This is a genomic window from Xylophilus sp. Leaf220 (genome assembly GCF_001421705.1).
GTDB lineage: Bacteria > Pseudomonadota > Gammaproteobacteria > Burkholderiales > Burkholderiaceae_C > Xylophilus.
This window is the reverse complement of sequence record NZ_LMKO01000007.1, coordinates 1-57,671: the sequence shown is the minus strand read 5'-3', so window position 1 is coordinate 57,671 and position 57,671 is coordinate 1. Positions and strand designations below refer to the sequence as shown.

Genomic DNA, 57,671 nt, shown 5'->3' with positions numbered 1-57,671 from the left:
GCTGCAGGAGGCCCGTGGCGCGGTGCGCGTCTGGGCCGACGTGGACCACGCCCGCATCACCGGCGGCATGGTGGACGTGGCGCTGCCCACGCTGGGCCTGCAGGCCGCCGCCCCCCTGCAGCCGCTGGCCCTGACCCGGGTGCAGGGCCGCTTCACCGGCCACCGCCGGCTAGCCGGCACGCAGGGCTTCGACCTCGCGGTGCAGGGTCTGCAGTTCGATGCGGGCGATGCGCTGCACTGGAAGGGCGGCAGCGCCGACCTGCGCTACACCGCCGCAAGCGATACCCAACTCGCCCGCGGCGAACTGCGGGCCGACGGCATCGACCTGGGCGCGCTCGCCACCCTGGCCGCCCGGCTGCCGGTGGGTGACGGCGCGCACCGCCTGCTGGCCGACCATGCACCCACCGGCCTGCTCGAGAAGCTGCAGGCGCGCTGGGAAGGCGACGGCACCGCGCTGCGCAGCTACCAGGCCACCGGCCGCGCCAGCCGCCTGGGTGTCGAGGCGCTGCCCGCGCCCGCGTCGGCCCAGGCGGCCGCGGTGGCCGAGGCGGTGGCCGTCGCGGCGCGCGCCGATGCGGTGCGGCCTGCCGGCACGCCGCCCACCCATGTCCACGTGCATCCACCGGCCGGCACGCCGGGCGTGCGCAATGCGGCGGTGGATTTCGACCTGAGCCACGCCGGTGGCAAGGCGCAGGTCGCGATCGACGACGGCGCACTCGAATTCCCCGGCGTCTTCGAGGAGCCCCGCGTGCCGATCGCGATGCTGCGTGCCGAGGCCCGCTGGAAGATCGACGGCCGCGCCATCGCGGTCGAGGTGCCCCAGCTGCGCTTCTCCAACGCCGATGCGGCCGGCGAGGCCCAGGCCCGCTGGCACACCGCCGACGCGACACCGCCATCCGCCGGCACCACCGGCACCCCGGGCCTGCCGCACGATCCGCGCTTCCCCGGCGTGCTCGACCTGACCGGCAGCCTGCAGCGCGCCGACGGTACCCGGGTCCACCGCTACCTGCCGCAGGTGATCCCGCAGGAGGTGCGCCACTATGTGCGCGACGCGGTGCAGGCCGGCTCCGCCAGCGGCGTGCAGTTCAAGGTGCGGGGCGACCTGCACCACATGCCTTTCACCGACCCGAAGCAGGGCGATTTCCGGATCGCGGCCAGGATCCGCGATGCGCACTTCGCCTATGTGCCCACCTCGATCCAGCCGGCGGGCGAGGCCCCGTGGCAGGTGCTATCGCCGCTGTCGGCCGAGCTGGTCTTCGAGCGCAACGGCATGGAGATCCGCAACGGCACCGGCCGCATCGGCCTGCCGGGCCGCACCTCCGAGCTGCGGGTGACGCGGGCCGATGCGCGCATTCCCGACCTGTCGCATGCGGTGGTCGAGGTGAAGGCCGAGGCGCAGGGCCCGCTGGCCGAGATGCTGGAGGCGGTCAACGGCTCGCCGGTCGCCACGCTCACCTCCGGCGCGCTGCAGGAGGCGACCGCCACCGGCCCGGCCGAACTCGCCCTGGGCCTTCAACTGCCGCTGGCCGACATGCGGCATGCCCGCATCCAGGGCCGGGTGGTGCTGGGCGGCAACGACCTGCGGCTGGCCGCGGCGGCCCCGCCGATGACCCGTGCCAGAGGCACCGTGGCCTTCACCGAGACAGGCTTCACCATCAGCAACGCCCAGGCGCGGATGCTGGGCGGCGAGAGCCGCATCGAAGGCAGCATGCGCACCGCCGGTGCCGCCGCGCCCCATGCGGTGCTGCCGGCCATCGGCCCCGCCGCCCGGCCGGCGGCACGCCCCGCCACCCCTGCGCTGCCGGCCGATGCGGTCCTGGCAGTGCGCGCGCAGGGCACGGTGAGCGCCGAGGGCCTGCGCGCCGCGCCGGAGCTGGGCCTGGTCGCGCGCCTAGCCGAGCATGCCCAGGGCAGTACCGACTACAGCGCCAGCATCGGCCTGCGCCAGGGCCGCCCCGAGGTGACGCTGGCCAGCAGCCTGCAGGGCCTGGCGTTGGACCTGCCGGCGCCGGTGGGCAAGGCCGCATCGGCCAGCCTGCCGCTGCGCTTCGAGAACACGGTGCTGGCCGCCGGTGCGGGCACCGCGCCCGGCGGGTCCGCGACCCGCGACCGGGTGCTGCTGGAACTGGGCCGTGTCGCGGCGGTGGAATACGAGCGCGACATCTCCGGCGCCACGCCGGTGGTGCTGCGCGGCGGCATCGGCATCGGCCTGGACGAGGGCGACCACGCCCCGGTGGCCGACCAGGGCGTGGCCGCCAGTGTGCGGCTGGGCGCGCTCGACATCGACGCCTGGGACCGGGTCGTGTCCGGCGCCACCGGCTCCAGTCGCCACGACCGGATGGCCGCGCCCCACCGAGCCGGCGACACGCCGCAGGCCGGCGCGGAAGGCTACCTGCCCGACACGCTGGCGGTGCGCGCCGAATCGATCACCTTCCAGGGCCGCACCCTGCACAACGTGGTGGCCGGCGGATCGCGCAGCGGCCCGGTCTGGCGGGCCAATGTGGAGACCGACGAGTTGAACGGCTATGTCGAATACCGGCAGGCGGCCGACGCGGTGCCCTCGCGCGTCTTCGCGCGGCTGGCGCGGCTGCGGGTGCCGGAGAGCTCGGCCAGCGAGGTCGAGTCGCTGCTCGACGACGGCACGCCCGGCGCCGACCCGGCCTCGCTGCCGGCGCTCGACATCGTGGTGGACGATTTCGAGCTGAAGGGCCGCGCGCTGGGCCGGCTGGAGGTCGATGCGCTGCACCGCGCCGCGGCTGACGACGGCGCCCACGAATGGCACCTCAACAAGCTCAACCTGAGCCTGCCCGAGGCCAGCTTCGCCGCCACCGGCAACTGGCGGCGCACCGGGGAGGGCGCGGCCCGTGCGCGGCGCACCGCGATGCAGTTCCGGCTCGACATCCGCGACGCGGGCCAGCTGCTCGGCCGCTTCGGCATGCCCGGCGTGGTGCGGCGCGGCGCGGGCCGGCTGCAGGGCTCGGTCGGCTGGGACGGCTCGCCCTTCGGGCCCGACTATCCCTCGATGGCGGGTCAGCTCAACCTGGCGGTGGAATCGGGCCAGTTCCTGAAGGCCGATCCGGGGCTGGCCAAGCTGCTGGGCGTGCTGTCGCTGCAATCGCTGCCGCGCCGGCTGGCGCTCGATTTCCGCGACGTTTTCAGCGAGGGCTTCGCCTTCGACTTCGTGCGCGGCGACGTGAAGATCGACAGCGGCATCGCCCGCACCAACAACCTGCAGATGAAGGGCGTCAACGCCGCGGTGCTGATGGACGGGCAGGCCGACCTGGCGCACGAGACGCAGAACCTGCGGGTGGTGGTGGTGCCCGAGATCAACGCCGGTACCGCCTCGCTCGTGGCGGCGGTGATCAACCCGGCGGTGGGCCTGGGCACCTTCCTGGCGCAGGTCTTCCTGCGCGGCCCGCTGATCGAGGCGGCCACGCAGGAGTTCCACATCACCGGCGGCTGGGCCGACCCGAAGATCGCGAAGCTGAGCGGCCGCGAACGCCTGGGCCGCAGCACGCCGCCGGCCGAGCCGCAGATGCCCTGAGAGGCATTCACAGCTTCCGAGCCGTCCGCTGTACCGAAGGAGAAGTCCATGCATGTCGCCGCCCTCCAGATGGTGTCGGGCACCGAGCCCGCCGCCAACCTGCGCTCCGCGCGCACCCTGCTCGAAGAGGCCGCCGCCCGCGGTGCCGAGCTTGCGGTGCTGCCCGAGTATTTCTGCGTGCTGGGCCAGCGCGACACCGACAAGCTGGCGCTGCAGGAGCCGTTCGGCCGCGGCCCGATCCAGGATTTCCTGGCGACCGCGGCGCGCGAGCTGGGCCTGTGGATCGCCGGCGGCACCCTGCCGATCGCCACCGACGATCCGGCCCACGCCCACAACACGCTGCTGGTGTTCGGCCCCGACGGCCACTGCGCCGCCCGCTACGACAAGATGCACCTCTTCTGCTTCGACGACGGCCAGACCGCCTTCGACGAGGCGCGCACCCTGGTGCCCGGCGGTGCGCCGGTCGTGTTCGAGCTGCCGTCGCGCGACGGGCACCGCTGGCGCATCGGCCTGTCGGTATGCTACGACCTGCGCTTTCCCGAGCTGTACCGCCACTATGCGGCCCAGGGCTGCGACCTGCTGCTGGTGCCCAGCGCCTTCACCCACGTGACCGGCGAGGCGCACTGGGAACTCCTGCTGCGCGCCCGCGCGGTCGAGAACCTGGCCTACGTCTGCGCCGCGGCCCAGGGCGGCCTGCATGCCAACGGCCGCCGCACCTGGGGCCAGAGCATGGTGGTCGATGCCTGGGGCGGCGTGCTCGCGCAGCAGGCCAGCGGCGCCGGCGTGGTGCCGGCCCAGCTCGATGCCGCGCGCCTGCGGCAACTGCGCACCCGGCTGCCGGCCCTGGGCCACCGCCGGCTGTGAGCGACATGGCGCAGCCCGCCGCCGGCACCGGACCCGACACGGTGCGCGTGGCGCCGCCGCCGGCTCCGGCGGAGGCCGGTGCGCCGGCGCTGCCCGCCGCGGCGCGGTGGCTGCTGCGGCTGCCCGGCTCCTGGCGGCGCTGGTCGCTGTGGCTGCTGCTGGCGGTGCTGGTCGTGGCGATGCTGGGCACCCTGGTCTGGCTCGCCGGCCGCTACGAGGCGAGCCAGGTGCAGAGCCGGGTGGAGCGCGACGTGAGCGACGCGGTGGCCGACGTGCGCACCGCGCTGGCCCGCAACCTGCAGAGCCTGCAGGCCCTGCAATCGGCCAACCCGACGCACGACGCCTGGATCGCCGCGGCCGGCGAGCTGATGCTGCGCCAGCGCGAGTTCATGCGGATCGAGTGGCGCAGCGCCGCCATGCGGCTGCGGGTGCATTCCGACACGCCCTACCGCGGCCTGGCGCTGGACACGCCCGCCACCGAGATGCCGGCGGACATGCAGCTGACCTGCGCCTCGGCACGGCGGCTGGGCGGCCCGGCCTACTCGCCGAGCTACTTCGTGCCGCATGTCGACGGCCTGGGCCTGGAGGTGGTGCACCTGTGCCTGCCGCTCAACGAAGGCATGCAGCCCGCCGGCTACCTGGTCGTGACCTACGGCCTGCCGGAGATCCTGTCGGACCTGATCGGCACCCAGATCAGCCGCCACCAGGACATCTCGTTCACCGAGCCCGACGGCACCCGCCTGGCCTCCCTGCACGGCGCGCTGCGGCGCGGCACGCGGGTCTTCAGCGGCCAGCAGCTGCTGGACCTGCCGGGTAGTGCGCTGGTGCTGCGCATCGACAACTGGCCCGGCGCGCCCAGCGTGTTCCCCAACGTGCTCACCGCGCTGGTCACCTTCATGTCGATCGCGCTGGTCACGGTGCTGGTCATGCTGGCCAAGGACAACCGCCTGCGGCTGCGCGCCGAGCACGACCTGGCCGATGCGCTGGCCTTCCGAAAGGCGATGGAGGACTCGCTGGTCACCGGCCTGCGCGCCCGCGACCTGGAGGGGCGGCTCACCTATGTCAACCCGGCCTTCTGCAAGATGGTCGGCTTCGCGCCCGAGGCGTTGCTGGGCCGCTCCGGCGCGCTGCCCTACTGGCCGCCCGAGCATGCCGACCACTACCTGCGCCGCCAGGCGACCCGCTTCGCCGGGGAGCTGCCGCCGCGCCACGGCTTCGAATCGGTCTTCATGCGGCAGGACGGCACCCGGTTCCCGGTGCTAATCATCGAGGCGCCGCTGATCAACGCGCAGGGCCTGCACACCGGCTGGATGGGTGCGTTCCTGGACCTGAGCGAGCAGCGCCGGATCGAGGAGCTCTCACGCGCCAGCCACGAGCGGCTGCAGGCGACGGCGCGGCTCGCCACCGTCGGCGAGATGGCCTCGCTGCTGAGCCACGAGCTGAACCAGCCGCTGGCCGCCATCGCCAGCTACGCCACCGGCTCGCTCAACCTGCTGCAGCAGGACCCGGGCGGCGCCGGCGCCACCGGCCTGCACGACGCCGACATCGCGGTGGCGATGCGGCGCATCTCCGAGCAGGCCGACCGCGCCGGCCGGGTGATCCGCAGCGTGCACGACTTCGTGCGCCGCCGCGACCAGGCCAAGGAGGCGACCGACCCGCGCGACCTGCTCGAATCAATCATGCCGCTGGCGAGCCTGCAGGCGCGCAAGCTCGACGTGGAGATGCACACCGTGCTGGAGCCGCGGCTGCCCCGGGTGCTGTGCGACCGCACGATGGTCGAGCAGGTGCTGCTCAACCTGGCCCGCAACGCGATGCAGTCGATGGACGGAACCGCGGGCGGGACCGGCGTGCGGCGGGTCGATTTCGGAATCCGGCGGGTCGCGGGCGGCGCCGGCGCCGGGCTGCGCGGCGGCTGGGTGATGTTCACCGTGGCCGACCGTGGCCCCGGCATCGCGCCCGAGGTGGCGGCGCAGCTCTTCACCCCCTTCTTCACCACCAAGCGCGAAGGCATGGGCCTGGGCCTGAGCCTGTGCCGCACGGTGGTGGAGCAGCACGGCGGCGTGCTCGACTACGCGCCGAACCCCGCGGGCGGTACGATCTTTTCTTTCACCTTGCCGGCCGTCGGGCCGGAATGACAGGCACGCACTGCGATGGAACCCGGAATGGATGCTCTCGTCTTCGTCGTGGACGACGATGCCGGCGTGCGCGACGGCCTGGCCTGGCTGCTGCGCTCGCGCCGGCTGCTCAGCGAGACCTACGACGGCGCGCTGGCATTCGACCAGATGCTGCGCGGCGGCGGCGAGACGGCCGGCCGCATGTTCGACCAGCCCTGCTGCCTGCTGCTCGACGTGCGCATGCCCGGCATGAGCGGCCTGGCGCTGTTCGACAGCCTGGTCGAGCGCGGCCTGCACCTGGCGATGCCGGTGCTGTTCCTCACCGGCCACGGCGACGTGCCTACCGCGGTCGATGCGGTCAAGCGCGGCGCCTTCGACTTCTGCGAAAAGCCGTTTTCCGACAACGCCCTGGTCGACCGGGTGGAGCAGGCCCTGCGCCGCTCGGCCGAGGTGCTGGCCCAGCGCCGGTCGGCCCGCGGCGTCCAGGCCCGCATGACCGACCTGACCGACCGCGAGCGCGACGTGATGCGCCTGGTGGTCGAGGGCCTGCCCAACAAGCTGATCGCCGACCAGCTCGACATCAGCGTCCGGACGGTGGAGGTGCACCGGGCGCGGGTGTTCGACAAGATGGACGTGAAGTCGGCGGTGGAACTGGCGAACCTGCTGCGCAACACGGCCTGAACGGATCTCGCCGCCCATGAAGAAAGCCACCCGCGGGTGGCTTTCTTCATGTACGCCGGGCGATCGCGCCCGGTGCTGCAGGGGTCCGGATCAGCCGCGCGGTGCCTCGCCCACGTAGATCTCGACGCGGCGGTTGCGGGCGCGGCCGTCGCCGCTGTCGTTGGAGGCGATCGGCTGGCGCGAGCCGTGGCCTTCGATGGTGAAGCGGCGGGTGTCGACGCCGCGCATCACCAGGTAGTCGCGGGTGCTGGCGGCACGGTCGACCGAGAGCGGGTTGTTGATCGCGTCGCTGCCGGTGCTGTCGGTGTGGCCGACGATGCGCACCGTGGCGCCCGGGTTGTTCTGCAGGCCGGAGGCGAACTGGTCGAGGATCGGCGCGAAGTTGGACTTCACGTTGGCGCGGCCGGTGTCGAAGGAGATGTCGCTCGGGATGTCGAGCTTCAACTGGTTGTCGGCCGTCTGCGTCACGCCGATGCCGGTGCCGCGGGTGGCGGCTTCCATCTCCTGCTTCTGGCGCTCCATGCGCTGCGACCAGATGTAGGTGCCGAGGGCGCCCACGCCCGCGCCGATCACCGCTCCGGTGCCGGCACGGCCGCCGGCGACCGCACCGATGGCGGCACCGCCGAGCGCGCCCGCACCGGCGCCCATGGCGGTACGGCGCTGCGTGTCGCTCATGTTCATGTCGGCACAGCCGGCGACCAGCATGACGGCGGCGGTGGCGCCGAGGATGATTTTTTTCATGGAGTACTCCTGGGGATGGACGGAACGGGGCGGGGCGGCCGCGCCGGAGCGCGTGCCATTCTTGTGATGGCCCATTGTTCGATCGCGGTCGGTGGAGCGGGTATCCCCATGTAATCGGGTCCGCGGCCGGTTCAGGCGGGCGGATCCTGCGGGTCGCGCGGTTCCTGCGGTGCGGGCGGCTCGCCGCCCTTGCGGCCCGAGAACATCGTCCACCAGACGATCGCCACCAGCACCACCAGCGCGAGCAAGGCTTCGAGCAAAATCAAGCCCATGATCAAAAGACTCCTGCGGGTTGCGACGACGCTGGCGATTGTAGGAATGCTCGCCGCGTGCGCCACCCGCCCGCCGCCGGAGCCTTCCGCCCCCACGCCGCCGCCGGCGGCCATGCCCTCGACGCCCGCGCGCCCGCCGGCCGCCACCGCGCCGCCCGTTCCCTGGCCTTCGGGCACCTTGCCCGCCCAGCGCAGCCGCTGGGTGCCCGCGCCGTGGGACGAGCTGCCGGGTTTCCAGCAGGACAACCTGTTCGAGGCCTGGAACGCCTGGATCAAGAGCTGCGAGCGGCCGGGCCCGGCCTTCGCATCGCTCTGCGGCGACATCCGCCGGCTGTCGATCGCGTCGCCCGAGGAGCAGCGCGCCTGGATGGTGCAGAACCTGCAGCCCTACCGGGTGGAGGCCGCCGACGGCAACGCCGAGGGCCTGCTCACCTCCTACTACGAGCCGGTGATCCCGGCCAGCCGGCTGCCCACCGCGCAGCACACGGTGCCGCTCTACAAGATGCCGTCGCCGATGCGCAAGCCCTGGTACACCCGCCAGCAGATCGACACCCTGCCCGAGGCCCGCGCGGCCCTGGCCGGCCGCGAGATCGCCTGGATGGCCGACCCGGTCGAGGCGATGGTGCTGCACATCCAGGGATCGGGCCGGCTGCGGGTGTCGGAGCCCGACGGCAGCGTGCGCACCGTGCGCCTGGCCTACGCCGGTACCAACGACCAGCCCTACCGCAGCATCGGCAGCTGGCTGCTGCAGCAGGGCCAGACGCGCGATGCCACCTGGCCCGGCATCCGCGCCTGGATCGCCCAGAACCCGCAGCGCACCGGCGAGCTGATGTGGACCAACCCGCGTTACGTGTTCTTCCGCGAGGAGCCGCTCGAAGGGCTCGATGCCGGCTTCGGCCCGCGCGGCGCGCAGGGCGTGGAGCTGACGCCCGGCCGCTCGATCGCGGTGGACCGCACCAGCATCCCGTACGGCACGCCGGTCTGGCTGGCGTCGTACGGCCCGTCGGCCGCGCTGCAGAAGCTGGTGATGGCGCAGGACACCGGCAGCGCGATCATCGGCGCGGTGCGGGCCGACTATTTCGCGGGCTGGGGCGCCGATGCCGGCGAGGTGGCCGGCCGGCTCAAGCAGGGCCTGCGGCTCTGGGTGCTCTGGCCCCGCTGAGCGGCGCAGGACGAACCGACACGACGACGACACGGAGATGAACATGCTTGCACGACCGATGATCCTGTGGCCCACGCTGGGCATGGCCGCACTGCTGGCGGGCTGCACCACCGGCCCCCTGGCGCGGGACATGCGCTACCGCTGCGACAACGGCATGCGCCTGAGCGTGCACGCCTACGAAAGCGCCACCCTGCAGGGCTACCGCGGCGCCGAACTGCTGCTGCGCGACGCGGGGGGCATCGGCCCCGAGCAGGCGGTGTTCAGCAACCCGCAGGTGCGGGTGCAGACCGGCTTCGGCGCCGATGGGCGCGAGGCGCAGATCGATGGCCAGATCCCCGGCGGCCGGGCCCGCTGCGTGCGCGAAGGCGGCTTCTTCTAGCCGTCCGCCACAGGCGGCCGGGCCAGGGGCGCATCCCCGGGCTGGTCAGCTTGTGTCATGGCTTTGTCATCGCAGTGCCATGAAGATTTCATCCGGGTTACCTATGGTCACAGGGTTTGCGCAGCGGCATGGCCGCTGCTTCCCACGACCCCACGAAAAGGTTCCTGCGCATGAACGCGAAGCACATTTCCGCGCCCGTCATCGACCCGGATGACATCGGCTACAACAACACGACCAACCCAGCGCTGGACAGCATGATCCCGGCGCGCCTCTCGCGCCGCGGCATGCTGCGCATGGGCGTGGGCACCGCGGGCTCGGCCCTGCTCGGCAGCGTCGCATTGGCCGGCTGCGGTGGTGGCGGCGACGGCGGTGGCGGCAGTGTCTCCACCCCCGGCGGCACCGACACGATCAACTCGCCGCTGCCCACGCTGGGCTTCAACGCCGTCGCCAAGAGCCTGGCCGACGTGGTGGTGGTGCCCGCCGGCTACACCGCCAGCGTGCTGTACCGCCTGGGCGATCCGCTGGCGGCCGACGTGCCCGCCTTCCGCAACGACGGTACCGATGCCGCCAACACCTACGACCGCCGCGCCGGCGACCACCACGACGGCATGACCTTCTTCGGCATGAACGCCGCCGGCACCCGCGACGACAAGGGCGCCAACCGCGGCCTGCTGGTGATGAACCACGAGGCGATCACGCCGACCTACCTGCACCCGCGCGGCCAGACCATCGTCGGCACCGGCAACGCGCAGACCCGCACCGTGGCCGAGGAAGTGCTGCGCGAGTTCTACCTGCACGGCGTGAGCGTCGTCGAGGTGGCGCAGGGCGCCACCGGTGCCTGGGCCTACGACCGCAGCTCGCGCTTCAACCGCCGGGTCCACACCCTCACGCCGATGATCCTGTCGGGCCCGGCCGCCGGCAACGCCGCGCTGGTCACCCAGTACTCGACCGACGGCCGCCGCACCCGCGGCACGGTCAACAACTGCGCCAACGGCACCACGCCGTGGGGCACCTACCTGACCTGCGAAGAGAACTGGGCCGGCTACTTCCGCCGCATCGCCGCCACCGACGATCCGAAGCGCACCGCCAAGGAGCGCACCGCCTTCGCCCGCTACGGCGTCGCCGGCACCGGCCGCGAACTGTGGGCCACGGTCACGCCCGACACTGCCGACCGCATCTACGGCCGCTGGGTCGCCGAGGTTTCCGGCGCCAGCGCCGCGGCCGACTTCCGCAACGCCGCCAACACCTACGGCTGGGTGGTCGAAATCGACCCGTTCACCCCCGATTCCATCCCGCGCAAGCGCACCGCCCTCGGCCGCCTGGGCCACGAAGGCGCCTGCCTGGGCCCGGTCGTCGCCGGCCAGCCGCTGGTCTGGTACATGGGCGACGACTCGCGCAACGAGTACCTCTACAAATTCGTCTCGACCCGCAACTGGGACGCGGCCGACACCAACGGCGGCCTGGCCGCCGGCGACAAGTACATGGACGACGGCCGCCTCTACGTGGCGCGCTTCAACGCCGACGGCAGCGGCACCTGGCTGGAGCTGAAGCTGGGCGTGAACGGCATCACCGGCACGAACGCCACCTACGCCTTCGCCGACGCCGCCGACGTACTGATCAACGCGCGCTTGGCCGCCGACGTGGCCGGCGCGACGAAGATGGACCGCCCCGAGTGGACGGCCGTCAACCCGCGCAACGGCGACATGTACCTGACGTTGACCAACACCAACGCCGCATCCCGCCCGATCACCGCCACCGACGCCGCCAACCCGCGCTTCTACAACGACCCGAAGGGCACCGCCGCCACCGCGCAGACCGGCAACCCCAACGGCCACGTGATCCGCCTGGCCGACACCGGCCGCAACCCTGCGGCCACCAGCTTCCGCTGGGACGTGTACCTCTTCGGCGCCCGCTCCACCGCCAGCAGCAACGTCAACCTGTCGAACCTCACCGCCGACAACGACTTCTCCAGCCCCGACGGCATGTGGTTCAGCCAGGCGGTCCCCGGCCTGCTGTGGCTCGAGACCGACGACGGTGCCTACACCGACGTCACCAACTGCATGTTGCTGGCGGCGGTGCCCGGCCAGGTGGGCGACGGCGGTGCGCGCACCGTCGTCAACACCAGCGGCACCACGACGCGCGAGCAGCAGACGCTGGTCGGCGCCGCCCCCGGCACCACGCTGCGCCGCTTCCTGGTCGGACCGAAGGAGTGCGAGATCACCGGCATCGCCGAATCGGGCGACGGCCGCGCGATCTTCATCAACGTGCAGCACCCGGGCGAAGACACCCGGCCGGACTATGCCAACCCGGCCTCGTTCGGCAGCCACTGGCCGGACGGCGGCGCCAGCCGCCCGCGCTCTGCCACGGTGGTGATCACCAAGAACGACGGCGGCCGCATCGGCGTCTGACGTTCCCGCAGCGGCCCCGCTCGCGGGCCGCCGACCATCTGCAAAAGGGACCTTCGTGGTCCCTTTTGCTATTGATACGATAGCAGGAGGCCGGCGCCGGACGCCGACTACAGGCACGAATCTTTCGAATTCGGCGTGCGCATGTCCATCTCCGCGCCGGACGAATTCCGCCCACGAAAAAGCGGGCCACCGTCGCCGATGGCCCGCCGTTCGCCCCCGCTGCGGCCGCCCGCGGGCAGCGGCGACGCGACTAGTCCAGATAGTCCGAGTAGTCCTTCTTCTGGTAGGCCGCCGTCGCGTCCCACGGTGCCGGCCGGATGGGCTGCACCTGCACCACCGTCTTGCGGCTCGACGGGCCCTGCGACGACTCCACCGAGACGGGCAGCTGCAGCTTGCGGTTCCACACCACCGTCAGCGCGCGGCCCGGTTCGCGCGACACGTAGGTCGTCAGGTCGCCGCGGGTGCCGCTCTCCTGCAGGCCCTTGAGCGAGGCGGGGTCGATCAGGTGGTAGGCGGCCATCCACGAACCGTCGAAGCCGACGTTGCCGTAATCGGTGGGTGCCACGTCGACCAGCACCTTGTCCTCGGCCGAGGCGAGCCGCAGCGCGGGCTTGCCGGTGGCCGCGTCGCGGCGGATCCAGCGGGCCGCGGCGGCCACGTCCAGGTGCCGGTGGCCGTGGTCGCCGGCGGCGTGCTCCGCGGCCGAATGCCAGCCGGCGGGCACGATGCGCTCGACCCAGACCTGGTCCTGCCGGCGCACCACCCGCTCGGAGAACTCGGTGGTGCGCTTCACCCCGTCGGCACCGGCCGAGACTATCGTGTGGCGCACCAGCAGGTCGGCGTCCTGCGCCAGGGCGGGCAGGGCCGCTGCCACGGCGCAGGCGGCCAGCACCGTGCGGGCGCCGCGTCGGAAGATCGATGTGCTGCCCATCGTCAGAACCCGAAAGCCTGCTTCAGCAGCGCGTTGACCCGGGTGTTCTCCATCGTGCCCTTGAAGACGTTGCTGCCGGCGCCGGTGGCGAACAGCATCACGTCGCCGCCGCCGTGGGTCTCGGCGCCGGGCGCGCCCAGGGAGACGCCCACTTCCTGCAGGTAGTTCTTGTCGCCCGAGGTGTCGACGTTGGTGATGTCGTCGCGGCTGGCCTTGCGCGGGCCGCCGCCGTTGCCGAAGACCAGGGTGGTGTAGGGCTTGCCGTCCGCGGCCTTGGCCAGGGCCTTGGTCTTGTAGTCGGTGGTCTTGCCCAGGATGTCGTTGCCCAGGTGCGAGTAGCCGTTGAAGGCCATCGTGTGGTCGTGGTCGGCGGTCACCACCACCAGCGTGTCGGCCAGGTTGACCTTGGCCAGCGCCGCCTTCACCGCGTCGTCGAAGGCGATGGTGTCGGCCAGCGCGCGCTTGGCGTTGGTGCCGTGCAGCGCATGGTCGATGCGGCCGCCCTCGACCATCAGGAAGTAGCCGGTGCCCTTGGCCGCCAGCGCGTCGATCGCCTTGGCGGTCATCTGCGCCAGGCTGGGTTCCTTGGCCGGGTCACGGTCGAGCTCGTACGACATGTGGCCTTCGCTCTGCGCCTGGTCGAAGAGGGCGATGATCCTGCCGTTGGGCGCGGCGTTGAGGCTGGCCAGGTCGCTGGCGTAGGCGTAGCCCTTGCCCTGCAGCTCGGCCACCAGGTCGCGGCCGTCGGGTCGGCCGCGCGGGCGGGTGGTGGCGTTGAACGGGCGCCAGTAGTAGCTGATGCCGCCCATCAGCACGTCGACGCCGTTGCCCAGCGCGGCGTTGTAGCCGGCGCCGCCGGGCACCGCCTGGCGCGCCAGCGCGTACTCGGCGTTGCGGTTGCAGTTGTGCGCATAGGTGGCGGCGGGCGTGGCGTGGGTCAGGCGGGCGGTGGTCACCACGCCGGTGACCTTGCCCTTGGCGATGGCCTGCTCCAGGATGGTGGGCACCGACGCGCCGTTGCCGGTGGCCGGGCAGTTGTTGACGGCGTTGGCGACCGCGGGCGTCACGCTGGTGTCGCTCGACGGCTCCCTGGAGAAGGTGTTGCCGTCCATCGCGATCACTTCGTTGCGCGACTTCACCCCGGTGGTGTAGGCGGCCATAGAAGGGGCGCTATCGGTGGTCTGCGCATCGAGCGAATAGGTCTTGACCCGGGCAGAGCGCGGCAGCGTTTCCATCGTCAGCGTGCCGGCCTCGCCGTACTTGTAGATGCGGCTGGCGGTGACCGTCACCGGGCCCATGCCGTCGCCCAGGAAGAAGATCACGTTCTTGGCTTCGCCGGCGGCGAGCGCCGGTGCGGGCAGCGTGGCGGCGAGGGCCAGGCACAGCGCGGCGGCGGCCTGCCCGGTGCGGGTGAGGGGGCGGTGGGTGTGCATGGATGCGGTGTTCTCGAAGGTGGTGCGGCCGCGGGGCGCGGCGGCGATGGCGGTGCCGGGCTGGGAGTGCGGTGCGTGCGTCACAGGCCCACCGCCTTGCGGATCAGGCCGAACACGGCCGTGTTGTCGATCGTGCCGCCGAAGCTGTCGGCGCCCTTGCCGATCGCGCCCAGGTACACGTTGCCGCCGCCGTGGGTCTCGCTGCCCGCGGCCACCGGGATCGTCGCCTCCTGGTGGTAGGTGGCGGAGAACACCTGCGCGTCGGTGAGCGCGGTGCGCACCGCCTGCCGGTTCTCGCCGTTGCCGAAGCCGATGATCGAGTACGGATTGCCGCCGGTGTCGGTGGAAAGCGCGCCGTTCACGTAGCTGCGCAGGAGGCCCAGCACGCCGGGGTTGGCCGCGGTGCTGGGGCCGGTGCGGGCCGAGTAGCCGTTGAGCACCAGCGTGTGGTCGTGGTCGGCGGTCACCACGATCAGCGTGTTCTTCAGGCCCGGGTCGATCGCCTGCATCTTGTCGATGCCGGTCTTGATGGCCGCGTCGAACGCCACCGTGTCGGCCAGCGCCTTGCGGGCGGTGGTCTCGTGCAGCGCATGGTCGATGCGGCCGCCCTCGACCATCAGGAACATGCCCTTGCCGTTGGCCTTCAGCTGGTCGATGCTGCGGGCGGTCATCTCGGCCAGGCTCGGTTCCTTGGAGGCGTCGCGGTCCAGGTCGTAGGCCATGTGGCTGGAGGTGAACAGCGCCAGCAGCTTGCCGGTGGGCGGCAGGCCGCCGAACTCGTTCTTGTTGCCGGCGAAGGCGTAGCCCCGGGCCTGCATCTCGGCGACCAGGTCGCGGGTGTCGGTGCGGGCGCTGCCGGCGGTGGTGCGCGGCTGGAAGTGGCGCAGCCCGCCGCCCATCACCACGTCGATGCCGTCGCCCAGCGCCCCGTTGTAGCCGGCGCCCTGCGGCACCATCTGCGCGGCGATGGTGTTCTCGCCGTCGCGGTGGCAGATATGGGCGTAGGTGGCGGCCGGCGTGGCGTGGGTGATGCGGGTGGTGCTGACCACGCCGGTGCCCATGCCGGCGGCCTTGGCCAGCTCCAGCAGGGTGGTGGCGGCGGCGCCGTTGCCGCTGGCGGGGCAGGTGGAATCGGCGCCGCTGATGTAGTCGGCCCCGGTGGCCGGGTTGAAGGCCGAGGTGGGCGTGGTCATCGAGATGACCTCGTTGTTCATCTTCACGCCGGTCATGTAGGCCGACATCGAGGGCGCGCTGTCGGTGACCTGGGCGTTGGCCGAATAGGTCTTCACGAAGGCCGATTCGGGCAGCGTGTCCATCGTCAGGTTGCCGTCCTCGCCCACGCTGTAGATGCGGGCCGCGGTCATGGTGGTGATGCCCATGCCGTCGCCCAGGAAGAACAGCACGTTCTTCTGGGCCAGGGGCGCCGCATCGCCCGCCCCGTCGGAGCCGCCGCAGGCGATGAGCGTGGCCGATGCCAGCGCCGACGCGATAAACCATTTCTTCATTGCAAGCCGCCTCTTCTGTTGTGTGTCTGGTGTTGGGAGCGCACGGCAGTCTTGGGCGGCCGCATGACGGCGGCGTGACATCGGCGACCGGCTGTCTGTTGAGCGGGCAGGCGCAATAAGCCCGGGCATATCGCCCAGGCTTATTGCTATGGTTTCGGTAGCTAGAAGCCGGCGTGGGGTGCCGGCCACAGGCCTGAAAGACCTATGAATGCCAGCGGGGCGCCACCGCCTGCGCCCCGCCGGGCCCCGTCACCGGTCGATGATCCGCCGGTGCACCACCGGCGGCCCGTCGCCCAGGTGGAAGGCGAGCTTGCGGTCGCGCAGGGCGACGTCCCAGGCGGTGACGCGGGTGAAGCGGCGCAGGTGCTCGGTCCAGGATTCGTCGGTGATCTGCTCGACGTAGCACGCCGGATCGTGCACGTCGTGCAGCAGGTGCCACTCCAGTGCGCCCTGGCGCAGCCGGCTGCGGCGGCTTTCCTGCATCAGCAGGCGGAAGTCCTCGGCGCGGGCCGGGTCGATCCGGAACTCGATGCTCACCTGCACCCGGCCGTGCTCGGGCGGGGTGGCGGCCACCGGCGCGGTGAAGGCCTGCGACGGGGTCAGGTCTTCCTCGCGGCTGCGGTCGGCCAGGAAGTACTGCACCGCTAGCATGACCACCACGCCCGAGATGCCGGCGGCCGTCAGGCCGGCGTGCAGGCCGACCAGGCTGGCCGTCTGGCCCCAGAAGGCGGCGCCCAGCGCCGTCGCGCCCATGATGGACATCTGGTACATCGACATGCCGCGTGCCCGCACCCAGTCGGGCAGCGCCAGCTGGGCCGAGGTGGCGAGCGAGTTGGCGGTGCAGAGCCAGGCCAGGCCCGCCAGCGCCATCGCCGGCGTGGCGATCCAGATGGTGGGCGCGAAGGCCACCGCGATGGTCGCCACCGAGGTGACGCAGGTGCCCAGCCGCACCAGCATGTCGCGCCGCAGCCTGTGCCGCAGCTGCGGCAGCAGCAGCGCGCCGACGATGGCGCCCGCGCCCATCGAGGCCAGCATGATGGTGAAGGTGCCGGCGTCGCCGCCGGGCAGCGCCCGGGCGATCAGCGGCAGCAGCGCCAGCAGCGCGGTCGAGTGCAGGAAGAACACCGCCACCCGCACCAGCACCGCCCGCATCCGGGGCGACTGCCGCACGAACTGCATGCCCACCCGCATCGCGCTGCCGAGCCGCTCGCGGCCCAGCGGGTTGGGTGCCACGGTGCGCTTCCAGCGGGTGATGACGATGGCCGACGCCACCGACAGGATCGCGTTCAGCACGAAGACCCAGTGGCTGCCGGCGCTGGCGATCACCGCGCCCGCCACCAGCGGGCCGATGATCCGCGAGGCGTTCATCGCGATGCCGTTGAGGCCCATCGCCGCCGGCAGCTGGCTGCGGGTGACCAGCTCGGGCACGATGGCCGAGAACACCGGCCAGCGCATCGCCAGGCCGATGCCGTTCAGGAAGGTGAGGGCCAGCAGCATCGGCGCGTTGATCCAGTCCGACAGGATAGCCACGCACAGCAGCAGCGCCACCACCGCCACCCAGAGCTGGGTGAAGATGAAATACCGCCGCCGGTCGAGGATGTCCGCCAGCGCGCCGCTCGGCAGGCCCAGCAGGAACACCGGCAGGGTCGAAGCCGACTGCACCAGCGCCACCATCACCGGCGAGGTGGTCAGCGAGGTCATCATCCACGCCGCCGCCACGTCGTTCATCCACATGCAGGTGTTGGCCGCCACCCAGGTGATCCACAGCAGGCGGAAGGTGGGCGCCGTCAGCGGCTCCAGCGCCGCCCAGGAGCGCGGCGGCGCGGCCCGGGCGGTGTCGGGATTGGCGGGGTCGTCGGTGAGGAGGTTGTTGTGGGGAGGCGGGGGAGGGGACGGCATCGCGGACATAGGCGGCCAATTTTGCGCCCTGGCCGCGGGCGGCTGGTTGCGAGGCGCATCCGCCGCGCCTGCACGAAACTTGGCAGGCACAGCGTCCGGCGTTGGAATTAACCGACACCACGACCCAAAAGCCGGTGATAGCGTCGATTTCCATGCACAGCACCACCCGCCGCCTCTGGGATATCTCCCCCCCGCTGGGCCCCGACAGCCCGGTGTTTCCGGGCGACACGCCCTATTCGCAGACCTGGTCGGCCACCTACGGACCGGGCTGCCCGGTCAACGTGGCGGCGCTCACCCTGTCGCCGCATGCCGGCGCCCATGCCGACGCGCCGCTGCACTACGACCCGCAGGGCGCCACCGTCGGCGCGCTCGACCTGGCGCCCTTTTTGGGTACCTGCCGCGTCGTCCACGCCATCGGCTGCGGTCCGCTGGTGCGGCCCGCGCACATCGCCCACGCCCTGCAGGACCTGCCGCCGCGGCTGCTGGTGCGCACCTACGCCCGCGCCCCCACCGGCTGGGACGACGCCCTGACCGGCTACGCCCCCGAGACGATCGAGCAGCTGGCCGACCGGGGCGTGCTGCTGGTCGGCATCGACACCGCCAGCATCGACCCGGCCACGAGCAAGACCCTCGACAGCCACCAGGCGATCCGCCGCCGCGGCCTGCGGGTGCTGGAGAACCTGGTGCTCGACGACGTGCCCGAGGGCGACTACGAGCTGATCGCGCTGCCCCTGCGGCTGGTGGCGGCCGACGCCTCGCCGGTGCGGGCGGTGCTGCGGTCGCTGGTGTGAGCTCCATGCCCCGCATCTAGAAGAAAAAGGCCTGTAGCCGGCGAACGGCGCCGGCCACCAGCTATCGAAAACATAGCAATCGAGCAAAAAAGCAAACAAGCAAGCAAGACATGACGACGACCACCACTGCCACCCCCACCACCCTGCAGGACTGCCGCGCCCTGGATGCGCAGGACCCGCTGCGCAGCCTGCGCGCCCACTTCACCCTGCCGGCCGATACCGTCTACCTCGACGGCAACTCGCTCGGCGTCCTGCCCACCGCGACTGCCGCCCGGGTGGCCGACGTGGTGGCGCGCGAATGGGGCCAGGACCTGATCCGCTCCTGGAACACCGCCAGCTGGTTCGATCTGCCGCAGCGCCTGGGCGACCAGCTGGCCCCGTGGATCGGTGCCGGGAAGGGCGAGGTGGTCTGCACCGACAGCACCTCGATCAACCTCTACAAGGTGCTGAGCGCGGCGCTCAACATCGCCCGCGAGGCGTCGCCCGCCCGGCGGCGCATCGTCAGCGAGCGCAGCAACTTCCCCACCGACCTCTACATCGCCGAAGGGCTGTGCAAGGAGCGCGGGCTGGAGCTGGTGCTGGTCGAGCCCGAGGACATCCCCTCCGCGCTGACCGCCGACGTGGCGGTGCTGATGCTCACCCACGTCAACTACCGCACCGGCGCGATGCACGACATGGCGGCCACCACCGCCGCGGCCCACGCCGCCGGCATCCTCACCGTCTGGGACCTGGCCCACAGCGCCGGCGCGGTGCCGGTCGACCTGCAGGGCGCGGGCGCCGATTTTTCGATCGGCTGCGGCTACAAGTACCTCAACGGCGGCCCCGGCGCGCCGGCCTTCGTCTGGGTCAACCCCCGCCATGCCGGCCGCTTCTGGCAGCCGCTCTCGGGCTGGTGGGGCCACGCCGCGCCGTTCCGCTTCACGCCCGACTACCAGCCTGCCGCCGGCATCGGCCGGTACCTCTGCGGCACCCAGCCGATTATCAGTTTGTCGGCCCTGCAGTGCGGCCTGGACGTGTTCGACGCCGCCGTGCCCCTGGGCGGCATGCCCGCCCTGCGCGCCAAGTCGCTGGCGCTGACCGACCTGTTCATCCGCATGGTGGAGGAGCGCTGCGCCGGGCACGGCCTGGGCCTGGCCACGCCGCGCGACCATGCCCGGCGCGGATCGCAGGTCTGCCTCACCAGAACAGAGGGCGCCTACGCCATCGTGCAGGCCCTGATCGCCCGCAAGGTGATCGGCGACTTCCGCCAGGGCGACGGCGGCACCGGGCCGCACCTGGACATCCTGCGCTTCGGCTTCACCCCGCTCTACATCGGCTTCGAGGACGTGTGGAACGCGGTCGAGCACCTGCGCCAGGTGCTGGAAACCGGCGAGTGGCGCCGACCCGAGTTCAACCAGACCAACGCGGTGACCTGACGACCATGTGCCCCCACCACGCCTCAACCCCGGCCGCGCCCGACGCGGTACCGACCCCTGTCGCCGCTGCCGCCGCCGTGGCCTCCGGCACCGACGGTCCCGGCGCCACCATCGTGCGGGAGGAGGGCGCCCAGCTCGACTTCAGCCGCGCGATGAGCTACGGCGACTACCTGCAGCTGGACGCGGTGCTGGGTGCGCAGAAGCCGCTCTCGCCCGCGCACGACGAGCTGCTCTTCATCGTCCAGCACCAGACCAGCGAGCTGTGGATGAAGCTGATGCTGCACGAGCTGCGCGCCGCCATCCGCTGCGTGGCAGAGGACGATCTGCAGCGCGCCTTCAAGATGCTGGCCCGCGTCAGCAAGATCATGGAACAGCTGGTCCACGCCTGGGACGTGCTGGCCACCATGACCCCGCCCGAGTACAGCGCCATGCGCCCCTACCTGGCCCAGTCCAGCGGCTTCCAGAGCTGGCAGTACCGCAGCATCGAGTTCGCCCTGGGCAACAAGAACGGCCTGATGTTGAAGCCCCACGAACACCGCCCCGACCTGCTCGCCGAAGTGCAGGCCGCCTACGCCATGCCCTCGCTCTACGACGAGGCCCTGCGCCTGCTGGCCCGCCGCGGGATCGAAGTGCCGGCCGAGGCGCTGGAGCGGGACTGGACCCAGCCCTACGCCCCCAGCGACGGCGTGGAGCAGGCCTGGCTGACCGTCTACCGCGACCCGAAGGCGTGGTGGGACCTGTACCAATTGGGCGAGGAACTGACCGACCTGGAAGACGCCTTCCGGCTCTGGCGCTTCCGGCACGTGACGACGGTGGAGCGGGTGATCGGCTTCAAGCGCGGTACAGGGGGGACGGGCGGCGTGTCGTATCTGCGCAAGATGCTGGACGTGGTGCTGTTTCCGGAGATCTGGCGGTTGCGGACGGAGTTGTGAAATGGCCGTGCCCTGCTCGAGAAACCAAGTGCAAAGCCGACTCTGAGGGCCAGCAGCCGGTGACCGGAACACACCGAACCGATGCCGTCAGCGGCTGAAAAAGACCGTCGATCCGAACATCGGATGTATCTTCAGCGCCCGGCATGTTCTAAAACACGACAGAGACAAAGCATGAAACTCACCACCCTCGCCCTGGCCGCCGCCCTCTCCCTGCCTTTCGCCGCCACCCCCGCCCTCGCCCAAACCAAGCCCAAGCACGACGAATTCTTCTGGCTCGGCGAGATCAACAAGGCCACGGCCGTCATCAACACCGACGAGGGCCTGCTCGACAAATCGGTCACGCCGCTGGCCTATGCGGGCATCACCAAGGTGCTGGCCGATGGCGACAAGCCGGGGGGCAAGCGGCCGACGCTGGTGATCACCTTCGAGCCGCTGCTGATCGAGGCGGCGGGGCCGCAGATCACGCTGCTGCATGCGGGGCGCTCCAGCCAGGACATGCTCTCCACCGTGCGCTCGGCCATGCTGCGCGACGAGATGCTGAACCTTGCCGACGCGCTCAACAAGGTCTCGGGCACGATGGTGCGGCTGGCCGACAAACACCGCGCCACCATCGTGCCCAACTACACCAACGGCGTGGCGGCGCAGCCCAACAGCTACGGCCACTACCTGCTGGGCCTGGCGGCGGGGCTGGACCGGGATGCGCAGCGCATCCGCGAGGCGTATGCCCGCCTCGACCGCTCGCCGATGGGCACCACGGTGCTCAACGGCACCAGCTGGCCGCTCAACCGCAAGCGCATGGCCGACTACCTGGGTTTCGCGGCCACGGTCGACAACGCCTACGACGCGGCCCAGGTGTCGGCGGTCGACCAGCCGGTGGAGGCGGGCGCCATCGTGATGGCGATCGCGCTGCACGCCGGCACCTTCATCGAGGACGTGATGACCCAGTACGCCCAGGCCCGGCCGTGGATCCTGCTGCAGGAGGGCGGCGGCAACACGTATGTCAGCAGCGCGATGCCGCAGAAGCGCAATCCGGGCCTGCTCAACAGCACCCGGCGCGACGCGTCGCAGGCCCTGACGCTCGGCATGGGCGCGGCGATCCAGGCGCACAACATCCCGCCGGGCATGCAGGACCCGAAGGAGGGCCGCAACAACGCCGCGATGCTGCAGAGCGCCGTCACGGTCCTGAACAACTGGGACCGCATCCTGAACAACCTGGTGATCGACCCCGAGCGCGCGCTGGAAGAACTCAACAGCGACTGGACGGCCTCGCAGGAGCTGGCCGACGTGCTGATGCGCAAGTACAGGCTGCCGTTCCGCGCCGGGCACCACTTCGCCTCCGAGGTGGTCGAGTACGCCAAGGCCAAGAACATCAAGCCGCTGGACTTCCCGTATGCCGAGGCGCAGCGCATCTACGCCGAGACGGCCCGGGGATCGGACTTCGCCCAGGTGCTGCCGATGCCCGAGGCCGAGTTCCGCGCCACCCTCGACCCGGTCGCGATCGTCAAGAACCGCCAGACCGCCGGCGGCCCGCAACCTGCCGAGATGGAGCGGATGGTGAAGGAGGCGCAGCAGCGCATCGCGCAGCAGGATGCGTGGATCCAGGGCAACCGGGCCCGGATCGCGTCGTCGCTGGCGCGGCTCGACGGCGATTTCCAGAAGCTGGGCGCCGCGGCGCGCTGAGGGCCTGCGCGCGCGCTGGCGGGGCAGGCCGGGCGCGCCCTCCGCGGGCAACGCCGGCCGGGCGGGCTATCGTTTTTCCAGATGCCCCAGCGGCAGCGCGCCGCCGGCCTTCACCTCGCCCAGCGAGAAGCTGGTGTGCAGGTCCTTCACATGCGGCAGGTTGGCCAGCCGCTGCAGGGCGAAGCGCGAGAAGCTGTCCAGGTCGGGCGCCACCACCTGCAGCTCGAAGGTGCCGGCGCCGCTGATGTAGTGGCAGCTGGTCACCTCGGGCAGCTGGCGCACCGCTTCTTCCAGCTGGCGCATCGCGTCGCCCGAATTGCGCTCGGCGTCGATCCGCACGAAGGCCAGCACGCCCAGGCCGATCTTCTGGCGGTTGACCGCGGCGTGGTAGCCCAGGATGAAGCCCGCCGCCTCCAGCGCCCGCACCCGGCGCCAGCACGGCGCGGCTGACAGGCCTACCCGCTGAGCCAGCTCGGCGTTGGTCAGCCGCGCATCGGCCTGCAGCTCGCGCAGGATCGCCAGGTCGAATTTGTCGAGTGTTTCCACTTTTGGGCCATTCCGGGAAAGATTCTTGCGCAGCATAGCCTTTGCAGGGCAACGAACGCAAACACTTATCCCGGGTGCAAACCTACACTGGTCCCAGAGGCGCACCCCCGACGCCCACGGAGACAAGAACGATGAACGCCCCACTCCCCGAGCACGTCCGCAAGGCCCTCGAGACGGTCACGCTCGACGACAAATACGCCCTCGACCACGGCCGCGCCTTCATGAGCGGGGTGCAGGCCCTGGTGAAGCTGCCGATGCTGCAGCGGCTGCGCGACCAGGCGGCCGGCAAGAACACGGCGGGCTTCGTCAGCGGCTACCGGGGCTCGCCGCTCGGCGGCTACGACCAGGCGCTGTGGAAGGCGTCCAAGTTCCTGAAGGCGCAGAACATCGTCTTCCAGCCGGGCGTCAACGAGGAGCTGGCCGCCACCGCGCTGTGGGGCACGCAGCAACTGGGCTTCTCGCCGCCGGGCACCAACAAGTTCGACGGCGTCTTCGGCATCTGGTACGGCAAGGGCCCGGGCGTCGACCGCTGCTCCGACGTGTTCAAGCACGCCAACATGGCCGGCACCACCGAGTTCGGCGGCGTGATCGCCATCGCGGGCGACGACCACATCAGCAAGAGCAGCACCGCCGCCCACCAAAGCGACCACATCTTCAAGGCCTGCGGCCTGCCGGTGTTCTTCCCGGCCAACGTGCAGGAGATCCTGGACCTGGGGCTGCACGCCTTCGCCATGAGCCGCTTCTCGGGCGTGTGGGCCGGCATGAAGACGATCCAGGAGATCGTCGAATCCAGCGCCACCGTCATGATCGATCCGCAGCGGGTCGACATCGTGATCCCCACCGATTTCGAGATGCCGCCCGGCGGCCTGCACATCCGCTGGCCCGATGCGCCGCTGGAGCAGGAGGCGCGCCTGATGCACTACAAGTGGTACGCCGCGCTGGCCTATATCCGCGCCAACCGGCTCAACTACAGCGCCATCGAGACGCCCCACGACCGCTTCGGCATCATGGCCAGCGGCAAGGCCTGGAACGACACCCGCCAGGCACTGCTCGACCTGGGGCTGGACGACGCATCGTGCCGCCGCATCGGCATCCGCCTGCACAAGGTGGGCGTGGTGTGGCCGCTGGAAGCGCAGCTGACCCGCGAGTTCGCGACCGGCCTGCAGGAAATCCTGGTGGTCGAGGAGAAGCGCCAGGTCATCGAATACCAGCTGAAGGAAGAGCTCTACAACTGGCGCCCCGACGTGCGGCCCAACGTGCTCGGCAAGTTCGGCGAGTCCGAAGGCGGCGGCGAATGGAGCATGCCCAACCCCACCGCCAACACCCTGCTGCGGGCCAACGCCGACCTGTCGCCCGCCATCATCGCGCGGGCCATCGCGCAGCGGCTCAAGAAGCTGGGCCTGCTGGATGCGGCCGGCGCCGACATGCGCGCCCGGGTCGATGCGCAGCTGGCGATCCTGGAGGCCAAGGAGCGCGCGATGCAAGTGCTGGACGCGACCGGCGTGCAGGGCGCAGACCGGGTGCCGTGGTTCTGCTCGGGCTGCCCGCACAACACCAGCACCGTGGTGCCCGAAGGCTCCCGCGCGGTGGGCGGCATCGGCTGCCACTACATGGCCACCTGGATGGACCGCAGCACCATCGGCTTCACCCAGATGGGCGGCGAGGGCGTGCCCTGGGTCGGCCAGCAGCCCTTCACCACCGACCAGCACATCTTCGCCAACCTGGGCGACGGCACCTACTTCCACAGCGGGCTGATGGCGATCCGGCAGGCGGTGGCCGCGGGCGTCAACATCACCTACAAGATCCTCTACAACGACGCGGTGGCGATGACCGGCGGCCAGCAGGTCGGCGAGCGGCCCGAGGGTCACAGCGTGCTGCAGATCGCGCAGAGCCTGCAGGCCGAGGGCCTGACCAAGGTGGTCATCGTCACCGACGAGCCCGAGAAGTACGACGGCGTGAAGATCGCCGGCGACCTGGAGGTGAAGCACCGCGACACGCTGGATGCGGTGCAGCGCGAGTTCCGCGAGATCCGGGGCACCACCGCCATCATCTACGACCAGACCTGCGCCACCGAGAAGCGCCGCCGCCGCAAGCGCGGCACCGCGGTCGACCCGGCCAAGCGGGTGGTGATCAACGAGCTGGTGTGCGAAGGCTGCGGCGACTGCAGCGTGCAGAGCAACTGCCTGTCGGTCGAGCCGCTGGAGACCGAATTCGGCCGCAAGCGCACCATCAACCAGAGCAGCTGCAACAAGGACATGAGCTGCCTGAAGGGCTTCTGCCCGAGCTTCGTCACGGTGGAGGGCGGCCAGCTCAAGAAGAAGGGCAAGGGCAAGTCGGCTTCGCCGCTGGACCTGGGCCCGCTGCCCGAGCCGGTGCTGCCGCGGCTCGACGGGGCCGACGACGTCTGGGGCATCGTGGTGGCCGGCGTGGGCGGCACCGGGGTGATCACCATCGGCCAGCTGCTGGGCATGGCGGCCCACCTGGAAGGCCGCGGCATCGTCACCCAGGACGCGGCCGGCCTGGCGCAGAAGGGCGGCGCCACCTGGAGCCATGTGCTGGTGGGCGCCACGCAGGACGCGATCCGCACCACCCGCGTCGGGATGGCCGCGGCCGACCTGGTCCTGGCCTGCGACCCGCTGGTGGCGGTCAACAAGGAGACGACGCTGCGGATGCGCGAGGGCCGCACCCACGTCGTGCTCAACGGCCACAGCACGCCAACGGCCGCCTTCGTGCGCAACGCCGAATGGCAGAACCCGGCGGACGCCTGCGGCACCGAGATCGCCCGCACCGTGGGCGAAGCCAACTTCGGCGCCTTCGACGCCGACGCCGCCGCCACCCAGCTGATGGGCGACAGCATCTACGTCAACCCGATGGTGCTGGGCTACGCCTGGCAGCGCGGCTGGGTTCCGCTGTCGCTGGCCTCGCTGCTGCGGGCGATCGAGCTGAACGGCGTGGCGATCGAGCAGAACAAGACCGCCTTCGCCTGGGGCCGCCGCGCGGCGCACGATCCGCAGTCGATGCACAAGCTGGCGGAGCCCGGCCAGGTCATCACCTTCAAGCCGCGCGAAACGCTCGACGGCCTGGTGGCGCGGCGTGCGCAGTTCCTGGCGGCCTACCAGAACCAGGCCTATGCCGATGTGTACCGCCAGTTCGTAGACCGGGTGAAGACAGCCGAGGCGCCGCTCGGCAAGACGGCGCTGTCGGAATCGGTCGCCCGCTACCTCTTCAAGCTGATGGCGTACAAGGACGAGTACGAGGTCGCCCGGCTGCACACCGACCGCGGCTTTTTGGAGCGGGTCAACGGTATGTTCGAAGGCGACTTCAAGCTGCACTACCACCTGGCCCCGCCCGGCATCGCCAAGACCAATGCGAAGGGCGAGTTGCAGAAGCAGCGCTTCGGCCCCTGGATGCTGATCGCGTTCAAGGTGCTCGCCAGGCTGAAGGGCCTGCGCGGCACCGCGTTCGATCCGTTCGGCCGCACCGAGGAACGCCGTACCGAGCGGGCGCTGGTGGGCGAATACCGCGCCAGCGTCGAGGCCCTGCTGCCGCGGCTCGACGAGACCAACCACGCGCTGGCCGTCGAGATCGCCCGGCTGCCCGAGCAGATCAAGGGCTACGGCCATGTGAAGCACCGCAACCTGGTGGCGGCCCGGCTGCGCGGCGCAGAGCTGCAGGCCCGCTGGAACGGCCCGGCCGAGGCGCGCGCCGCGGCTTGAGCTTCGAATCGGGCCCGGGCCGGCGTGCAGCGCCGGCCGGTTGCTATCGATTCGGTAGCGCCACGCGCTCGATAGTCCTCTGCCGCGCCGGGATACCCCGGGGCGTGTAGGAGGGGGCGCCGCATACAATCGCCGGTTGCCCGGGGTGGCGGCGCCAGCCGCGCCCGGCAGTTCCTCTCTTCCCAATTCGACGTGCGCGTCGTGGAGCCGCCCCTTGTTCATCTCTTCCGCATTCGCCCAGACCGCCCCTGCCGCAGCCGCCGGCGGTGGCGGCATCATGTCCTCGCTCACCGGCATGCTGCCGCTGGTGCTGATGTTCGTGGTGCTCTATTTCGTGATGATCCGCCCGCAGATGCGCAAGCAGAAGGAGCACCGCGCGATGCTCGACGCCATCGCCAAGGGCGACGAAGTGGCGACGGCCGGCGGCATCATCGGCCGCGTGACCCGCCTGGGCGAGGGAACCCTCGGCCTCGAGATCGCTCCCAACGTCGAAGTGCAGGTGCAGCGCACCGCCGTCGCGCAGGTCCTGCCCAAGGGCACCGTCAAGTAACCGGTCCCGCGCGGCACGCCTGCCGCGCCCGCAGGACCCGAGTCGAACCGAAGCGGCCCCGCGCCGGACAAAAAGCGCACAACACGCTCCAAGCTATGAATCGTTATCCGGTCTGGAAGTACGCGATCCTCGTCGTCGTGCTGCTGGTGGGGGCCCTCTACACCCTGCCCAATTTCTTCGGCGAGGCGCCGGCCGTGCAGGTCTCGGCGGGCAAGTCGAGCGTCAAGGTCGACGACGCCACCCGCACCCGCGTCGAGGAGGCCCTGAAGGCCGCCAACGTCGATGCCGGCGCGGTGACGCTCGACGGCACCTCGGTGCGCGCCCGCTTCGCCACGCCGGACGAGCAGCTGCGTGCCCGCGACGCCCTGCAGCGCGCCCTGGTGCCCGATGCCGCCGATCCGTCGTATATCGTCGCGCTGAACCTGATCTCGCGTTCGCCGGCCTGGCTGGCCAAGCTGGGCGCGGTGCCGATGTACCTGGGCCTCGATCTGCGCGGCGGCGTGCACTTCATGCTGCAGGTCGACATGCAGGCCGCCCTCGACAAGAAGGCCGAATCCTATGCCGGCGACCTGCGCACCACGCTGCGCGACAAGGGCATCCGCCACGGCGGCATCAACCGCGACGGCCAGGCGGTCGACATCCGGGTGCGCGACGCCCAGACCGCCACCGCGGTCAAGAACCTGATCTCCGACCAGTTCCCCGACCTGGTCGTGACCCAGACCGGCGACGGCGCCGACACCCGGCTGCTGGCCCGCATCAAGCCCGAGGCGGTGCGCAAGGTGCAGGACCAGGCGCTCAAGCAGAACATCACCACGCTGCACAACCGGATCAACGAACTCGGCGTGTCCGAGCCGGTGATCCAGCAGCAGGGCCTGGACCGCATCGTGGTGCAGCTGCCCGGCGTGCAGGACACCGCCAAGGCCAAGGACATCCTGGGCCGCACCGCCACGCTGGAAGTGCGCATGGTCGACGAGAGCTCCGAGGCCCGGGTGGCCGAGCGCAGCACCGCCGGCAACGTGCCCTTCGGCTCCGAGCGCTACCCCGAGCGCTCCGGCGCGCCGATCGTCGTCAAGAAGCAGGTCGTCCTGACCGGCGAGAACCTGACCGACGCCCAGCCCGGCTTCGATAGCCAGACGCAGGAGCCGACGGTCAACCTGACGCTCGACGCCAAGGGCGCCCGCATCTTCCGCGACATCACCCGCGAGAACGTGGGCAAGCGCATGGCCATCGTGCTCTTCGAGAAGGGCAAGGGCGAGGTGGTCACCGCGCCGGTGATCCGCTCGGAAATCTCCGGCGGCCGGGTGCAGATCTCGGGCCGCATGACCTCGGTCGAGGCGGCCGACACCTCGCTGCTGCTGCGCGCCGGCTCCCTGGCTGCGCCGATGGAGATCATCGAGGAACGCACCATCGGCCCGAGCCTGGGTGCCGAGAACATCTCGCGCGGCTTCCACAGCGTGGCCTGGGGCCTGGCGGCCATCGCGGTCTTCATGTGCGCCTACTACGCGCTCTTCGGCGTTTTCTCCAGCATCGCGCTGCTGGTCAACGTGGCGCTGCTGGTGGCCATCCTGTCGATGCTGCAGGCCACGCTGACGCTGCCCGGCATCGCCGCCATGGCGCTGGCGCTGGGCGTGGCGATCGACTCGAACGTGCTGATCAACGAGCGCATCCGCGAAGAGTTGCGCAACGGCGCCTCGGCGCAGGCCGCGATCCATGCGGGCTACGAGCGCGCCTGGGCGACCATCCTCGACTCGAACGTCACCACGCTGATCGCCGGCCTGGCGCTGCTCGCCTTCGGCTCCGGCCCGGTGCGCGGCTTCGCGGTGGTGCACTGCATCGGCATCCTGACCAGCATGTTCTCGGCCGTGTTCTTCTCGCGCGGCCTGGTCAACCTCTGGTACGGCCGCAAGAAAAAGCTCAAGAGCGTTGCCATCGGCACCGTCTGGCGCCCCGAGGCCGACGCCTCCGCTTCCACCGCCGTCTCGGCAAAGTAAGGAGACGACACCATGGAATTCTTCCGTATCCGCCGCGACATCCCGTTCATGCGGCATGCGCTGATCCTGAATTCGATCTCGATCATCACCTTCCTGGCGGCCGTGTTCTTCCTGTTCCACCGCGGACTGCACCTGTCGGTGGAGTTCACCGGCGGCACGGTGATGGAGGTGGCCTACTCGCAGCCGGCCGATCTGGAGAAGGTGCGCAGCACCGTCACCGGCCTGGGCTACCAGGATGTGCAGGTGCAGAACTTCGGCACCGCGCGCGACGTGATGATCCGGCTGCCCGCGCAGAAGGGCGTGTCCTCGGCCCAGCAGAGCGATCGCGTCCTGGGAGCGCTCAAGGCCGATCCGGCGACCGCCGATGCCACGCTGCGCCGGGTCGAGTTCGTCGGCCCGCAGGTGGGCGAGGAACTGGCGACCGACGGCCTGAAGGCGCTGGCGATGGTGGTCATCGGCATCATGGTCTACCTGGCCTTCCGTTTCGAGTGGAAGTTCGCCGTCTCCACCGTGCTGGCCAACCTGCACGACGTGGTGATCATCCTGGGCTTCTTCGCCTTCTTCCAGTGGGAGTTCTCGCTGGCGGTGCTGGCGGCGGTGCTCGCGGTGCTGGGCTATTCGGTCAACGAGTCGGTGGTGATCTTCGACCGGGTGCGCGAGACCTTCCGCCGCCAGCGCAAGATGGACACCGAGGCCGCGATCAACCACGCGATCACCTCCACCATCAGCCGGACCATCATCACCCACGGCTCGACCCAGCTGATGGTGCTGTCGATGTTCTTCTTCGGCGGCGCCACGCTGCACTACTTCGCCCTGGCGCTGACCATCGGCATCCTGTTCGGCATCTACTCGTCGTGCTTCGTGGCCGCGGCCATCGCGATGTGGCTGGGCGTGAAGCGCGAAGACCTGGTCAAGCCGGTCGCCAAGAAGGACGCGGCCACCGATCCGGCCGATCCGAACAGCGGCGCGCAGGTCTAGAAACAAGGCCCCCCGGCTTTGCACGCTGCTGCCGCAGCGTGTCATTCGCCACCCCCCGAGGGGGAGGCCCTGCCTGCCGCCGGGGGACCCGTCGGCGGCCGGTGGCTGTGAGATGGGTTGCCCTCGGGGAGGGCGCGCAGGGGCTCAGCCCTTTGCCACCCGCTGGAACAACCCGCCGGGGAGGCGGGCGACCCGGTCGTCGAGCTCCAGCTCCAGCAGCTGTACCTGCAGCGCCGCGGCGTCGGTGCCGGTGCGGGCCACCAGCGCGTCGAGGCCCACCGGGTTCCAGCCCATCGCACCGAGCAGACCGCCTGTGTCGTCCTCGCTGTCCCGCGCATCGGCCGTAGCGGCGGCAGCCGGGAACAGGGCCGGTTGCGGCGCCGGCGCGCGGCGGGCCGTCGCCGGTGCGGCAGGCCGGGCGCGGTCGGCGAACGGCGGCAGCTCCTCCAGCACGTCCTGCGCCGATTCGACCAGCTTGGCGCCCTCGCGGATCAGCGCATGGCAGCCGCGCGACTGCGGCGCGTGGATCGAGCCGGGGATCGCGAAGACCTCCTTGCCCTGCTCGACCGCCATCCGCGCGGTGATCAGGGAGCCCGAAGGCTGCGCCGCCTCCACCACCAGCGTGCCGAGCGACAGGCCCGCGATCAGCCGGTTGCGCCGGGGGAAGTTGGCGGCCAGTGGCGGCATGCCCAGCGCGTACTCGCTGACCAGCAGGCCCTCCTGCGCGATCCGGTGGGCCAGCGCCCGGTTCTGCCGCGGATAGACCCGGTCGAGCCCGGTGCCGACGATGGCGATCGTGGGGCAGAGGCCGGCCGTCGCGCCGTCGAGCGCGCCCTGGTGGGCGGCGGCGTCGATCCCCAGCGCCAGGCCCGAGACGACGGTCAGCCCCGCGCCGGCAAAATGCTGGGCGAAGGCCTGCGCGTCCCGCGCGCCCTGCGGCGTCGGGTTGCGGGTGCCGACGATCGCGATGCCGGGCGCCACTGCGGTTGCTACAGATTCGATAGCTGAGGGTCGGCGCGGGTCGCCGGCTGCAGGCACTTTCGGCTCGAAAACCGGCGATCCGAGCAGGTACAGCAGCAGCGGCGGGTCTTCCGTCGCCAGCAGCCCGGCCGGGTAGCCGGCATCGGCCAGGGTCAGGCAGCGCCGCTCGGCACCGGTCGCGTCACGTTCGTTCAGCCAGGCCCAGGTGGTGTCCAGCAGCGCGGCCAGGCCGGCGGGCTGGGCCTGCAGGGCGGCCGTCTGCGCGGGCGTCGCCACCTGCCGCAGCGCGGCGGCGGGCGCATCGAACACCGCCGTCGGCAGGCCGAACGCCGCCAGGAGCCGCCGGCCGGTGTCGGGCCCCACGCCGGGGGTCAGCGTCAGCCGCAGCCAGGCGGCGAGTTCGGCGTGTTCCATGGAGGAGAAAACGAGGAGTCTGTGGGGCGCGGGTCGCCCCGCTCAGGGGCACCGCGGATCCGGCTCCGCCGGTCCGCCGGTGCCGCCCCCTGCAAGGGGGGGCGGCGCAGACACGCAGTGCGGAGCCTGGGGGTGTACCTAGCCTCTAGGGCGCGATCAGCCGGTCGCCGGTCTTCACCGGCACGCGGATCTCCAGGATCAGCGCGTACGACACCCGCTCGAAGGTGCGGAACACCATCATCAGGCCGTTGCGCTCGTCGGGCAGCTTGATCTGGGTGGGCTTGTCGCCGGTGCGGTCGGTGATGCGCGGGCCCTCCGACAGGATCGCCAGCACGTGGCCGCTTTCCATGCCGTCGAGCGTGCCCTTGTTGATCGCGACGATCTGGTTCTGCGCGGCGTTGGCCACCGCGCTGCCGTAGATCGACACCACGCGGCCGTTCTCGATCGGGAACTGCGGCGCGCGCGGGTTGTAGCTGACCAGCTGGCGCGGCGGCTCGGGCAGCAGCCGGTCGCCGGCGCGCATTTCTTCCTTGGAGCCGACGATGTCGAACGAGGCCGGCACGATCTCCTGCAGATCCTTGCCGTCGCGCAGCGAGGTCTGGGTACTCTCGCTCTGCATCAGCCGGGCGCGGCCGACGTACTGGGCCTCGTAGCCCAGGATCTCGGCGGTGGCCGGGTCCTTGAGCGGCACCGCGTTGCGGAACACGCGGTAGTCGCGCGGCTGGCCCGGCTCGCGCATCAGCGGCGCGCCGGTGGGGCCCAGCGCGTAGGCGCGGTCGCCGCGGGCCAGCAGCACCCGCTCTTCCAGGGCGCCGACCAGGCGGGGCGCGTTCTTCAGGGTGAATTCGTCGACGATCAGCGGCTCGGCCAGGAAGGGCTCGATGAACTGCGGCTGCAGGGTGGGCAGCGCGCTGTCGGCCAGGCTCTCGTAGCGGGTGCGCGGCGAGATGCGGACCGTGTCGCCTTCGCCGCCGTAGCCGGAGCGCGAGGTGCGCAGCCGGGCCATGCCGTCGACCTTCTCCAGGTAGAGCGTCTGGCCGGGGTAGATCAGGTGCGGGTTGCGAATCTGCTCCAGGTTCATGCCCCAGAGCTCGGGCCAGCGCCAGGGCCGCTGCAGGTACATGCCGGAAATGGCCCAGAGGGTGTCGCCGCGCTTGACGACGTAGACGTCGGGCGCATTGGGCGACAGCTCCGCGACCGGGATGCCGGTCTGGGCCACCTGCTGCGCGGTGGCGCGCTGGGTCGGCGTGACGGGGTAGTTCTGTGCGAGCGCGGAGGTGGCGCAGCAGAGTGCGGCGGCAGCCAGCGCGACGGCGGCGCAGGGGGACTTCATTCGCATCAGGACAGGCTCCCTCGGGATGGCGCCGCGTCCCCGCGGGCGGGCGCTGCATCCAGCAAAATATCGTTACAAACAGCGGTGGATTCTCGCTTCATGTCCTTGAATGGGCAACGCTTATTGGCGCGGCGCGGCGGTGTCGGCCCCAAAGTGGCGGAAAATAGCGACAACTGCGTCCGCCCGCGACGCCTCCCCCCGCACGCCTTTCCGACCGCTTTCGCCCGACCGCCATGGCCCTGCTTCCCATCCTCGTCTATCCCGATCCCAAACTGCTGAAGGTGGCCCGCCCGGTCGAGGCGGTCGATGCCCGGATCAAGTCGCTCATCGCCGACATGACCGAGACCATGTACGACGCCAACGGCATCGGCCTGGCGGCCACGCAGGTCGACGTGCACGAGCGGCTGGTGGTGATCGACGTGTCGGAGGAGCGCGACAAGCCGCAGGTCTTCGTCAACCCGAAGATCGTCTGGCAGAGCGACGAGAAGGTCACCGGCGAGGAGGGCTGCCTCTCGATCCCCGGCATCTACGACTGCGTCGAGCGTGCCGCCGAGGTGAAGGTCGAGGCGCTCGACGGCGACGGCAAGCCGTTCACCGTGCAGGCCGACGGCCTGCTGGCCGTCTGCATCCAGCACGAGCTGGACCACCTGATGGGCAAGGTCTTCGTCGATTACCTTTCGCCACTCAAGCGCAACCGCATCAAGACCAAGATGGTGAAGCTGCAGCGCGACGCGCGGGACTGATCCCGCCGCCGCCGGCCTCGCAGGCCTTCACCCTCCGCAGGAGCCGCCCCATGCCCGATTTCCGTATCCCCTCGCACTGGGCCCGCCGGGCCCTCGCGGCCGGCGCCGCCGTGCTGCTGGCCGGTTGCGCCATTCCGTCCAAGGTGCCCGCCGGCGCGACGGTCGACGCGACCCAGGCCGAACTAGGCGCGCCCACCGGCCGCTACCCCTTGCCCGACGGCGGCCAGCGGCTGCAGTATTCGGAGCAGCCCGCGGGCTCTGCCGTCTGGAACCTCGACTTCGACGCCGCCGGCCGCCTGCAGCGCACCGACCAGGCGCTGCGCTATCCCAACTTCGACCAGATCGTGGTGAACCAGTGGACCGGCGACGACGTGCTGCGGATGATGGGCCGGCCGGCCCGCGTCGAACGGGTGGCGATGTTCGACGGCCCGGTCTGGACCTACCGTTTCAACGACTTGAACAACTACCGCTTCATCCACGTCCACCTGGACCCGGGCGGTGTGGTGCGGCGCATCCAGTACACCGACGAGAGTCTCTACCGCTTCCCGCAGGCGCGGTGAACCGGTGAAGGTCGTCTTCGCCGGCACGCCGGAATTCGCCCGCGTCGCGCTCGAGGCCCTGCACGCCGCCGGCGTCGAGATCCCGCTGGTGCTGAGCCAGCCCGACCGGCCCGCCGGCCGCGGCATGAAGCTGCAGGCCTCGCCGGTCAAGCAGTTCGCGGTGGCCCACGGCATGGCCGTCGCGCAGCCCCGCAGCCTGCGGCTCGACGGCAGGTACCCGGACGATGCCGCAGCCGCCCGCGAGGCGCTGCTGGCCGCCGGTGCCGACGCGATGGTCGTCGCCGCCTACGGGCTGATCCTGCCGCAGTGGGTGCTCGACCTGCCGCGCCTGGGCTGCTTCAACATCCACGCCAGCCTGCTGCCGCGCTGGCGCGGCGCCGCCCCGATCCACCGCGCGATCGAGGCGGGCGACGCCCGCACCGGCATCACCATCATGCAGATGGACGCGGGCCTGGACACCGGCGACATGCTGCTGACCGAAACGCTGCCGATCGACGCGGCCGACACCACCGCCACTCTGCACGACCGGCTGGCCCCGCTGGGCGGCCGGATGGCGGTGCAGGCGCTGCGCACCGCGGAGCAGGGCGGCCTGCAGCCGGTGCCGCAGCCGGCCGAGGGCATCACCTACGCCCACAAGATCGAGAAGGCCGAGGCGTTGATCGACTGGCGCCACGGCGCCGAGGCCATCGGCCGCCGGGTGCGGGCCTTCGATCCGTTCCCCGGCGCCGCCACCACCCTGGGCGGCGAGGCGATCAAGATCTGGTGCTGCGAAATCGATAGCGCGCAGTCGGCGCCCGGTGCCGGCTGCGGCACCGTTCTGTCTGCAGATGCGGCCGGCATCGCCGTCGCCTGCGGCCAGGGCGTGTTGCGGGCCACGGTGCTGCAGCGCGCCGGCGGCAAGCGGCTGCCGGCGGCGGACTTCTTGCGTGGCTTCGCGCTGCCGGCGGGTGCCGTGCTCGGCGCCCCACCGGCGGCATGAACGGCTCGGGCGTCTCCTATCCCGGCGAGGCCAGCGCCCGCGAGTTGCTGCGGCACCCCGAGTTCTGGCGCGGCATGCGCGAGATGTCGGGCATGAGCATCGGCATCGGCGCCTGGGGCCTGGTCACCGGGGTGGCGATGGTCAAGTCGGGCATGCCGCTGCTGCTGGCGGTCTTCATGTCGCTCACCGTGTACGCCGGCAGCGCGCAACTGGTGGTGGTGCCCCTCATCGCATCGGGCTCGCCGATGTGGGTGGTGTGGCTCACCGCGCTCTGCGTCAACCTGCGCTTCGTGATCTTCAGCACGATGTGGCGCGACTACTTCGGCCGCTTCCCGCGCGCGCGCCGCTGCCTGATGGGCTATGTGAGCGGCGACGTGACCTTCGTGCTGATGGCGCAGCGCTTTCCCGAGCAGGCGCCGGGGCCGGGGCAGGTGCCTTATTTCTGGGGCGCCTCCAGCCTCAACTGGACGACCTGGCAGCTCACCTCGATCGCCGGCATGCTCCTGGCCGAGACGATTCCGGTGCACTGGGGCCTGGGCTTCGCAGGCGTGCTGGCGCTGGTCGGCGTGCTGTGCTCGATGCTGGGCGACCGCATCACCTGGGTGTCGGCGGGCGTGGCGGCGGCCGCAGCGGTGGCGGCCTTCGCGCTGCCGCTCAAGCTCAACATCCTGGTCGGCATCGCCGCCGCGGTGACGGTCGGGCTGGTGCTGGAGGCTGCGCTGCCGCAGCGCAGCCGCATCGTCAGGCGCACACCGCCGATACCGCCGGCGGAGGACCGGCCATGAGCGCAGCGCCGAACCGCTTCAAGCAAGCTCGCACCGCAGTGCGCAGCACGAAGGTTTTGCAATGAGCGCAGCGCCGAACCGCTTCAAGCAAGCTCGCACCGCAGTGCGCGGCACGGAGCTTGCCCGATGACCGCCTGGGAGACCTGCATCGCCATCGTCGGCCTGGCCGCGATCACCGTGCTGACCCGCTGCTTCTTCCTGCTGCCCGACCGCGAGCTGCCGCTGCCCGACTGGCTGCGCCGCGGCCTGCGCTACGCGCCGCTGGCCGCGCTGGCGGCGGTGCTGGCGCCCGAGCTGGTGATGCGCGACGGCGCCTTCCTCACCACCCTGGCCGACGCGCGGCTGCCGGCCACGCTGGCCGCGGTGGCCTTCTATTTCTGGCGGCGCAGCATCCTCGGCACCATCGCGGTCGGCATGGCGGTGTACCTGCCGCTGCACGTCGGCCTGGGCTGGTAGGGCGGATACGGCCGCTGACGGGCGCGCCGCGGGGCCTCCCTACAATCGCCCGCACTTTTCGCGCCTTTCCTCCCTTCCTCCCTCCGCCCCTTCCTCCCTTTCTCTTCTTCCTCGAGTGCACCCATGAACGTCCTCCGCTTCTCCGATCTCGTCGCCCAGGGCAAGGCTTCCGGCCAACGCGTGTTCATCCGCGCCGACCTCAACGTGCCGCAGGACGACGACGGCCGCATCACCGAAGACACCCGCATCCGCGCCTCGGTGCCCTGCATCGAGATGGCGCTGAAGGCCGGCGCCGCGGTCATGGTCACCTCGCACCTGGGCCGCCCGACCGAAGGCGCCTTCCAGCCCGCCGACTCGCTGGCGCCGGTCGCCGCGCGCCTGTCGGAGCTGCTGGGCCGCGAGGTGCCGCTGGTGCAGGACTGGGTCGACGGCGTGCAGGTCGCGCCGGGCAGCGTGGTGCTGCTGGAGAACTGCCGCGTCAACAAGGGCGAGAAGAAGAACGACCCGGCACTCGCCAGGAAGATGGCCGCGCTCTGCGACATCTACGTCAACGACGCCTTCGGCACCGCCCACCGCGCCGAGGGCACCACCTACGGCATCGCCGAATACGCCGCCGTCGCCTGCGCCGGCCCGCTGCTGGCCGCCGAGATCGACGCGATCACCCAGGCTCTGGCAGCGCCGAAGCGGCCGCTGGTCGCGATCGTCGCCGGCTCCAAGGTCTCGACCAAGCTCACCATCCTGAAGGCGCTCTCGGCCAAGGTGGACCAGTTGATCGTCGGCGGCGGCATCGCCAACACCTTCATGCTGGCCGCCGGCCTGCCGATCGGCAAGTCGCTCGCCGAGCCCGACCTCGTCGACGAGGCCCGGGCGGTGATCGAGGCCATGCGCGCCCGCGGCGCCGCCGTGCCGATCCCCACCGACGTGGTCACCGCCAAGGCCTTCAAGGCCGACGCCGAAGCGTCCGTCAAGCAGGCCCAGGACGTGGCCGAGGACGACCTGATCCTCGACATCGGCCCCGACACCGCCGCCCAGCTGGCCGCGCAACTCAAGGCCGCCGGCACCATCGTCTGGAACGGCCCGGTCGGCGTGTTCGAGTTCCCCGCCTTCTCCCACGGCACCGAGACCATCGCCCGCGCCATCGCCGACAGCGAGGCCTTCAGCATCGCCGGCGGCGGCGACACCCTGGCCGCCATCGCGCAGTACGGCATCGAGAAGGACGTCGGCTACATCTCGACCGGCGGCGGCGCATTCCTGGAGATCCTGGAAGGCAAGACCCTGCCGGCGTTCGAGATCCTGCAGAAGCGGGCGGCGGGCTGATTGCTATCGAAATGGTAGCTGATGGTCGGCGGACCGCACCGGCTGCGGCTGCTTTTCGTGTGCAGTCTCGCCGATGGTGCGCCGGTTGGCCGGGCCGGCGCGCGCCACTCCTGAATCGATAGCAGGTGGCCGGCGCCGCAGGCCGGCCGGCAGGTGTTTTCCCTAGTGAATCGGGACCGGCCGCGGTGCCGACGGCCCCGGCAGAGCTTCTAGACTTCGGCGCAACGCAACACAACGCCGAGCCGGAGTCCTGCCATGTCCATTCCATTCCTGCACCGCCGCCGCCTCCTGGCCGCCACCATGCTCGCCATCGGCCTGGGCACCCTGCTGCCCGCCCACGCCGCCTGGCCCGAGAAGCCGATCACCATCGTCGTGCCCTACGCCGCCGGCGGTTTCGCCGACACCCGCATCCGCCTGGTCGGCCGCAAGCTGTCGGAGGCGCTCGGCAAGCCGGTGGTGGTCGACAACCGCGCCGGTGCCGGCGGCGTGCTGGGCACCGCCTACGTCGCCAAGGCCGCGCCCGACGGCTACACCCTGGGCGCGGGCAACCTGGCGCCGCTGGCCGTCAACCCCAGCCTGATGGCCAAGATGCCCTACGACGCGGCCAAGGACCTGGCGCCGATCGTGCTGATCGAGAACAGCCCGCTGATCCTGAGCGTGAGCCGCGAACTGCCGGTGAAGAACGTGCGCGAGCTGATCGCGCTGGCCAAGGAAAAGTCGGGCCAGCTGAGCTTCGGCTCGTCGGGCGTCGGCGGCGCCCACCACCTCTCGGGCGAGATGTTCCGCGAGCAGACCGGCACCCAGCTGGTCCACGTCCCCTACAAGGGCGGCGCGCCTGCGGGTGCCGACCTGATGGCCGGCCACCTGTCGATGATGTTCGAGATGGGCTACGCCGCCATGCCCGCGATCCAGGCGGGCAAGATCCACCCGCTGGCCGTCACCTCCAGGCAGCGCCTGGCCATCCTGCCCGACGTGCCGACGCTGGACGAATCCGGCGTCAAGGGCTTCGAGTCGTACAACTGGCAAGGCATCGTCGCCCCCGCCGGCACCCCGCGCCCCATCGTCGACCGGTTGAACGCCGAGTTCAACCGCATCCTGCGCGACCCGGAGGTGGCCAAGGCGATCGCCGATACCGGCAGCCAGGCGGGTGGCGGCACGCCCGAGGATTTCGGGCGCTTCATCGCGAGCGAGACGGTGAAGTGGAAGAAGGTGATCCAGGCGGGGAATATCAAGTTGGATTGAAAAATGCTTTATTTGCTATATTGGTAAGCTCGAAATCGCACTTCATTCAGTGCGGTGAGATCGAAAAAGGTCGATTGAATAGCAAATACAGCATATGGAAGATCTTTATTCCCTTGGCAGGGCGGTGGCGCAGCTCCGGCAAGCGCGCGGGATGACACAGCAGCAGCTCGCGACGCTGTGCGGCCTCGGCCAGTCCACCCTCGCGCGCTTCGAGACCGGAGGTGTCGCGGAATTCGGTTCGCGCAAGCTGCTTCGTTTGCTGGGGGCCTTGGGCCACGAGTTGTCGTTCGTGCCCAGGAGCGGTGGCGCCTTCACCCTGGACGACGCCCTGGCGGAACGGCAGCGGCAAGCCCGGGAACCGCGCAATGCCGAGGTTCCCGGGCGCGGCCGTCGATGAAGCTGCACGTCTACGTCCACGACCGGCCGGTCGCCACGCTGGAATCGACCGATGGTTTCCGGCATGTGATGAGCTACCACCCGGACGTCCCGGCGGAGCGGTTCGCCTCCTTGCTCATGCCGGTGCGCACCGAGTCCTATGTCTATCCGGAACTGCACCCCTTGTTCCGGATGAACCTGCCGGAGGGCTTCCTGCTCTCCGTCCTGCAGGAGCAGGTGGGGCCGCACGTCGGTGCATCGCCGCTGAGCCTGCTCTCCGTCGTCGGGCGCAACGCCATCGGACGGGTCAAGGTGGCGACGCCGGGGGCAGACCCGACGCAGCCGCCGGTGCCGTTCGACCTCCAAGGCGTCCTGCGGGGCGACAACTCGGAAGAGGCGTTCGTCGACCTGGTGCGCCGTCACGCGGCGTCGGGCGTGTCGGGGGTCGTACCGAAGTTCCTCTCGCCGAACGCGCTCGGCGTACACGGCAAGGGCACCCTGGCCACCGAGCGCTACATCGTCAAGGGCACGACCGCCCGGCTGCCAGGCGTGGCCCTCAACGAGCATCTGTGCATGGAGGTTTCGCGCCAGGCCGGGTTTCCGACGGCAACCACCGAGGTCTCCGACGATGGCCAGGCCCTGGTGGTGCACCGCTTCGATTTCGAGGCGGACGGCACGACGCGCAAGGGCATGGAGGACCTGTGCAGCCTGCTGGCACTGCGGCCGGAGCAGAAGTACGAATCGACCTGGGAGCGCGTCGTCGGGCGCATCAAGGACGTGACGCCGCAGGCCGGGCAGCAGAACGCGGCGCTCTCGCACCTGGCCGATCTGCTGCTGCTGACCTACGCGCTGCGCAATGCAGATTGCCACACCAAGAACATCGCCCTGCTCTACAGCGACCGTGACCACATCGCGCTGGCACCCGTCTACGACATGCTGACCATCACGGTCTACGACGACTACGCGAAGAATCCACCCGGCATGCCGGTGGAGGGGCGCAGCAGCTGGATGCCCGGCAAGGCGCTGGAGAGGTTTCTACAAACGCGGTGCAACGTGATGCCGGCGCAGACGCGGATATGCGTCGAACGCATCTGCGAGGCCATCGTCCAGGTCACTCCCCAGGTAGTCGCGGCCACGCAGCGCTACCCCGCGTTCCACGAGACGGGCAAACGCATGCTGCACGCCTGGAACGAAGGGATGAACAGTCTGCGCCTGCAGAAGGCATGGAGCCTGCCGTCGCTGGATGCGTCGATCGCGGCGGCCAGCTTTTCCGATCCGAAGCCCTTCAGCCCCGAGAAGCCCGAGAAAATCGGCCGCTCGCCCTTGCTGGGGCGGCGCTGAGCGCCGCCTCTGTCGCCGACCTTCTCAGGACGGTTTCCCGTCTCGGCCGACCTTCGTTTTCTTACCGCGTCCCCACCACCGGAAAGATCGCGAACGCCAGGCACGCCGCCATCAGCACCAGCGACACCAGCGCCGCCCACTTCAGCGTGAAGCGCTGGTGGTCGGCAAAGTCCACGCCGGCCAGGCCGACCAGCAGGTAGGTCGAGGGCACCAGCGGGCTCAGCAGGTGCACCGGCTGGCCGATCAGGGAGGCGCGGGCCATCTCGACCGGGGTCACGCCGTACTGGCCGGCGGCCTCGGTGAGGATGGGCAGCACGCCGAAGTAGAAGGCGTCGTTCGACATGAAGAAGGTGAAGGGCATGCTGACCAGCGCGGTGATCGGCGCGAAGTAGGGGCCCAGCGCCGGCGGGATCACCGCCAGCAGGCTGCGCGACATCGCCTCGACCATGCCGGTGCCCGACAGGATGCCGGTGAAGATGCCGGCCGCGAAGATCAGCGACACCACCGCCAGCACGTTGCCGGCGTGGTTGGCCATGCGGCGGCGCTGCTCGGCCAGGTCGGGGTAGTTGATCACCAGGGCCAGGGCGAAGGCGATCATGAACAGCACCGGCAGCGGCAGCACGCCGACCACCAGGCACACCATCAGCACGGCGGTGAGCAGGGCGTTGACCCAGCGCAGCCTGGGGCGGCGCACGTCCTCCTCGCCGGTCTCGTCGGGCGGCATGCGGCGGTCCTCCTCGTCCTCGACCAGGGCCGGCAGCACCTGGGACGGCATGCGGCCGCCGGCGGTGCGGCCGGTCAGCAGCGAGAAGCCCAGGCGGCGGCGCTCCTTCATGCCCAGCCAGAAGGCCACGCCGACCAGGCTGCAGACGGCGACCAGCATCGGGCCGACCATCGGGATGAAGACATCGCCCACGTCCAGGTGCAGCGCGCTGGCCGCGCGCGCCGTGGGGCCGCCCCAGGGCGTCAGGTTCATCAGGCCGCTGGCGATCAGGGCCACGCAGGTGAGGTTGAGCGGGTTCATCTTCAGCCGCTTGTAGAGCGGCAGCATCGAGGCCACGGTGATCATGTAGGTGGTCGATCCGTCGCCGTCCAGCGAGATGACCAGGGCCAGCACCGCGGTGCCGATCACGATCCGCAGCGGGTCGCCCTTCACCAGGCGCAGGATGCGGTCGACGATCGGGTCGAACAGGCCGGCGTCGATCATCACGCCGAAGTAGAGCATCGCGAACATCAGCAGAATGCCGGTGGGCGCGATCTTCTTGATGCCGTCGAGCATCATCGGCCCCAGGCCGGCGTGGAAGCCCCCGATCAATGCGAAGCCGATCGGCACCAGCGTCAGCGCGACCAGCGGCGAGAGCCGCTTGGTCATGATCAGGTACATGAATGTGATCACCATGCCGAAGCCCAGAATCGTCAGCATGTCGTCAGTCCTTGCATGGGGTGTGTCTCCTCGGAAGCGGGCCGGGCGCGCATCTGCCCCGGCGGTGAGCCGCGAGCTTAGGAAAGCAGCCTGTCGTCACCATGTCACCGGGCATGGGGACAAACCCTATGCGCAAAACTGCGTAGGGCCGCGCGCGGCCGGTGCGGGAGCGGCCGGCTGATGCGCATCCTGCTGGTGGAGGACACGCCCGACCTGGCCGACGCGGTGCTGCGCTGCCTGCGCCGTATGGGCCATGCGGCCGACTGGCAATCCGACGGCCAGGCCGCCGACGGCCTGCTGGAGCACCACGCCTTCGACCTGGTGGTGCTCGACATCGGCCTGCCGCGGATGGACGGCACCGAGATCCTGGCGCGGATGCGCGGCCGCGGCGACAAGACGCCGGTGCTGATGCTGACCGCCCGCGCCGACATCGAGGACCGGGTGGCCGCGCTCGACGGCGGCGCCGACGACTACCTGGGCAAGCCCTTCGATTTCCGCGAGTTCGAGGCCCGCTGCCGCGCGCTGCTGCGCCGGCCCCAGGGCCAGGCCGAGGCGGTGCTGCAGATCGGCCCGCTGGCGATCGACAGCGCCGCGCGCCGGGCCACGCTGTTCGGCCAGCGCATCGACCTGCCCAACCGCGAGTTCAGCCTGCTGGAGATCCTGGTCGGCCGCCTGGGCCGGGCCGTCACCCGCGAGGAGATCGCCGCCAAGCTCTTCGGCTTCGACGACGAGGCCGGGCCCAACGCGATCGACGTGTACGTGGGCCGCCTGCGCCGCAAGCTGGGCGAGGGCGCGCTGCGGATCACCACGGTGCGCAGCGTGGGCTACATCGCCGAGCCGTCGGCGGCCGGCGAACGCGACAGGACCGACCGGGGCGGCGACGGTGGCGGTAGATCGGTCGATGCGGCGGACGCGGGCTTCGGCGACGCGGAGGGCGGCGGCCCAGGGCACGGGCACGGCGACGGCGACGGCGACGGCGACGGTGGTGCCGGCGGCGATGGCGATTGAAGCGCGGCGCGGCGCAGTGCCGGCCGCCGCGCCCGCACGGCCGGCCACTGCCGCCGTCACCCACGGCTCGGTTCGCCGCCGGCTGCTCGGCACGCTGGGCGCGCTGTTCCTGGCCGCGATGGTGGTGCTGTCGGTCGCGGCCCAGGCCTGGGGCCGGCGCGCGGCCGACCAGTCGTTCGACCGGCTCTTGACCGCTTCGGTGCTGGCGATGGGCGACGCGGTCGGCTTCGACGGCGCGCAGTGGGACCTGGACCTGCCGTACGCCGCGCTCGACCTGCTGGCGATGGCGCCGGACGACCGCGTCTTCTACAGCCTGCGCACGCCGGCCGGTGCCCTGGTCACCGGCTACGACGACCTGCCCGCGCCGCCCGCCGCCCAGCGCCGCGAGGCCGAGCGCCGGGCCGCCGACGGCCCGGCCGCGCAGGATGCGACGCCGGTCTTCTTCGACGCGCCCTACCGCGGCGAGACGGTGCGTTTCGCCCTGGCCGGTCGCTGGGCCGCCGGGGCCGCGGACCAGGGGCGCGCCTGGCTGCAGGTGGGCCAGACCCGTCGGGCCCGCGACGCGGCGGCCACCGACACCGCACGCGTCGCCACCGCCGCGATCGCGCTGCTGACCGCGACAGCGCTGCTGCTGTGCTGGTGGGGCGTGCGCCGCGCGCTGGCGCCGGTCGCCCGGCTGGAGCACGAGATCGCCGGCCGCGCCGCCTCCGACCTGCAGCCGATCGCCACCCCGGTGCCCGCCGAGATGGCGCAGGCCGTCGGCGCGCTCAACCGCTTCATGGGCCGGCTGGCCGACAACCTGGACGCCCTGCGCGTCTTCATCGCCGACGCGGCGCACCAGATGCGCACCCCGCTCGCCGCGCTGCGCGCCCAGGCCCAGATGGCGGTCGACGAGCCCGATGCCGCCGAGCAGCGCCGCAGCCTGGTCGCCATCGAGCGCAACGCCGAGCGGCTCACCCGGCTGCTGAATCAGCTGCTGTCGGACGCCACCGTCGCCCACCGCGACACGCTGCGCCGCTTCGAGCCGGTCGACCTGCTGCGCACCGTGCGCGAGGCGCTGCGCGACGCGGTGCCGCGCGCCGACCCGCAGCCGGTGGTGCGGCTGCACTGCGACCTGCAGGCCGCGCCGATGCGGGGCGACGCGCTGATGCTGCGCGAGGCGATAAAGAATCTGCTGGACAACGCGCTCAAGCACGGGGTGCAGCGCGGGGCGGCGGGGCGCGCCGATGTCGGCGAGGGCGGCAGCGTCGGCGAAGCAGCGGCGGTGGAAGCGATGTCTGCGGCCACCCCGCGAACCGCAGAAGCCGTGGACCTGCACGACGGCGCATCGGCACTCGTAGCCGAGATCGACGTCACCCTGGCGCCGGCGCCCGGCGGGGGCTGGGCCCTGTCCGTCGCCGACCGCGGACCGGGCATCGCCGCCGACGAGATGCCCACGCTGTTCGAGCGCTTCGCCCGTGGCCGCGACGCGGGCCCCGGCGGCGCCGGCCTGGGCATGGCCATCGTGCACCGGGTGGTGGAGCGCCATGGCGGCCGGCTGGCACTGGAGCCGCGCGAAGGTGGCGGGCTGGTGGTGCGGATGCAGCTGCCGGCGGCGGGTGGGGAGGGCGCATGAGCCGGGCGGCGCACCCGACGTGCAGCGGCGACCCCACGGGCCGCGCCATGCGGGCAGAGCCGGCACCGGCTGCGGCCGGTTCGCCGACCCGGCGCGCCTTTCTCGCAGGCCTTGCCACGGCGGGCGCAGTGCCCGGCGCCCGGGCCACGTCGCCGGTCACCCCTGCGCGCGAGCCGCTGGAGGGCAGCGTGGTCCTGCTGCCCGCCCTGCGGCCCGCGGCAGGCGGCGCCACCGCACCCGCGCTCCTCGTGGCGGGATCGACCGACCTGCCGGTCTTCGCCCCGGTGCTGCGCGACTACCAGCGGCTGCACCCCGAGGTGGCGATCCGCTACGAGGAGTTCTCCACCCAGGCGCTCTACCAGGAGGCCGCCGCCGGCCGGCCGCCGCACGCGCCGTCGCCGGTGGGCACGGCCGACCTGCTGGTCAGCAGCAGCATGGACCTGCAGGCGCGGCTGGCCAACGACGGCCATGCGCAGCCCCATAGGTCCGACGCGACGGCCGCGCTGCCGGCCTGGGCACGCTGGCGCGACGAGGTGTTCGGCTTCAGCTACGAGCCGATGGTCATCGCCTACGACACCCGGCGCTTCACCGCCGCCAGCGCGCCGGCCACCCACCGCCAGTTGCTCGACCTGCTGCGCGACCCGGCGCGGCCGCTCGAGGGCCGCATCGGCACCTACGACCTGCAGGCCAGCGGCATCGGCTACCTGGCCGCCACCCAGGACGCGCGGATCGACGGCAACGCCGGTGCGCTGCTGGCCGCCCTGGCCGACAACCGGGCGGTGCGGGCCGAGCACGCGTCGGCCCTGCTCGACCGGATCGCCGCCGGCACGCTGGCGCTGGCCTACAACGTGCCCGGCTCCTACGTGCAGGGCCGCATCGCGGCCGGCGCGCCGGTCGGCATGGTGCTGCCGCGCGACTACACATTGGTGATCGCCCGCACCGCGCTCGTCCCGCGCACCGCGCCGCATCCGGCCGAGGCGCGGCGCTTCCTGGACTACCTGCTGTCGCCGCGCGGCCAGACGGTGCTGGCCCGAGAATCGCGCATCCTGCCGATCCGGACCGACGTGGAACGGGCGGCCCATCCCACCGGCGCGCTGCGGCCGATACCGCTCGGGCCCGGCCTGCTGGTCTACCAGGACCAGCGCAAGCGGGCGCGGTTCCTGGAAGCGTGGAGCGCGGCCGGCGGCGCGGTGGTGCAGCCCTCCGCGCCGGCCCGCTAGTTGCTATTAAATTAATAGCTGGTGGTCGGCATGCAGTGCCGGCTATCGCCCTTTTTCTTTCGAATTCCGCTTGTCGGGCCGGCTGCGGCGCAGGCGTAAAAAAGCCCGCTGCACGAGCGGGCTCTTTCTAAGGTCAACCGGTGGCTCAGGCCGCGGTCGGCAGGGTACGCGGAGTGCTGGTCGCGCGGCCGCGGAAATCGGTCCAGCACTGGCGGGTGAAGTCGTACAGCTTGCAGGCGCGTGCCGTCTGGAAGTACCACTTCCACGAGAAGCGCTGGATCACGATGCGGCCGGGCAGAAGCTGCTCCAGCAGCTTCTGCGCTTCCTTCAGCTTGTAGAGCGGGATGCTCATGTCCACGTGGTGGGCGGTGTGCTCCATGATGTGGTGCATCAGCGCGCCGACCTGCAGCGGGAAGGTCAGGTGCACCGTGGTCGAGACGAAGGGCTGGGCCTTGGCCCAGGCCGCGCGCTCGTCGTGCCACGAGACCTTGACGTGGGTGTGGTGCACATAGACCACGAAGCCGATCATCGCGAACCAGAACATCACCGGCACCACGAAGCCGGTCAGCAGCAGCCGCAGCACCGACTGGTCGGTGCCGAACGCGGTGGCGACCAGGCCGCCGATCCAGGCCAGGGCGAAGCCCGAGACCAGCAGGCAGTCCTTGGTGAAGATCGGGCGGTGCGTCGCGGCCTTGCGGTCGGGGAAGAACATCTTGTTCCACCAGATCTCGACCATGTAGTAGAGGCCCGGCGCCCAGCCGCTGCGGTAGAGGCGCTCCATGAAGCGGCGGGCCGGCGAGAGTTTCTGGTACTCGTCCTGCGTCAGCGGCGCCCAGACGAAGTCGACGCCCTTCAGGTTGGTGAAGCCGTGGTGGACCACGTTGTGGCCCATGTCCCAGAGGCTGTAGGGCGTGAGCGAAGGCAGGAACGCGATGCGGCCGATCCAGCGGTTCAGGCCCCGGTGCGAGGTCAGGCTCTGGTGGCAGCCGTCGTGGCCGATGATGAAGAGGCGGCCGATGACGAAGCCGGCCGCCAGGCCGCAGAGCAGCATCGCCCACAGCGGCTCGAAGGTGACGGCGCCGTACAGCGCGGCGCCGAACAGCGCGTAGTCCAGCACCAGCAGCGCGACGGCGCGCAGGGTGGAGCGCTGGCACAGCGGGATCAGCCACGAGCGGATCGTCTTGCGGTGCGGCAGCGGCGCGTCGGCGGCCAGAGGCGAGGGCAGCACCACGGTGCCGGTGTCGGCGGCGACCGCGGCGGCGGGGGGCGCGGCCGGGGCGGGTGCATCGGCGACGAAGCCGGTGTGCAGCGGGGAGGGCAGGGGCGTCGGCATGGCGCGTTCGGAGGTGGAACTCATGGCGGGAGGCACAAGGCGGCAGGGTTGCTGGGGATGCCTGGCGGGCGCCGGGGGCGCCGCGTGGGTCCGGAGAGACGGGCGGCCGTGCGTCCGTCCGTGCGACCGGGATGGTAGCCGACGGCCCAAGGCAGACCCGTGACCAAGGTCAATCGCGTGGACGGCGCACCACAGGCGCGGCGGCCCGGAGTTTCGGCGGGGTTACCGGCGGGGTCGGGGCGGCGTGTGAGAATCTTCGGCGAACCGCACGCACCGTGCCCCAACGAAAAAGCCAGGAGACTCCATGTCCGAACGCCAGCGCCGCGCCACCAAGATCGTCGCCACCCTCGGCCCCGCGTCCAGCGCGCCCGACATGCTGGAGCGGATGATCCGGGCCGGCGTCAACGTGGTGCGGCTCAACTTCAGCCACGGCCTGGCGCAGGACCACATCGACCGGGCCCGCCTGGTGCGCGAGGCCGCCCAGCGTGCCGGCCGCGAGGTGGCGATCATGGCCGACCTGCAGGGCCCGAAGATCCGCGTCGGCAAGTTCGCCGAAGGCCGGGTGCTGCTGGAGCAGGGCGCGCCCTTCGTGCTGGACGCGTCCCGCACCGAGCTGGGCGACATCGCCGGCGTGGGCCTGGATTACAAGGAACTGCCGCGCGACGTGAAGCCCGGCGACGTGCTGCTGCTCAACGACGGCCTGATCGTGCTGAAGGTCGAGCGGGTGCTGGGCGAGCAGGTGCACACCAGCGTCAAGATCGGCGGCGAGCTGTCCAACAACAAGGGCATCAACAAGCAGGGCGGCGGCCTGACCGCGCCGGCCCTCACCGCCAAGGACATGGACGACATCCGCACCGCGATGGCCTTCCAGGCCGACTACGTGGCGGTGAGTTTCCCGAAGAACGCGACCGACATGGAGATGGCCCGCCAGCTCTGCTACGTGGCCGGCGCCGAATACCGCCACCGCCCGGGCCTGATCGCCAAGATCGAGCGGGCCGAGGCGATCCCCAAGCTGGAGGAGATCCTCAAGGTCAGCGACGGCATCATGGTGGCCCGCGGCGACCTGGCGGTCGAGGTGGGCAACGCCGCGGTGCCGGCGCTGCAGAAACGCATGATCAAGATGGCCCGCGAGCAGGACAAGTTCGTGATCACCGCCACCCAGATGATGGAGAGCATGATCACCAACCCGGTGCCGACGCGCGCCGAGGTGAGCGACGTGGCCAACGCGGTGCTGGACGGAACCGACGCGGTGATGCTCTCGGCCGAGACGGCGGCCGGCCGCTACCCGCTGGAGACCATCGTCGAGATGGCCGCCATCTGCTCGGCCGCCGAGGCGGCCGAAGACGTGGAGCTCGATGCCGACTTCACCGGCCAGACCTTCGGCCGCATCGACCAGTCGATCGCGATGGGCGCGCTCTTCACCGCGCACCACCTCGGCGCCAAGGCCATCGTCGCGCTGACCGACAGCGGCTCCACCGCCCTGTGGATGAGCCGCCACCGGATCCACGTGCCGATCTACGCGCTGACGCCCCGCGTCGCCACCCAGCGCAAGATGGCGATCTACCGCAACGTGCGCCCGCTGCTGATGGACAGCAGCACCGACCGCGACACCGCGCTGGCCGAGGCCGAGATGCACCTGAAGACCCGCGGCATCGTCCAGCAGGGCGACGTGTACGCGATCACCTGCGGCGAGCCGATGGGCGCGCCCGGCGGCACGAACATGCTGAAGGTGTGCCGGGCGGGGTAGCTGAGGCCCCCGGCTTTTCACTCCGCTGCCGCTGCGTGTAATTCGCCACCCCCTGAGGGGGGAGGCTCCGCCGAGTCCAGGGGAACCCTGGCCTGGCGGGGGCTGGACGGGGCAAGATGGCGGCCTTGGCAAGCTGGCATCTTATTAAGGAAGACCTGCACAAATCAGCTTTGGCCCTGGTTGGCTGGTCGTCCGGCAGGTATGGATCAACTAACAAAACCGGGTCTGACCACAGAGCCACGCGCTCCATCTCGCCGATGAATTCAAATTTGCGCGTTCGCTTGGTAGAGGTTCCCAAAACGAGGCTTGGTTGTTTTACACCGCTGTCGTGCCAGTACTCGGCGTAGATGCCAACCACCGAGCGTTTGGATTCATGCAGACCTTCCCTAGGGAACATCTTGTCTCATCTATGAAAGAATAAATCGAGAATGCAAATTTCATACCGCTGGGTTTGGGCATCCGAGGCTGCTCACTCACGCCTACATGTTTGTGTCCGTGGCATCGATCAAGACCGACGAAAGCGTTAAATGACAGACCGCGAAACGCCCGAAATTTCCAGCGATAGTATTGAACCGGCAGAGGCGCCACCGCGGGTCGTAAGTCTTGAAGCCAGCATCATGGCAAAGCTCAATCTGGCGGACTTCCAGAACGCAGTGCCCATGCTGCGAAAACTGAATATTGTCAATGACACCGAGGTCGCGCTGAAAGCGCTGGACCTTCGGATCGAGTCCACGCCCGCTTTCTTGAAGCCGAAGGTATGGCGGGTCGAAGCCATTGGCGCTCGCGAAAGCTGCCGCATTTCTGACTTGGACATCCAATTGGATGGCCCCTTGCTGACACGCCTGACCGAGGCGGAAAAAGCGACGGTGACCTTTACGCTGCGGTCCCGGGCGGATTCGACGCAGACCATTGCCTCGTTTGACCACCAGGTCGAGCTGTTGCCTCGCAACCAGTGGGGCGGACTCTCTCATTTGCCCGACCTTGTTGCGGCCTTCGTACAACCGAACGATCCATCCGTGGACCGGCTACTGAAGCAAGCGGCCGAGGTCCTGCGAAAGAACGACAAGAACCCTGCGCTGGATGGCTATGCGGGCGGCAACAAGCGAGCCTGGGAGTTGGCATCTGCAATCTGGAGTGCCGTCGCTTCTCTGGGCCTTGACTACGCACTTCCACCGGCAAGCTTCGAACACGCAGGCCAAAAGGTTCGTGGCACCAGCCATATCCTCGAATCCGGTCTGGCGACTTGCCTGGACCTGGCTCTGATGTTTTGCTCGGCCTTGGAGCAGGCTGGGCTCAACCCGGTGCTCGTGTTTACCAAAGGCCATGCCTTCGTCGGTCTTTGGTTGAAGGCGGAGCAGTTCACCACCGTTGTCGTGGACGACGTGACCGCGGTCCGCAAGCGAGTGAAATTGAAGGAGATGGTGCTCTTCGAAACCACCATCATCACGCACCGGCCTGCTCCCAGTTTTACCTATGCCACCGAAAGAGGCATCGAGCAGATCGGTGAACCTGTTGAAGAAACTTTCGAGCTGTTGGTCGATGTTCGTCGCGCACGGATGCAACGCATCAAGCCTTTAGCTAATGCCGAAGCGATCGCGCCGAGTGCCGCGGCCGCGCCGCATGTGATTGCTGAGCCTGTTTTTGCTGAAGCTCCAGAACTTCCTGAAGAGGAGGCAAGCAGCGAGGTCCATGCTGCGGCTCTCAACCCCAAGGACCGCCTTGCCAGGTGGCAGCGGAAGCTGCTGGATCTTTCGCTGCGCAACAACCTCCTGAATTTCAAAGGCAGCAAGAAAGCCTTGAAGCTGGAGGCGCCGGACCCTAGCCTGCTCGAAGATGTGCTGTCGGAAGGCCAGAACCTAAAGGTACTCCCGCGACCTGACTTGATGGATGGGGCGGATCCGCGCAGCCAAGCCATCCACGAAAGCCGGGAGCGTGAAAACGTTCGTCGAATTCATGCACTCGATGCTTTGAAGCGCAGGGAAGTCTTCGTGGGCGTGGCCAAGGACGAGCTGGAGGCCAGGCTGGTCGAGCTCTACCGTACGGCGCGTACGACCTTGGAAGAAAGCGGCTCGAATACGCTCTACATCGCGCTGGGGTTCCTGTCCTGGACCAGGGACGATCGCGAAGGCCAGAAGTACCGCGCGCCGCTGATTCTGGTGCCTGTCACCCTGGGCAGAAAGAACGCAAGGTCCGGCTTCACCCTGTCCCTGCATGACGATGAGCCGCGGTTCAACCCCACCCTGATCGAAATGCTCAGGCAGGACTTCAACCTGAGCCTGGGGATCGCGGAAGGCGAGTTGCCCAAGGACGAACGGGGGCTCGACATCCAGACTCTCTGGAAAACCGTCTCGCACGCCATCAAGGACATCAAGGGCTGGGAAGTGTCCGAGGAGGTCGTGCTGGCGATGTTCTCGTTCGGCAAGTACCTGATGTGGAAGGATTTGACCGAACGCACCGACCAACTTCGCGAGAACGCGGTCGTTCGGCATCTGATCGATTCGCCCCGGGACAGCTACCCCGCTGGCATTCCGTTTCCCCATCCCAAGAACCTGGATCGCGAGTTTGGCCCGGAGCAGACCTTTTGCCCTCTGCCTGCCGACTCTTCCCAGTTATCTGCCGTCATGGCGGCTGTGCGCGGCAAGGACTTCGTGCTCATCGGCCCGCCCGGCACCGGCAAGAGCCAGACCATTTCGAACCTCATTGCACAGTGCTTGGCCGAGGGAAAACGCGTCCTGTTTGTCTCCGAAAAGATCGCAGCGTTGGACGTGGTTTTCCGCCGCTTGCGGGAGGTAAAGCTGGGAGAGTTCTGCCTCGAACTTCACTCGAGCAAGGCGCGAAAACTGGATGTGCTCGCCCAGCTCAAGACCTCCTGGGAGTCCACGGGCCAAATTGACAAGGATCAATGGCGGGCAGAAGCGCAGCGCCTGAAAGCGCTACGTGACGAGTTGAATGTCTATGTTGAGCGGCTTCATTTTCGTTTCGCCAATGGCATGACCATCTATGAAGCCATTGGACGTGTGGTCGATGGTGACCTTGTTCCGCATCTCGGCCTTTCGTGGGATGTGGCACATGCCCATGATGTGTCGACCATTGCGCGCATGAATGAAGTGGTCGAACGTCTAGACGTCAATGCCAAGGCGCTCGGCTACGACAACTTGCTCAAAAGCGCACTTGCGGACGTCGGGCACACCGAATGGTCTCCCCGTATTCAGCACAGCTTGGGGGAAGCCGCTCGGGCAGCTGTGCCGGTTGCCGAGCGAGTGTTGGCAGCGTTCGACGAATTCGCGGTGGCATGCGGCCTTCCACCCTTGGCATCTACACAACGCAGCCGCAAGGCTTTGCGCTCTCTTGCATTACTGCTGCCCGATGCAGTGGGGCACGACTGGAGATTCACTGCCAGAAACGATGCCTCGGCCACCGTGGCCAGGCTTCGACGTGGTGTCGACCTATTGGAGCAACATCGGAGCTTGACCGCTGCCTTGTCGCCGTCCTGGCCCGCCTCGGTCATGTCGTCCTGCCGGCGGGGACTGCTGCTGCTGCAGCACCGTAGGGATCTGCTGAACGGTTTGGGCAATCCTTGGGGCGACGACATCATCGGTGAGCTGGAAACTGGACTCGGTCTGTTGGCCGAAATCGCTGCGACCAATGCCCGCCTTTCGGTGAAGTACGGCGAGGGAATAGAGCAACTCAACGTGTCACTGTTGCAGCGGGAATATGCCAAAGCGGAAAAGGCAGTCTGGCCTCTCTCGCACCTGGGAAAAAAGAAAATCAGACAGGTGGTGGAAGCCTGCGTCAGCGGGGTTGGCGAACCCGATGTGCCTGCCGACTTGCTGTTGTGGACTCGCATCAGAGAGTTGAGGACACAGGTCGAGGCGGTTGAGATCGGCGCGGCGGTCGAAGGCATTTGGTCCGGTTTGAAAACCCGGCCAGAGTTCGCAGACGCGGCGATCAGGCTGCAGCGCGCCTTGGCCTGCGGGAAGAACAGCGCGCCGTGGGATGACAGGGATCTCGAGCCCGTGGCGAATGGGCGCTGTGGAGACCGGCTGGCTGGAGAGCTCAAGACACTGCGGGCGCTGAAAGGCCTCGAGGAAGAGCTTGACTCACTGGAGAACCTGACCGGCCCGACTCACCAGCTTTGGGCAGGTCGGTCGACCCGGGTGGATGGGCTCGAAGCGGCGCTTTCTTTCGTGGATGCGTTGGACCAAGTACGCGTGAAGGGCCCCTTGCCAGGAGATCATCCACAGGTTTCGACAGGCGAATGTGGTTTGGCATTTTATGAAGACGTCCAGCGGATTCGTCGGCGTGTCGAGGTTGAAAAAGGTCTTGCTTATCTAACTGATCTGACACCGCTAACCAACGGGCTCTGGAGTGATCTCGATACCGCAGTAGTGCAGGTCGAGAAAGCGATAGCGTTCCAGTCAGCGCTCACCAAGTCCATGACAGGCCTTTCGGAGAAGCCGGAAGAACTGCCGGCAGTGGCCAATGCCCTAGAGCAATTGCTGGGCGTCAACGTGGCATTGCTGGATCCGTCCGGCACGCTTGCGCTGAATGCCGCGCAGTACCTCGCCGCGCAGGCGGAACTGCAGCCGGTCGTTGACTACCTCGGTTCTGTCGCTGCATTTTCCGAAGCTTCCAAGACCAAGATCAGCACGCTTGCGCTACCCGCCCTCATCGCGCACTGCGAAGGTATCGTGCGGTCGGAAGCGCGGCTCAATGCCTGGTGCGCCTGGCGCAAGGTCAGGGATCAGGCGATCCAATTGGGGCTTTCCGGCATGGTGGCCGGTGTCGAGAACGGCGCCGTGCCGCATGGCCAACTGCGCAATGCCTTCGAGACTAACTACAGCCGCTGGTGGCTGAATCTCGTGGTCGATGACGAACCCGTCATCCGGACCTTCGTTGCGGCCGAACATGAGAAGCGCATCCGCGATTTCAGGGCGCTGGATGCACGGCATGTTGAACTGACACGTGCTTGGATACGGGCATCCCTCTGTGCCGATTTGCCGCAGCAGGACGAAGTGACGCGCAATTCCGAATGGGGCGTACTTCGTCACGAGATGACCAAGAAATCCAAGCACCTCCCGCTGCGGACCTTGATGTCCAGCCTGCCCACGGCGCTGACCAAACTCACGCCTTGTTTGCTGATGAGTCCTTTGTCGATTGCGCAGTACCTGAGTGCGGATGCCAACGCGTTTGACGTGGTGGTGTTCGACGAGGCATCGCAGATTCCGGTGTGGGACGCCATCGGTGCCATCGCTCGCGGCAAGCAGGTCGTGATGGTCGGCGATCCGAAGCAATTGCCGCCGACCAGCTTCTTCGACCGAGCAGAGGCTGCCAACGAGGACGATGAACTCGAAGGAGATCTCGAAAGCATTCTGGACGAGTGCATGGGAGCCAACCTGCCGACCATGAATCTGTCCTGGCATTACCGTAGCCGCCACGAAAGCCTGATCGCGTTTTCCAACCACCGCTATTACGGCGGGTCGCTGGTGACCTTTCCCTCGCCTGTGACGGAAGATCGGGCAGTCAGCTTCCACTACGTTGATGGCACCTATGAAAAAGGCGGTGCCCGGACCAACAAACCTGAGGCCATGGCCGTAGTCGGCGACATCGTGCGCAAGCTCAAGGAACCGGGTTTTCAGGCTTCCGGTTTGACGATCGGTGTGGTGACATTCAATTCCGAACAGCAGGCCCTGATCGAGGATCTGCTGGACGAAGCGCGACGCAAGGATCCCTTGATCGAGCCTCACTTCGCGGAGTCGGCGTTGGAACCGCTGTTCGTCAAGAACCTGGAGAGTGTCCAGGGCGACGAGCGCGACATCATGTACTTCTCTATTACCTACGGCCCCGACCTGACGGGGGCCGTGTCGATGAATTTCGGCCCTATGAACCGGGACGGAGGAGAGCGACGGTTGAACGTCGCCATTACGCGCGCACGGCAGGAACTACGCGTGTTTTCCAGCCTGCGTGCTGAGAAGATGGACCTGGCACGCACCCAGGCACGTGGTGTGAAGGACCTAAAGCATTTCCTGGAGTTCGCCGAACGAGGCACCAAAACCCTGGCTGAGGCGACCAAGGGAAGCCTTGGCGGCTTTGAAAGTCCATTGGAAGAGGCCGTGGCATCTGCGCTCGCGAGCAAAGGCTGGGAAGTTCACACACAGATCGGCGCTTCATCTTTCCGAGTCGATCTGGCTGTGGTTCACCCCGATGCCAGAGGCACGTATTTGAGCGGCGTCGAATGTGACGGCGCCACCTACCACCGATCGGCTACTGCCCGCGATCGGGACATGCTGCGCGAACAGGTGCTTAGGGGATTGGGTTGGGAAATCGTCCGGATCTGGTCGACCGATTGGTGGGTCGATAAGGTCGGGACGCTTGACCGGGTCGATCGGCAACTGAACGAGCTGCTCGCCGATAGCCGCGCGCTGCGGGCGGAGGAAATAATGCAGCAGGAAGTACGTGATTCTGCGCAGGACGCGATTGAGAAAGCGCAGTCGGCGGCACTTCCGATTCCGGCGGATGATGTTTCTGGCCAGCAGTCATGTGCGCAAATGGTCGAGGAGTCGGCAAATGAGCCTGCAGTGCCTGCAGCTTTGTACGCACGAAATCAGGTGGGCGAGGTGTACGAGCCTAGGCTGAAAATTCAATACATGCTTGCTGATCTAGCCGAAGCCGTTGTCTCGATCAACGCCGATAACTTTTTCGATCGCGGATATGACGAGACGCTAAACAAGATGGTCCAGCACATCGTGAAGACCGAGGGGCCTGTTCAGGATGCCGTTTTGTCACGTCGAATCGCCCGCGCTCATGGGTGGCAGCGGACTGGTGCGCGGATCCACGATCGTGTGATGCTTCTGGCAAAGCAGTCATTTGAAGTGACAGAAGAGGAAGATGTGCTTTATTTTTGGCCTGAGGCTGCTGGGTCAGAAACACATTCCCTATTCCGCTCTCCTGGAAGCGAAGTTAGGCCGGTTGACGAAATATGTATGCCTGAATTGGTGCAACTCGCCAACCGCGTGCTGATAGATTTTTCTGGGGATGCTGCGATTACGGCGATGGCGGATGAGCTTGGCTTGGGGCGTTTGAGGACAGCCTCTCGGGAGCGTGTTCTTAAAGCTATTACCGAGGCGGAACTGCTCCGCAAAGCCAAGTCTGCATCGCCGCAAAAGTAGCGGTTTATTTAGTCGAAGCGCAGGGATACGCCGGTGACGAACGAAGCGTCGCCGCGCTTGATGCCGACGCCGGGGTCGCTGTCGTAGCGGTAGTTCAGGCCGGCGGTCAGGTTGAGGGTGGGGGTCATCGCCACCGAGATGCCGGTTTCCAGCGCGCCGCGGTAGGCGCCGCGGTCGGTCAGGTTGGGGTAGACGGTGACCTTCTGGCGGACGCGGGTGGTGTCGGTGAGCCGGTGGCTCGATTCCTCGGCCATGACAAGCTCGGTACGGCCGTATTCGGAGCGCACCTTGTCCAGCACTTCTGTGGGCGTGACGTACTTGTCCTGGGTGTAGCCCAGGCCGAGCGAGATGTCCAAGTTGTTCTCGTCGCCACGCAGCATGTGGCGGCCGACGCCGCCCGCCAGCGAATACCGGTGGCCGATGTTGGAAGGCCGGTCGCGGATCAGGTCGACCGCGCCGAAGCTGAAGCTGTTGCGCGAGATATCGCGGTTGTACTGCGTGCCGAGCGAGTAGCGCTGGGCCGATTTGCTGCCGTTGGCCTGGCCGTAGTTGAGCTGGCCGCGGGCGATGAGCTTGTCGTGTTCGGTGACCCGGGCCGCCTCGCCGCTGGCGTTGATCGCGGTGGTGTCGCTGTTGCCCTTGGTGGCGTTGCCGCCGGCGCTGAAGAGGTAGCGCCACTCGCCGTCGGGTTTCAGCGTGACCTGTGCCCGGGTGACGGCGGGCAGGCAGGCGGTGGCCGCGGCGCAGGCGGCCAGCGTGATGGCGCGGAACTTCAAATCGGACTCCTTCCTCGTTTCTCGGGTCCGCAGACGCGCAACACCCGGCTCTCTCATGGTGCACTGCAACAGGCCCCGGGTTCCCCCCGGCAGATGTGCCAGTTGTATCAAGGTGATAACACCGCGCGGCGGCGTCCTGCCTACAGTGCTGCACCGGCCCTCGCGGTCGTGGTGCGGACAGGCACCATTTTCCCTCAGCCGATGAACCGCTCATGAGTCCGCCCTGAACAACCCGCAAGCCGTTGATCTGGTTCGTAGTTCTTCGGGTTGATGGGCGCGGGATTTGCAAGATATGGTTTTGCCAGTACCTGTTTTCTTGCAA

The 57,671-nt window shown here is 69.5% G+C and carries 41 protein-coding genes (1 of these 41 running past the window's edge); 29 read left to right on the top strand and 12 right to left on the bottom strand.

The features are described from left to right. The 4 genes in view from ASE76_RS07800 to ASE76_RS07785 are tightly spaced (at most 48 nt apart) and all read left to right on the top strand, a layout consistent with a single transcriptional unit that may run on beyond the window. Nucleotides 1-3,544: the 3' portion of a YhdP family protein gene (locus ASE76_RS07800; protein ID WP_236698381.1), read on the top strand. 608 nt of this gene lie to the left of the window's left edge; only the last 3,544 of its 4,152 coding nucleotides appear in the window; the start codon falls outside the window, past its left edge; it ends in the stop codon at nt 3,542-3,544. A gap of 48 nt (nt 3,545-3,592) precedes the next feature. Then, nucleotides 3,593-4,408 carry a carbon-nitrogen hydrolase family protein gene (locus ASE76_RS07795; RefSeq protein ID WP_055837307.1) on the top strand — a complete coding sequence of 272 codons (816 nt, stop codon included), beginning with the start codon at nt 3,593-3,595 and terminating at the stop codon, nt 4,406-4,408. Nucleotides 4,409-4,413: 5 nt separating this feature from the next. Next, the gene (locus tag ASE76_RS07790; RefSeq protein WP_082448187.1) at nt 4,414-6,543 is read left to right on the top strand and encodes a nitrogen regulation protein NR(II); all 2,130 of its coding nucleotides are present in this window, start codon (nt 4,414-4,416) and stop codon (nt 6,541-6,543) included. Between the two features lie 15 nt (nt 6,544-6,558). Continuing rightward, on the top strand, nt 6,559-7,203 hold the full coding sequence (locus tag ASE76_RS07785) for a response regulator transcription factor (protein ID WP_055837304.1): 645 nt from the start codon (nt 6,559-6,561) through the stop codon (nt 7,201-7,203). Nucleotides 7,204-7,293: 90 nt separating this feature from the next. Here the strand turns inward: ASE76_RS07785 and ASE76_RS07780 are convergent, their stop codons facing one another. Continuing rightward, on the bottom strand, nt 7,294-7,944 hold the full coding sequence (locus ASE76_RS07780; RefSeq protein ID WP_055837301.1) for an OmpA family protein: 651 nt from the start codon (nt 7,942-7,944) through the stop codon (nt 7,294-7,296). Nucleotides 7,945-8,075: 131 nt separating this feature from the next. Continuing rightward, complete coding sequence (locus ASE76_RS20830) at nt 8,076-8,216, bottom strand: hypothetical protein (protein WP_168389230.1); 141 nt, start codon at nt 8,214-8,216, stop codon at nt 8,076-8,078. Here ASE76_RS20830 and ASE76_RS07775 point away from each other — a divergent pair. From ASE76_RS07775 to ASE76_RS07765, 3 genes are all read left to right on the top strand, one after another. Beyond that, on the top strand, nt 8,149-9,378 hold the full coding sequence (locus ASE76_RS07775) for a murein transglycosylase A (RefSeq protein ID WP_082448185.1): 1,230 nt from the start codon (nt 8,149-8,151) through the stop codon (nt 9,376-9,378). The two genes, ASE76_RS20830 and ASE76_RS07775, sit on opposite strands and share 68 nt — an antisense overlap. 43 nt (nt 9,379-9,421) lie before the next feature. Further along, nucleotides 9,422-9,757: a hypothetical protein gene (locus ASE76_RS07770; RefSeq protein ID WP_156362586.1), complete on the top strand. Its 336-nt coding sequence runs from the start codon at nt 9,422-9,424 to the stop codon at nt 9,755-9,757. Nucleotides 9,758-9,927: 170 nt separating this feature from the next. Continuing rightward, the gene (locus ASE76_RS07765; protein WP_055837290.1) at nt 9,928-12,165 is read left to right on the top strand and encodes a PhoX family phosphatase; all 2,238 of its coding nucleotides are present in this window, start codon (nt 9,928-9,930) and stop codon (nt 12,163-12,165) included. Between the two features lie 250 nt (nt 12,166-12,415). On the opposite strand, the gene ASE76_RS07760 is transcribed toward ASE76_RS07765, so the two are convergent. The 4 genes from ASE76_RS07760 to ASE76_RS07745 all read right to left on the bottom strand — a co-directional run bounded on the left by ASE76_RS07760 (nt 12,416) and on the right by ASE76_RS07745 (nt 17,933). Then, nucleotides 12,416-13,096, bottom strand: a complete 681-nt coding sequence (locus ASE76_RS07760; protein ID WP_055837286.1) for a hypothetical protein — start codon at nt 13,094-13,096, stop codon at nt 12,416-12,418. A 2-nt stretch (nt 13,097-13,098) separates the two neighbouring features. Then, on the bottom strand, nt 13,099-14,529 hold the full coding sequence (locus ASE76_RS07755) for an alkaline phosphatase (RefSeq protein WP_055837352.1): 1,431 nt from the start codon (nt 14,527-14,529) through the stop codon (nt 13,099-13,101). Between the two features lie 80 nt (nt 14,530-14,609). Continuing rightward, nucleotides 14,610-16,034 (bottom strand): alkaline phosphatase, encoded by a 1,425-nt coding sequence (locus ASE76_RS07750; RefSeq protein ID WP_055837283.1) that lies wholly within the window; start codon nt 16,032-16,034, stop codon nt 14,610-14,612. Between the two features lie 249 nt (nt 16,035-16,283). Then, complete coding sequence (locus tag ASE76_RS07745; RefSeq protein ID WP_236698380.1) at nt 16,284-17,933, bottom strand: MFS transporter; 1,650 nt, start codon at nt 17,931-17,933, stop codon at nt 16,284-16,286. A gap of 152 nt (nt 17,934-18,085) precedes the next feature. Here ASE76_RS07745 and kynB point away from each other — a divergent pair, with 152 nt between their 5' ends. From kynB to ASE76_RS07725, 4 genes are all read left to right on the top strand, one after another. Continuing rightward, nucleotides 18,086-18,724 (top strand): arylformamidase, encoded by a 639-nt coding sequence (kynB, locus tag ASE76_RS07740; RefSeq protein WP_055837280.1) that lies wholly within the window; start codon nt 18,086-18,088, stop codon nt 18,722-18,724. Nucleotides 18,725-18,834: 110 nt separating this feature from the next. After that, entirely contained in the window at nt 18,835-20,139 is a 1,305-nt protein-coding gene (gene kynU / locus ASE76_RS07735; RefSeq protein WP_055837277.1) for a kynureninase, read from the top strand. 5 nt (nt 20,140-20,144) lie between these two features. Beyond that, nucleotides 20,145-21,071, top strand: coding sequence for a tryptophan 2,3-dioxygenase (kynA, locus tag ASE76_RS07730; protein WP_055837274.1), 927 nt, complete (start codon nt 20,145-20,147; stop codon nt 21,069-21,071). Nucleotides 21,072-21,242: 171 nt separating this feature from the next. After that, nucleotides 21,243-22,751 (top strand): lyase family protein, encoded by a 1,509-nt coding sequence (locus ASE76_RS07725; RefSeq protein WP_055837271.1) that lies wholly within the window; start codon nt 21,243-21,245, stop codon nt 22,749-22,751. A 66-nt stretch (nt 22,752-22,817) separates the two neighbouring features. On the opposite strand, the gene ASE76_RS07720 is transcribed toward ASE76_RS07725, so the two are convergent. Next, nucleotides 22,818-23,297: an Lrp/AsnC family transcriptional regulator gene (locus tag ASE76_RS07720; RefSeq protein ID WP_055837268.1), complete on the bottom strand. Its 480-nt coding sequence runs from the start codon at nt 23,295-23,297 to the stop codon at nt 22,818-22,820. Between the two features lie 131 nt (nt 23,298-23,428). On the opposite strand from ASE76_RS07720, the gene ASE76_RS07715 reads away from it, so the two are divergent. The 4 genes from ASE76_RS07715 (at nt 23,429) to secF (ending at nt 30,532) form a co-directional block, all read left to right on the top strand. After that, nucleotides 23,429-27,013 carry an indolepyruvate ferredoxin oxidoreductase family protein gene (locus ASE76_RS07715; protein WP_055837265.1) on the top strand — a complete coding sequence of 1,195 codons (3,585 nt, stop codon included), beginning with the start codon at nt 23,429-23,431 and terminating at the stop codon, nt 27,011-27,013. A 214-nt stretch (nt 27,014-27,227) separates the two neighbouring features. After that, nucleotides 27,228-27,563, top strand: coding sequence for a preprotein translocase subunit YajC (gene yajC, locus ASE76_RS07710; RefSeq protein ID WP_055837262.1), 336 nt, complete (start codon nt 27,228-27,230; stop codon nt 27,561-27,563). Between the two features lie 95 nt (nt 27,564-27,658). Next, nucleotides 27,659-29,554: a protein translocase subunit SecD gene (gene secD / locus ASE76_RS07705; protein ID WP_055837259.1), complete on the top strand. Its 1,896-nt coding sequence runs from the start codon at nt 27,659-27,661 to the stop codon at nt 29,552-29,554. Between the two features lie 12 nt (nt 29,555-29,566). Next, on the top strand, nt 29,567-30,532 hold the full coding sequence (gene secF, locus ASE76_RS07700; protein ID WP_055837254.1) for a protein translocase subunit SecF: 966 nt from the start codon (nt 29,567-29,569) through the stop codon (nt 30,530-30,532). 144 nt (nt 30,533-30,676) lie between these two features. On the opposite strand, the gene dprA is transcribed toward secF, so the two are convergent. Together dprA and ASE76_RS07690 are read right to left on the bottom strand one after the other, a co-directional pair. After that, entirely contained in the window at nt 30,677-31,927 is a 1,251-nt protein-coding gene (gene dprA / locus ASE76_RS07695) for a DNA-processing protein DprA (protein ID WP_055837251.1), read from the bottom strand. Nucleotides 31,928-32,072: 145 nt separating this feature from the next. Then, nucleotides 32,073-33,266, bottom strand: coding sequence for a LysM peptidoglycan-binding domain-containing protein (locus ASE76_RS07690; RefSeq protein WP_055837248.1), 1,194 nt, complete (start codon nt 33,264-33,266; stop codon nt 32,073-32,075). A gap of 227 nt (nt 33,267-33,493) precedes the next feature. Between ASE76_RS07690 and def the strand changes: the two genes are divergently transcribed. From def to ASE76_RS07645, 9 genes are all read left to right on the top strand, one after another. Continuing rightward, nucleotides 33,494-34,003, top strand: coding sequence for a peptide deformylase (def, locus tag ASE76_RS07685; protein ID WP_055837245.1), 510 nt, complete (start codon nt 33,494-33,496; stop codon nt 34,001-34,003). Nucleotides 34,004-34,053: 50 nt separating this feature from the next. Next, complete coding sequence (locus ASE76_RS07680; protein WP_055837242.1) at nt 34,054-34,563, top strand: hypothetical protein; 510 nt, start codon at nt 34,054-34,056, stop codon at nt 34,561-34,563. 4 nt (nt 34,564-34,567) lie between these two features. Beyond that, nucleotides 34,568-35,542, top strand: coding sequence for a methionyl-tRNA formyltransferase (fmt, locus tag ASE76_RS07675; protein WP_055837238.1), 975 nt, complete (start codon nt 34,568-34,570; stop codon nt 35,540-35,542). Beyond that, complete coding sequence (locus ASE76_RS07670) at nt 35,539-36,327, top strand: AzlC family ABC transporter permease (RefSeq protein WP_055837235.1); 789 nt, start codon at nt 35,539-35,541, stop codon at nt 36,325-36,327. Before fmt ends, ASE76_RS07670 begins: the two co-directional genes overlap by 4 nt. Before the next feature lie 126 nt (nt 36,328-36,453). Continuing rightward, complete coding sequence (locus ASE76_RS07665) at nt 36,454-36,783, top strand: AzlD domain-containing protein (RefSeq protein WP_055837232.1); 330 nt, start codon at nt 36,454-36,456, stop codon at nt 36,781-36,783. A 123-nt stretch (nt 36,784-36,906) separates the two neighbouring features. Beyond that, entirely contained in the window at nt 36,907-38,100 is a 1,194-nt protein-coding gene (locus tag ASE76_RS07660; RefSeq protein ID WP_055837229.1) for a phosphoglycerate kinase, read from the top strand. 255 nt (nt 38,101-38,355) lie between these two features. Beyond that, complete coding sequence (locus tag ASE76_RS07655; RefSeq protein ID WP_082448171.1) at nt 38,356-39,342, top strand: tripartite tricarboxylate transporter substrate binding protein; 987 nt, start codon at nt 38,356-38,358, stop codon at nt 39,340-39,342. 94 nt (nt 39,343-39,436) lie between these two features. Beyond that, the gene (locus ASE76_RS07650; protein ID WP_055837226.1) at nt 39,437-39,739 is read left to right on the top strand and encodes a helix-turn-helix domain-containing protein; all 303 of its coding nucleotides are present in this window, start codon (nt 39,437-39,439) and stop codon (nt 39,737-39,739) included. Next, the gene (locus ASE76_RS07645; RefSeq protein WP_055837223.1) at nt 39,736-41,058 is read left to right on the top strand and encodes a type II toxin-antitoxin system HipA family toxin; all 1,323 of its coding nucleotides are present in this window, start codon (nt 39,736-39,738) and stop codon (nt 41,056-41,058) included. Before ASE76_RS07650 ends, ASE76_RS07645 begins: the two co-directional genes overlap by 4 nt. A gap of 61 nt (nt 41,059-41,119) precedes the next feature. Here the strand turns inward: ASE76_RS07645 and ASE76_RS07640 are convergent, their stop codons facing one another. Next, the gene (locus tag ASE76_RS07640; RefSeq protein ID WP_055837220.1) at nt 41,120-42,481 is read right to left on the bottom strand and encodes a CitMHS family transporter; all 1,362 of its coding nucleotides are present in this window, start codon (nt 42,479-42,481) and stop codon (nt 41,120-41,122) included. A 180-nt stretch (nt 42,482-42,661) separates the two neighbouring features. Here ASE76_RS07640 and ASE76_RS07635 point away from each other — a divergent pair, with 180 nt between their 5' ends. The 3 genes from ASE76_RS07635 to ASE76_RS07625 all read left to right on the top strand — a co-directional run bounded on the left by ASE76_RS07635 (nt 42,662) and on the right by ASE76_RS07625 (nt 46,324). Next, nucleotides 42,662-43,489 carry a response regulator transcription factor gene (locus ASE76_RS07635; RefSeq protein ID WP_082448169.1) on the top strand — a complete coding sequence of 276 codons (828 nt, stop codon included), beginning with the start codon at nt 42,662-42,664 and terminating at the stop codon, nt 43,487-43,489. Continuing rightward, nucleotides 43,479-45,104, top strand: coding sequence for a sensor histidine kinase (locus tag ASE76_RS07630; RefSeq protein WP_156362584.1), 1,626 nt, complete (start codon nt 43,479-43,481; stop codon nt 45,102-45,104). The genes ASE76_RS07635 and ASE76_RS07630 overlap by 11 nt, the downstream gene beginning before the upstream one ends. 128 nt (nt 45,105-45,232) lie before the next feature. Beyond that, nucleotides 45,233-46,324 (top strand): ABC transporter substrate-binding protein, encoded by a 1,092-nt coding sequence (locus ASE76_RS07625; RefSeq protein WP_055837217.1) that lies wholly within the window; start codon nt 45,233-45,235, stop codon nt 46,322-46,324. Between the two features lie 145 nt (nt 46,325-46,469). On the opposite strand, the gene ASE76_RS07620 is transcribed toward ASE76_RS07625, so the two are convergent. Continuing rightward, nucleotides 46,470-47,657 (bottom strand): fatty acid desaturase, encoded by a 1,188-nt coding sequence (locus ASE76_RS07620; protein WP_082448181.1) that lies wholly within the window; start codon nt 47,655-47,657, stop codon nt 46,470-46,472. Between the two features lie 304 nt (nt 47,658-47,961). Between ASE76_RS07620 and pyk the strand changes: the two genes are divergently transcribed. Both pyk and ASE76_RS07610 read left to right on the top strand, forming a co-directional pair. After that, nucleotides 47,962-49,404, top strand: coding sequence for a pyruvate kinase (gene pyk / locus ASE76_RS07615; RefSeq protein ID WP_055837216.1), 1,443 nt, complete (start codon nt 47,962-47,964; stop codon nt 49,402-49,404). A 527-nt stretch (nt 49,405-49,931) separates the two neighbouring features. Next, nucleotides 49,932-56,573 (top strand): DUF3320 domain-containing protein, encoded by a 6,642-nt coding sequence (locus ASE76_RS07610; protein WP_055837213.1) that lies wholly within the window; start codon nt 49,932-49,934, stop codon nt 56,571-56,573. 8 nt (nt 56,574-56,581) lie between these two features. Here the strand turns inward: ASE76_RS07610 and ASE76_RS07605 are convergent, their stop codons facing one another. Beyond that, complete coding sequence (locus tag ASE76_RS07605) at nt 56,582-57,349, bottom strand: YdiY family protein (protein WP_055837210.1); 768 nt, start codon at nt 57,347-57,349, stop codon at nt 56,582-56,584. Nucleotides 57,350-57,671: the final 322 nt, after the last annotated feature.

What these genes read in the sequence shown, in the direction of transcription:
- ASE76_RS07795 (WP_055837307.1), top strand. Translation starts at nt 3,593, where the DNA reads ATGCATGTCGCCGCCCTCCAGATGGTGTCGGGCACCGAGCCCGCCGCC.
- ASE76_RS07790 (WP_082448187.1), top strand. Translation starts at nt 4,414, where the DNA reads ATGGCGCAGCCCGCCGCCGGCACCGGACCCGACACGGTGCGCGTGGCG.
- ASE76_RS07785 (WP_055837304.1), top strand. Translation starts at nt 6,559, where the DNA reads ATGGAACCCGGAATGGATGCTCTCGTCTTCGTCGTGGACGACGATGCC.
- ASE76_RS07780 (WP_055837301.1), bottom strand. Translation starts at nt 7,944, where the DNA reads ATGAAAAAAATCATCCTCGGCGCCACCGCCGCCGTCATGCTGGTCGCC.
- ASE76_RS20830 (WP_168389230.1), bottom strand. Translation starts at nt 8,216, where the DNA reads ATGGGCTTGATTTTGCTCGAAGCCTTGCTCGCGCTGGTGGTGCTGGTG.
- ASE76_RS07770 (WP_156362586.1), top strand. Translation starts at nt 9,422, where the DNA reads ATGCTTGCACGACCGATGATCCTGTGGCCCACGCTGGGCATGGCCGCA.
- ASE76_RS07765 (WP_055837290.1), top strand. Translation starts at nt 9,928, where the DNA reads ATGAACGCGAAGCACATTTCCGCGCCCGTCATCGACCCGGATGACATC.
- ASE76_RS07760 (WP_055837286.1), bottom strand. Translation starts at nt 13,096, where the DNA reads ATGGGCAGCACATCGATCTTCCGACGCGGCGCCCGCACGGTGCTGGCC.
- ASE76_RS07755 (WP_055837352.1), bottom strand. Translation starts at nt 14,529, where the DNA reads ATGCACACCCACCGCCCCCTCACCCGCACCGGGCAGGCCGCCGCCGCG.
- ASE76_RS07750 (WP_055837283.1), bottom strand. Translation starts at nt 16,034, where the DNA reads ATGAAGAAATGGTTTATCGCGTCGGCGCTGGCATCGGCCACGCTCATC.
- ASE76_RS07745 (WP_236698380.1), bottom strand. Translation starts at nt 17,933, where the DNA reads ATGCCGTCCCCTCCCCCGCCTCCCCACAACAACCTCCTCACCGACGAC.
- kynB (WP_055837280.1), top strand. Translation starts at nt 18,086, where the DNA reads ATGCACAGCACCACCCGCCGCCTCTGGGATATCTCCCCCCCGCTGGGC.
- kynU (WP_055837277.1), top strand. Translation starts at nt 18,835, where the DNA reads ATGACGACGACCACCACTGCCACCCCCACCACCCTGCAGGACTGCCGC.
- kynA (WP_055837274.1), top strand. Translation starts at nt 20,145, where the DNA reads ATGTGCCCCCACCACGCCTCAACCCCGGCCGCGCCCGACGCGGTACCG.
- ASE76_RS07725 (WP_055837271.1), top strand. Translation starts at nt 21,243, where the DNA reads ATGAAACTCACCACCCTCGCCCTGGCCGCCGCCCTCTCCCTGCCTTTC.
- ASE76_RS07715 (WP_055837265.1), top strand. Translation starts at nt 23,429, where the DNA reads ATGAACGCCCCACTCCCCGAGCACGTCCGCAAGGCCCTCGAGACGGTC.
- secD (WP_055837259.1), top strand. Translation starts at nt 27,659, where the DNA reads ATGAATCGTTATCCGGTCTGGAAGTACGCGATCCTCGTCGTCGTGCTG.
- secF (WP_055837254.1), top strand. Translation starts at nt 29,567, where the DNA reads ATGGAATTCTTCCGTATCCGCCGCGACATCCCGTTCATGCGGCATGCG.
- dprA (WP_055837251.1), bottom strand. Translation starts at nt 31,927, where the DNA reads ATGGAACACGCCGAACTCGCCGCCTGGCTGCGGCTGACGCTGACCCCC.
- ASE76_RS07690 (WP_055837248.1), bottom strand. Translation starts at nt 33,266, where the DNA reads ATGCGAATGAAGTCCCCCTGCGCCGCCGTCGCGCTGGCTGCCGCCGCA.
- def (WP_055837245.1), top strand. Translation starts at nt 33,494, where the DNA reads ATGGCCCTGCTTCCCATCCTCGTCTATCCCGATCCCAAACTGCTGAAG.
- ASE76_RS07680 (WP_055837242.1), top strand. Translation starts at nt 34,054, where the DNA reads ATGCCCGATTTCCGTATCCCCTCGCACTGGGCCCGCCGGGCCCTCGCG.
- ASE76_RS07670 (WP_055837235.1), top strand. Translation starts at nt 35,539, where the DNA reads ATGAACGGCTCGGGCGTCTCCTATCCCGGCGAGGCCAGCGCCCGCGAG.
- ASE76_RS07665 (WP_055837232.1), top strand. Translation starts at nt 36,454, where the DNA reads ATGACCGCCTGGGAGACCTGCATCGCCATCGTCGGCCTGGCCGCGATC.
- ASE76_RS07660 (WP_055837229.1), top strand. Translation starts at nt 36,907, where the DNA reads ATGAACGTCCTCCGCTTCTCCGATCTCGTCGCCCAGGGCAAGGCTTCC.
- ASE76_RS07655 (WP_082448171.1), top strand. Translation starts at nt 38,356, where the DNA reads ATGTCCATTCCATTCCTGCACCGCCGCCGCCTCCTGGCCGCCACCATG.
- ASE76_RS07650 (WP_055837226.1), top strand. Translation starts at nt 39,437, where the DNA reads ATGGAAGATCTTTATTCCCTTGGCAGGGCGGTGGCGCAGCTCCGGCAA.
- ASE76_RS07645 (WP_055837223.1), top strand. Translation starts at nt 39,736, where the DNA reads ATGAAGCTGCACGTCTACGTCCACGACCGGCCGGTCGCCACGCTGGAA.
- ASE76_RS07640 (WP_055837220.1), bottom strand. Translation starts at nt 42,481, where the DNA reads ATGCTGACGATTCTGGGCTTCGGCATGGTGATCACATTCATGTACCTG.
- ASE76_RS07635 (WP_082448169.1), top strand. Translation starts at nt 42,662, where the DNA reads ATGCGCATCCTGCTGGTGGAGGACACGCCCGACCTGGCCGACGCGGTG.
- ASE76_RS07630 (WP_156362584.1), top strand. Translation starts at nt 43,479, where the DNA reads ATGGCGATTGAAGCGCGGCGCGGCGCAGTGCCGGCCGCCGCGCCCGCA.
- ASE76_RS07620 (WP_082448181.1), bottom strand. Translation starts at nt 47,657, where the DNA reads ATGCCGACGCCCCTGCCCTCCCCGCTGCACACCGGCTTCGTCGCCGAT.
- pyk (WP_055837216.1), top strand. Translation starts at nt 47,962, where the DNA reads ATGTCCGAACGCCAGCGCCGCGCCACCAAGATCGTCGCCACCCTCGGC.
- ASE76_RS07610 (WP_055837213.1), top strand. Translation starts at nt 49,932, where the DNA reads ATGACAGACCGCGAAACGCCCGAAATTTCCAGCGATAGTATTGAACCG.